Source organism: Nocardia jejuensis NBRC 103114 (genome assembly GCF_001613145.1).
Classification (GTDB): Bacteria; Actinomycetota; Actinomycetes; order Mycobacteriales; family Mycobacteriaceae; genus Nocardia; species Nocardia jejuensis.
The window spans coordinates 57,672-115,342 of the sequence record NZ_BDBU01000039.1; the positions used below are offsets into that span (position 1 = coordinate 57,672).

The 57,671-nt window shown below is 68.0% G+C and carries 49 protein-coding genes and 2 tRNA genes (1 of these 51 only partly in view); 28 read left to right on the plus strand and 23 right to left on the minus strand.

The genetic code is table 11. The annotated features are described in order from the left end of the window. The 8 genes from NJ1_RS27990 to NJ1_RS28025 all read left to right on the plus strand — a co-directional run. Positions 1-1,476 carry the 3' portion of a bifunctional copper resistance protein CopD/cytochrome c oxidase assembly protein gene (locus NJ1_RS27990; RefSeq protein WP_422615789.1) on the plus strand. The gene continues 486 nt to the left of window position 1, outside the view, so the window shows 1,476 of its 1,962 coding nt (coding positions 487-1,962); the start codon falls outside the window, past its left edge; the stop codon is at positions 1,474-1,476. Positions 1,477-1,487: 11 nt separating this feature from the next. Next, entirely contained in the window at positions 1,488-2,432 is a 945-nt protein-coding gene (locus NJ1_RS27995) for a threonine/serine dehydratase (protein ID WP_067699833.1), read from the plus strand. Between the two features lie 203 nt (positions 2,433-2,635). After that, on the plus strand, positions 2,636-3,004 hold the full coding sequence (locus tag NJ1_RS28000) for a single-stranded DNA-binding protein (RefSeq protein WP_245717611.1): 369 nt from the start codon (positions 2,636-2,638) through the stop codon (positions 3,002-3,004). A 10-nt stretch (positions 3,005-3,014) separates the two neighbouring features. Further along, a complete protein-coding gene (ettA, locus tag NJ1_RS28005; protein ID WP_067699758.1) occupies positions 3,015-4,691 on the plus strand; it encodes an energy-dependent translational throttle protein EttA in 1,677 nt (558 codons plus the stop codon). A gap of 311 nt (positions 4,692-5,002) precedes the next feature. Then, positions 5,003-9,907 carry an NAD-glutamate dehydrogenase gene (locus tag NJ1_RS28010; protein WP_067699760.1) on the plus strand — a complete coding sequence of 1,635 codons (4,905 nt, stop codon included), beginning with the start codon at positions 5,003-5,005 and terminating at the stop codon, positions 9,905-9,907. Between the two features lie 41 nt (positions 9,908-9,948). Next, positions 9,949-10,398 carry an acyl-CoA thioesterase gene (locus tag NJ1_RS28015; protein WP_067699762.1) on the plus strand — a complete coding sequence of 150 codons (450 nt, stop codon included), beginning with the start codon at positions 9,949-9,951 and terminating at the stop codon, positions 10,396-10,398. Between the two features lie 31 nt (positions 10,399-10,429). Further along, positions 10,430-11,104 carry a DUF8185 domain-containing protein gene (locus NJ1_RS28020; protein WP_067699764.1) on the plus strand — a complete coding sequence of 225 codons (675 nt, stop codon included), beginning with the start codon at positions 10,430-10,432 and terminating at the stop codon, positions 11,102-11,104. Between the two features lie 89 nt (positions 11,105-11,193). Beyond that, positions 11,194-11,925 carry a dienelactone hydrolase family protein gene (locus NJ1_RS28025; RefSeq protein ID WP_067699766.1) on the plus strand — a complete coding sequence of 244 codons (732 nt, stop codon included), beginning with the start codon at positions 11,194-11,196 and terminating at the stop codon, positions 11,923-11,925. Positions 11,926-12,164: 239 nt separating this feature from the next. On the opposite strand, the gene NJ1_RS28030 is transcribed toward NJ1_RS28025, so the two are convergent. Together NJ1_RS28030 and NJ1_RS28035 are read right to left on the minus strand one after the other, a co-directional pair. Continuing rightward, positions 12,165-12,482 (minus strand): AzlD domain-containing protein, encoded by a 318-nt coding sequence (locus tag NJ1_RS28030; protein ID WP_067699771.1) that lies wholly within the window; start codon positions 12,480-12,482, stop codon positions 12,165-12,167. Continuing rightward, positions 12,479-13,231: an AzlC family ABC transporter permease gene (locus NJ1_RS28035; RefSeq protein ID WP_067699773.1), complete on the minus strand. Its 753-nt coding sequence runs from the start codon at positions 13,229-13,231 to the stop codon at positions 12,479-12,481. The genes NJ1_RS28030 and NJ1_RS28035 overlap by 4 nt, the downstream gene beginning before the upstream one ends. Positions 13,232-13,304: 73 nt before the next feature. Here NJ1_RS28035 and NJ1_RS28040 point away from each other — a divergent pair, with 73 nt between their 5' ends. Beyond that, entirely contained in the window at positions 13,305-13,880 is a 576-nt protein-coding gene (locus NJ1_RS28040) for a helix-turn-helix domain-containing protein (protein WP_067699775.1), read from the plus strand. Between the two features lie 3 nt (positions 13,881-13,883). On the opposite strand, the gene NJ1_RS28045 is transcribed toward NJ1_RS28040, so the two are convergent. Next, positions 13,884-14,612 carry an HNH endonuclease gene (locus tag NJ1_RS28045; protein ID WP_174557128.1) on the minus strand — a complete coding sequence of 243 codons (729 nt, stop codon included), beginning with the start codon at positions 14,610-14,612 and terminating at the stop codon, positions 13,884-13,886. 548 nt (positions 14,613-15,160) lie between these two features. On the opposite strand from NJ1_RS28045, the gene NJ1_RS28050 reads away from it, so the two are divergent. From NJ1_RS28050 to NJ1_RS28070, 5 genes are all read left to right on the plus strand, one after another. Beyond that, positions 15,161-15,577 (plus strand): globin, encoded by a 417-nt coding sequence (locus NJ1_RS28050; protein WP_067699778.1) that lies wholly within the window; start codon positions 15,161-15,163, stop codon positions 15,575-15,577. A gap of 133 nt (positions 15,578-15,710) precedes the next feature. After that, positions 15,711-17,324 (plus strand): glycoside hydrolase family 13 protein, encoded by a 1,614-nt coding sequence (locus tag NJ1_RS28055; RefSeq protein ID WP_422615786.1) that lies wholly within the window; start codon positions 15,711-15,713, stop codon positions 17,322-17,324. A gap of 77 nt (positions 17,325-17,401) precedes the next feature. Beyond that, positions 17,402-17,683 (plus strand): aa3-type cytochrome oxidase subunit CtaJ, encoded by a 282-nt coding sequence (ctaJ, locus tag NJ1_RS28060; protein WP_067699779.1) that lies wholly within the window; start codon positions 17,402-17,404, stop codon positions 17,681-17,683. Then, positions 17,670-18,137, plus strand: a complete 468-nt coding sequence (locus NJ1_RS28065) for a DUF5130 domain-containing protein (RefSeq protein WP_067699781.1) — start codon at positions 17,670-17,672, stop codon at positions 18,135-18,137. The genes ctaJ and NJ1_RS28065 overlap by 14 nt, the downstream gene beginning before the upstream one ends. Positions 18,138-18,506: 369 nt before the next feature. Then, positions 18,507-18,818, plus strand: a complete 312-nt coding sequence (locus tag NJ1_RS28070) for a helix-turn-helix domain-containing protein (protein ID WP_067699783.1) — start codon at positions 18,507-18,509, stop codon at positions 18,816-18,818. A 291-nt stretch (positions 18,819-19,109) separates the two neighbouring features. Here NJ1_RS28070 and NJ1_RS28075 read toward each other — a convergent pair whose 3' ends face one another. From NJ1_RS28075 to pepN, 3 genes are all read right to left on the minus strand, one after another. Then, positions 19,110-19,700 (minus strand): ClpP family protease, encoded by a 591-nt coding sequence (locus NJ1_RS28075; protein ID WP_067699784.1) that lies wholly within the window; start codon positions 19,698-19,700, stop codon positions 19,110-19,112. A 55-nt stretch (positions 19,701-19,755) separates the two neighbouring features. Further along, positions 19,756-20,361, minus strand: coding sequence for a ClpP family protease (locus NJ1_RS28080; RefSeq protein WP_067699785.1), 606 nt, complete (start codon positions 20,359-20,361; stop codon positions 19,756-19,758). 309 nt (positions 20,362-20,670) lie between these two features. Beyond that, positions 20,671-23,259 (minus strand): aminopeptidase N, encoded by a 2,589-nt coding sequence (gene pepN / locus NJ1_RS28085; protein ID WP_067699786.1) that lies wholly within the window; start codon positions 23,257-23,259, stop codon positions 20,671-20,673. A 318-nt stretch (positions 23,260-23,577) separates the two neighbouring features. On the opposite strand from pepN, the gene NJ1_RS28090 reads away from it, so the two are divergent. Further along, positions 23,578-24,414 carry a phosphoribosylaminoimidazolesuccinocarboxamide synthase gene (locus tag NJ1_RS28090; protein ID WP_067699788.1) on the plus strand — a complete coding sequence of 279 codons (837 nt, stop codon included), beginning with the start codon at positions 23,578-23,580 and terminating at the stop codon, positions 24,412-24,414. 96 nt (positions 24,415-24,510) lie between these two features. On the opposite strand, the gene NJ1_RS28095 is transcribed toward NJ1_RS28090, so the two are convergent. Continuing rightward, positions 24,511-25,194, minus strand: coding sequence for an NAD(P)H oxidoreductase (locus tag NJ1_RS28095; RefSeq protein WP_067699790.1), 684 nt, complete (start codon positions 25,192-25,194; stop codon positions 24,511-24,513). Between the two features lie 118 nt (positions 25,195-25,312). On the opposite strand from NJ1_RS28095, the gene NJ1_RS28100 reads away from it, so the two are divergent. After that, on the plus strand, positions 25,313-26,239 hold the full coding sequence (locus tag NJ1_RS28100) for an AraC family transcriptional regulator (RefSeq protein ID WP_218025272.1): 927 nt from the start codon (positions 25,313-25,315) through the stop codon (positions 26,237-26,239). A 239-nt stretch (positions 26,240-26,478) separates the two neighbouring features. Here the strand turns inward: NJ1_RS28100 and NJ1_RS28105 are convergent, their stop codons facing one another. From NJ1_RS28105 to NJ1_RS28115, 3 genes are all read right to left on the minus strand, one after another. After that, complete coding sequence (locus NJ1_RS28105) at positions 26,479-27,765, minus strand: RNA polymerase sigma factor (protein ID WP_218025273.1); 1,287 nt, start codon at positions 27,763-27,765, stop codon at positions 26,479-26,481. Between the two features lie 37 nt (positions 27,766-27,802). Beyond that, positions 27,803-28,204 carry a YciI family protein gene (locus tag NJ1_RS28110; protein ID WP_174557129.1) on the minus strand — a complete coding sequence of 134 codons (402 nt, stop codon included), beginning with the start codon at positions 28,202-28,204 and terminating at the stop codon, positions 27,803-27,805. 107 nt (positions 28,205-28,311) lie between these two features. After that, positions 28,312-29,532 (minus strand): NAD(P)/FAD-dependent oxidoreductase, encoded by a 1,221-nt coding sequence (locus NJ1_RS28115; protein WP_067699842.1) that lies wholly within the window; start codon positions 29,530-29,532, stop codon positions 28,312-28,314. A 194-nt stretch (positions 29,533-29,726) separates the two neighbouring features. Here NJ1_RS28115 and NJ1_RS28120 point away from each other — a divergent pair, with 194 nt between their 5' ends. Continuing rightward, the gene (locus tag NJ1_RS28120; RefSeq protein ID WP_067699795.1) at positions 29,727-30,371 is read left to right on the plus strand and encodes a mycothiol-dependent nitroreductase Rv2466c family protein; all 645 of its coding nucleotides are present in this window, start codon (positions 29,727-29,729) and stop codon (positions 30,369-30,371) included. A 24-nt stretch (positions 30,372-30,395) separates the two neighbouring features. Here NJ1_RS28120 and NJ1_RS28125 read toward each other — a convergent pair whose 3' ends face one another. Together NJ1_RS28125 and NJ1_RS28130 are read right to left on the minus strand one after the other, a co-directional pair. Further along, the gene (locus NJ1_RS28125) at positions 30,396-31,514 is read right to left on the minus strand and encodes a M48 family metallopeptidase (RefSeq protein ID WP_422615787.1); all 1,119 of its coding nucleotides are present in this window, start codon (positions 31,512-31,514) and stop codon (positions 30,396-30,398) included. Positions 31,515-31,598: 84 nt separating this feature from the next. Beyond that, positions 31,599-32,606 (minus strand): M48 family metallopeptidase, encoded by a 1,008-nt coding sequence (locus NJ1_RS28130; protein WP_084478937.1) that lies wholly within the window; start codon positions 32,604-32,606, stop codon positions 31,599-31,601. A 403-nt stretch (positions 32,607-33,009) separates the two neighbouring features. Between NJ1_RS28130 and NJ1_RS28135 the strand changes: the two genes are divergently transcribed. The 3 genes from NJ1_RS28135 to NJ1_RS28145 all read left to right on the plus strand — a co-directional run bounded on the left by NJ1_RS28135 (position 33,010) and on the right by NJ1_RS28145 (position 35,208). Further along, complete coding sequence (locus NJ1_RS28135) at positions 33,010-33,480, plus strand: ribose-5-phosphate isomerase (RefSeq protein ID WP_067699797.1); 471 nt, start codon at positions 33,010-33,012, stop codon at positions 33,478-33,480. Positions 33,481-33,483: 3 nt separating this feature from the next. Further along, a complete protein-coding gene (locus NJ1_RS28140) occupies positions 33,484-34,296 on the plus strand; it encodes an Fpg/Nei family DNA glycosylase (RefSeq protein ID WP_067699799.1) in 813 nt (270 codons plus the stop codon). Between the two features lie 405 nt (positions 34,297-34,701). Further along, entirely contained in the window at positions 34,702-35,208 is a 507-nt protein-coding gene (locus NJ1_RS28145) for a hypothetical protein (protein WP_067699800.1), read from the plus strand. A gap of 110 nt (positions 35,209-35,318) precedes the next feature. Here the strand turns inward: NJ1_RS28145 and NJ1_RS28150 are convergent, their stop codons facing one another. The 4 genes from NJ1_RS28150 to NJ1_RS28165 form a co-directional block, all read right to left on the minus strand. Next, positions 35,319-36,605, minus strand: a complete 1,287-nt coding sequence (locus tag NJ1_RS28150) for a glycosyltransferase family 87 protein (protein WP_157574266.1) — start codon at positions 36,603-36,605, stop codon at positions 35,319-35,321. Positions 36,606-36,663: 58 nt separating this feature from the next. Then, positions 36,664-37,995 carry a phosphatase PAP2 family protein gene (locus NJ1_RS28155; RefSeq protein ID WP_422615790.1) on the minus strand — a complete coding sequence of 444 codons (1,332 nt, stop codon included), beginning with the start codon at positions 37,993-37,995 and terminating at the stop codon, positions 36,664-36,666. Between the two features lie 242 nt (positions 37,996-38,237). After that, positions 38,238-38,314 (minus strand) — tRNA-Pro (locus NJ1_RS28160). Between the two features lie 50 nt (positions 38,315-38,364). Further along, positions 38,365-38,435: transfer RNA gene (locus tag NJ1_RS28165), tRNA-Gly, on the minus strand. A 410-nt stretch (positions 38,436-38,845) separates the two neighbouring features. Between NJ1_RS28165 and NJ1_RS28170 the strand changes: the two genes are divergently transcribed. Beyond that, positions 38,846-39,844 carry a GGDEF domain-containing protein gene (locus tag NJ1_RS28170; RefSeq protein ID WP_067699804.1) on the plus strand — a complete coding sequence of 333 codons (999 nt, stop codon included), beginning with the start codon at positions 38,846-38,848 and terminating at the stop codon, positions 39,842-39,844. Positions 39,845-40,180: 336 nt separating this feature from the next. Next, positions 40,181-41,059 (plus strand): hypothetical protein, encoded by an 879-nt coding sequence (locus NJ1_RS28175; RefSeq protein ID WP_067699806.1) that lies wholly within the window; start codon positions 40,181-40,183, stop codon positions 41,057-41,059. 138 nt (positions 41,060-41,197) lie between these two features. Here the strand turns inward: NJ1_RS28175 and NJ1_RS28180 are convergent, their stop codons facing one another. Beyond that, positions 41,198-42,004 carry a DUF8020 domain-containing protein gene (locus NJ1_RS28180; protein WP_157574268.1) on the minus strand — a complete coding sequence of 269 codons (807 nt, stop codon included), beginning with the start codon at positions 42,002-42,004 and terminating at the stop codon, positions 41,198-41,200. Between the two features lie 227 nt (positions 42,005-42,231). On the opposite strand from NJ1_RS28180, the gene NJ1_RS28185 reads away from it, so the two are divergent. Continuing rightward, the gene (locus NJ1_RS28185) at positions 42,232-42,711 is read left to right on the plus strand and encodes an NUDIX hydrolase (RefSeq protein WP_067699807.1); all 480 of its coding nucleotides are present in this window, start codon (positions 42,232-42,234) and stop codon (positions 42,709-42,711) included. Positions 42,712-42,877: 166 nt separating this feature from the next. Here NJ1_RS28185 and NJ1_RS28190 read toward each other — a convergent pair whose 3' ends face one another. After that, positions 42,878-45,457, minus strand: a complete 2,580-nt coding sequence (locus NJ1_RS28190; protein WP_067699808.1) for a polynucleotide kinase-phosphatase — start codon at positions 45,455-45,457, stop codon at positions 42,878-42,880. Next, positions 45,457-47,367: a 3' terminal RNA ribose 2'-O-methyltransferase Hen1 gene (locus NJ1_RS38415; protein ID WP_245717612.1), complete on the minus strand. Its 1,911-nt coding sequence runs from the start codon at positions 47,365-47,367 to the stop codon at positions 45,457-45,459. The genes NJ1_RS28190 and NJ1_RS38415 overlap by 1 nt, the downstream gene beginning before the upstream one ends. Positions 47,368-47,574: 207 nt before the next feature. On the opposite strand from NJ1_RS38415, the gene NJ1_RS28205 reads away from it, so the two are divergent. The 5 genes from NJ1_RS28205 (at position 47,575) to clpX (ending at position 52,903) form a co-directional block, all read left to right on the plus strand. Next, entirely contained in the window at positions 47,575-48,144 is a 570-nt protein-coding gene (locus NJ1_RS28205; protein WP_067699809.1) for an FKBP-type peptidyl-prolyl cis-trans isomerase, read from the plus strand. Positions 48,145-48,305: 161 nt separating this feature from the next. After that, entirely contained in the window at positions 48,306-49,724 is a 1,419-nt protein-coding gene (gene tig, locus NJ1_RS28210) for a trigger factor (protein ID WP_067699847.1), read from the plus strand. A gap of 215 nt (positions 49,725-49,939) precedes the next feature. Continuing rightward, a complete protein-coding gene (locus NJ1_RS28215; RefSeq protein ID WP_067699810.1) occupies positions 49,940-50,524 on the plus strand; it encodes an ATP-dependent Clp protease proteolytic subunit in 585 nt (194 codons plus the stop codon). Between the two features lie 96 nt (positions 50,525-50,620). Then, a complete protein-coding gene (locus NJ1_RS28220; protein WP_174557131.1) occupies positions 50,621-51,238 on the plus strand; it encodes an ATP-dependent Clp protease proteolytic subunit in 618 nt (205 codons plus the stop codon). 381 nt (positions 51,239-51,619) lie between these two features. Next, positions 51,620-52,903, plus strand: coding sequence for an ATP-dependent Clp protease ATP-binding subunit ClpX (gene clpX, locus NJ1_RS28225; RefSeq protein ID WP_067699849.1), 1,284 nt, complete (start codon positions 51,620-51,622; stop codon positions 52,901-52,903). Positions 52,904-53,436: 533 nt separating this feature from the next. Here clpX and NJ1_RS28230 read toward each other — a convergent pair. The 4 genes from NJ1_RS28230 to NJ1_RS28245 form a co-directional block, all read right to left on the minus strand. Continuing rightward, entirely contained in the window at positions 53,437-53,982 is a 546-nt protein-coding gene (locus NJ1_RS28230; protein ID WP_067699812.1) for a hypothetical protein, read from the minus strand. Between the two features lie 74 nt (positions 53,983-54,056). Beyond that, the gene (locus NJ1_RS28235) at positions 54,057-54,428 is read right to left on the minus strand and encodes a nuclear transport factor 2 family protein (protein ID WP_067699813.1); all 372 of its coding nucleotides are present in this window, start codon (positions 54,426-54,428) and stop codon (positions 54,057-54,059) included. Positions 54,429-54,542: 114 nt separating this feature from the next. Beyond that, a complete protein-coding gene (gene fdhD / locus NJ1_RS28240; protein WP_067699814.1) occupies positions 54,543-55,355 on the minus strand; it encodes a formate dehydrogenase accessory sulfurtransferase FdhD in 813 nt (270 codons plus the stop codon). Continuing rightward, the gene (locus NJ1_RS28245) at positions 55,352-57,652 is read right to left on the minus strand and encodes an FdhF/YdeP family oxidoreductase (protein ID WP_067699851.1); all 2,301 of its coding nucleotides are present in this window, start codon (positions 57,650-57,652) and stop codon (positions 55,352-55,354) included. Before NJ1_RS28245 ends, fdhD begins: the two co-directional genes overlap by 4 nt. Positions 57,653-57,671: the final 19 nt, after the last annotated feature.

The window sequence follows — 57,671 nt, forward strand, 5'->3', positions numbered from 1 at the left end:
CTGTCGGTGGTGTCACTGCTGCCGGTGGCGCTCACCGGCCACTCGTCCTCGGGCGGGGCGCACGATCTGGCCACCAACAGTTTGATTCTGCATCTGCTGGCCGCGTGTTTCTGGGTGGGCGGACTGTTCGCGGTGCTCGCGTACGCGCTACGTGACGGGAAGTACACGGCCCTGGCCGCCCGGCGATTCTCGAAGGTGGCGACCGTCTCCTTCGTGATGATCGCGATCAGCGGTGTGATCAATGCCTATGTGCGCGTGCCCTGGTCGGATCTGTTCGAGACCACGTACGGGCGATTGGTGCTGGCCAAGACCGCCGCGCTGGTCGCGCTCGGGGTGATCGGTTTCCTGCAGCGTCGGCGCGCGCTGCCGGCACTGGCGGAGGATCCGGAGGATCGCGGCGCGCTGATCCGGTTCGCGGGCGTGGAGGTATTGATCTTCGCCGCGACCATCGGCCTGGCGGTCGGCCTCGGCCGGACCCCGCCGCCGCCGACCGGCAAGGTCCCGACGCCCGCGGAGGTGGAGATCGGTTACAACCTCGCCGGACCGCCGACCGTCGCGCGGGTGCTGTTCGACTGGCGCTTCGATCTGATCTTCGGCACCCTCGCCCTCGTGCTCGCCGTCGTCTATCTGCTCGGCGTGTCGCGCCTGCGCAGGCGCGGAGACGCCTGGCCGATCGGGCGGACCATCGCGTGGGTCGCCGGGTGCGCGGTCCTGCTCTTCGCGACCAGTTCCGGCCTGGGCCGCTACGCACCGGCCGTGTTCAGCATGCACATGGGTCAGCACATGATGCTCTCCATGCTCGCGCCGATCCTCTTCGCGCTGGGCGGGCCGATCCTGCTGGCGCTGCGCGCGATCGCTCCGGCCGGCAAGGGCCAGCCGCCCGGCCCGCGCGAATGGATTCTGGCCGCGGTGCACAACCCGGTGTCGCGCTTCATGACTCAGCCGATCGTGGCCGCGGTCTTCTTCGTCTCCGGCTTCTACGCGCTGTACCTGGGCGGCATCTTCGATCAGTTCGTCGGATCGCACGGCGCGCACCTGCTCATGAACGTGCACTTCCTGCTCAGCGGCTACCTGTTCTACTGGGTGGTCATCGGCATCGACCCGAAGCCCCGCCAGGTGGAGCCGCTCACCAAGCTGGGCATGGTGTTCGGTTCACTGCCGTTCCACGCCTTCTTCGGCATCGCGTTGATGAGCATGGACACGGTGCTGGGCGGCTGGTTCTACCGCGCGCTCGGGCTCGGCTGGAACAGCAATCTGCTCGAGGACCAGCACACCGGCGGTAGCCTCGCGTGGGCCAGCGGTGAAGTTCCGCTGGTTGTGGTGATGCTCGCGCTGCTCATCCAGTGGTCGCGCAGCGACAAGCGCCTGCAGACCCGGATCGACCGCGCCGCGGACCGGGACGACGACGCGGAACTGACCGCGTACAACGCTATGTACGCCGAGTTGGCTCGGCGTGACCGAGAGGTACGCAAGTGAGTGACGTCGCCATGGCGACCCGGAACAACAAGCGGCTCTACCGATCCGACGTGCGCCAAGCCCGCCGGCTGCTGCGCGGGCACATCCGCAAGACACCGGTGTTCCACACCGAGATCCTGGGTCCGCGCGGACCGGTACCGGTCACCCTGAAGCTCGAACATCTGCAGCACGGCGGCACCTTCAAGGTGCGCGGCTGCCTCAACGCACTGCTGCAGGCGCCCGGCGACGGCACCGGCGTCGTGATCGCCTCGGGTGGGAACGCGGGCATCGCCGCGGCGCTGGCCTGCGCGCTGCGCGGCCTGTCGTGCACCGTGGTGGTGCCGGAATCGGCGCCGCACACCAAGGTCGCGGCCATGTGGTCGCACGGGGCCGAAGTGCTGTGGCGGGGAACGACTTACGCCGAGGCGCACCGGTACGCCACCGAGCTGGCCACCGAACGCGGCGCCATGCAGTTGCACGCCTACGACCTGCCCGCCATCGTCGCCGGTGCGGGTGTGGTCGGGCTGGAGATCGAAGAGCAGGTGCGCGGGCGGCCGCCGGTGCTGGTCGCGGTCGGCGGCGGCGGGCTGGTGGCCGGAATCGCGGTGGCGCTGGGGCTGCGCGGCCGGGTCATCGGCGTCGAACCCCAGGGCGCGCCGACCCTGCATTCGGCGCTGGCGGCCGGTCGGCCGGTGGACGTGCAGGTGCAGAGCGTCGCCTCGGATGCGCTGGGCGCGAACAGGATCGGCGATATCGCCATGGAGGTGTCCCAGCGCTATGCGGTGCGCTCGATCCTGGTGACCGACGACGCGATCGTGATGGCGCGCGAATATCTGTGGCGGGAGTTCCGGATAGTGGTGGAGCCCGCCGGAGCCACGGCGCTGGCCGCGATCCAGAGCGGTGCGTACGTGCCCGCCGCGGGGGAGCGGCCGGTGGTCGTGCTGTGCGGCGCGAACACCGATCTCGCGACCCTCTGACTCGAGGTATCGGCTGTTCACATTGCCGAAGTTATCCACATTCGCCGGGAGGGGTCTGTCGCATCCGAGCCGCCCGAGTCAGGCTGGAAGGCACTGACAGGGCTGGATTACCAAGGGGGACGGCGATGTACGAGGCGAATACGGCGGTGGTCGGACGGGTGCTCACGAGTCCGGTGCGACGGGGGCTCCCCAACGGAGACCATGTGCTGAGCTTCCGCATGGCGAGCAATACGCGCCGCTTCGATCAGGCCCGGGGCGACTGGGTGGACGGTGGCACGCTGTATCTCACTGTGACTTGCTGGCGGAAGCTGGTAGAAGGGGTGGAGGCATCGCTGCAGCGCGGGGATCCGATCCTCGCGTACGGGCAGCTGCGGTCGAACGAATACACCAGCCGGGACGGTACCGAGCGCACCGACCTCGAGATGCGCGCCATCGCGGTCGGCCCCGACCTGGGCCGTTGCACCGCCTCCGTACAGCGCAAACAGTTCGCCCGACCAGATCGCTCCGAGCCCGCGCCGGAGCCGATCACCGATACCGACGCTGCCGGAGAACCGGCAACTCAACACAGTTAGGCTTGCCCATATGGCTGAGTTCATTTATCAGATGATCAAGGTTCGAAAGGCGCATGGCGACAAGGTCGTGCTCGACAACGTCACCTTGAACTTCCTTCCCGGTGCCAAGATCGGTGTCGTCGGCCCGAACGGCGCGGGTAAGTCGAGCGTCCTGAAGATCATGGCCGGACTGGACCAGCCGAACAACGGTGATGCCTGGCTCGCGCCCGGCGCGACCGTCGGCATCCTCATGCAGGAACCGGAACTGAACGAGGAAAAGACGGTTCGCGGCAACGTCGAGGAGGGCCTCGGCGAGGTCAAGGTCAAGCTGGACCGCTACAACGAGGTCGCCGAACTCATGGGTGTCGAGTACACCGATGAGCTCATGGAGGAAATGGGCCAGCTGCAGGAGTACCTGGACCACGCCGACGCCTGGGATGTCGATTCCCAGCTCGAGCAGGCCATGGACGCACTGCGCTGCCCGCCGCCGGACGAACCGGTCACCAACCTCTCCGGTGGTGAGCGCCGCCGCGTCGCGCTGTGCAAGCTGCTGCTGAGCAAGCCCGACCTGCTGCTGCTCGACGAGCCCACCAACCACCTGGACGCCGAGTCCGTGCTGTGGCTCGAGCAGTACCTGGCCAACTACTCCGGCGCCGTCCTGGCCGTCACCCACGACCGGTACTTCCTCGACAATGTCGCCGAGTGGATCCTCGAGCTCGACCGCGGCCGCACCTTCCCGTACGAGGGCAACTACTCCACATACCTGGAGAAGAAGGCCGAGCGGCTCGAGGTCCAGGGCAAGAAGGACCAGAAGCTGCAGAAGCGCCTCAAGGACGAGCTCGCCTGGGTGCGCTCGGGCGCCAAGGCTCGTCAGGCCAAGAACAAGGCCCGCCTCGGCCGGTACGAGGAGATGGCCGCCGAGGCCGACAAGATGCGCAAGTTGGACTTCGAGGAGATCCAGATCCCGGCCGGCCCGCGCCTGGGCAGCGTGGTCGTCGAGGTCGAGCACCTGGACAAGGGCTTCGGCGATCGCATCCTCATCAAGGATCTGTCGTTCACCCTGCCGCGCAACGGCATCGTCGGCGTCATCGGCCCCAACGGCGTCGGTAAGTCGACGCTGTTCAAGACCATCGTCGGGCTGGAGCAGCCGGACAGCGGCACCGTGCGCGTCGGTGAGACGGTCAAGTTGAGCTACGTCGACCAGAACCGCTCGGGCATCGACCCCACCAAGAACGTGTGGCAGGTGGTATCGGAGGGGCTGGACTTCATCCAGGTCGGTAACCAGGAAATGCCTTCGCGCGCTTATGTTTCCGCGTTCGGCTTCAAGGGTCCGGATCAGCAGAAGCCGGCAGGCGTACTGTCGGGTGGTGAGCGCAACCGCCTGAACCTCGCGCTCACCCTCAAGCAGGGTGGCAACCTGATCCTGCTCGACGAGCCCACCAACGACCTGGACGTGGAGACCCTCGGCTCGCTCGAGAACGCCCTGGAGAACTTCGCGGGCTGCTCGGTGGTCATCTCCCACGACCGCTGGTTCCTGGACCGCACCTGCACCCACATCCTGGCGTGGGAGGGCGACAACGACAACGACGCCAAGTGGTTCTGGTTCGAGGGCAACTTCGAAGCCTACGAGGCCAACAAGATCGAGCGGATGGGCCAGGAGGCCGCACGCCCGCACCGCGTCACCCACCGCAAGCTCACCCGCGGATAGCCAGCTGTTCTCCGGGGGTCACCGATCCGTCGTATCGGTCCGGTTCGGTGACCCTCGAATGAACGGCAATCGAATAGCGAACTCGGCAGTATCGCGTACGCAATTGTGCGTGAAAACTGTTCAGGTGCAAGGTTTGTCGTAGACGACCTGGCGATACCACTCTGGGTGCCACGCTCGTCGTACCGTCCGGTTTGTCCGAACTGTACGACGCGGCGTCGCATTGGGAGGAAAGTAGCCCGGCGCATCCTGCGCCCAGCTACTCTCGCATCGGCGTCGCTTTGTTACGGAACCGAATCCGAGGAGTTGGCGAAATGACCGTCTCGTCCGAATTGTCCAGCGCGGCTTGGGCTGCGAGTTTGCCCGCGTCGTTGCGAGGCAATCTCGTATCCCTGGAGGAGGCGTATTTTCGACACGTCGACGCGGGTGACGCAGACTGTGCGATCCCCGCGACATCCACCCACATCTTCCGCTGCCATGTGGATCTCGCGATCGAGCGCACACCCGGCATCGCGAATGTGCGCGTCTACCACGCGGACGACGAAGCCGATCTCGGCGTCGCGGTGCAGTTGGTCACCAAGGACATGCCGCTGCTGGTGGAATCGGTCACCTCGTCGCTGAGCCGCATCGGCGTCAGCGTCAGCGAGGTGGTCCACCCCATCTTCGAGGTCACCCGCGATGCCGAGGGGCGGCTCGAAACCGCTGTCCCGCACGAGGTCGACGGCAACGGCGCGACCGGCCTGCGTGAATCCTGGATGCACATCCAGCTGCATCCGGCCACCACCGCGGAACAGTTGCGCCGGATCGAGAGCGCGCTGCCCGACGTGCTCACCGATGTGCGCCGCGTCATCGAGGACACCGAGGCCATGCGCGAGACGCAGGGCCGGGTCGCCACCGAACTCGACAATGCGGCCCAGGCGGGCAAATCTCCCTTCGACGCAACGGATCTCACCGATTGCGCGAACCTGCTGCGCTGGCTCGCCGACGGCAATTTCACCGTGCTGGGCTACGCGCGCTACCAACGCAGCACCGTCGACGGCCACCCCAGATCCACCGTGGTCTCCGAGACCGCGCTCGGCGTGCTGCGCCCCAATGTGGGCACCGATTTCCGGGTTCCGGACAACAGCGGCGATCAGACGCTGCTCATGCTCACCCAGGGTCTGGTCCCGGCCACCGTGCACCGTGCGGTCTACCCGTACTTCGTCGGCGTCGCCGAGATGGACGAATCAGGCACTGTCACAGGCGAACACCTGTTCATCGGCGTCTTCACCGTCAACGCCCTGCACGAGAACGTGCTCGACATTCCGGTCATCGAACGCCGGGTGCGCACCATCATCGAGACCAGCGGCTTCGACCTGGATTCCTTCTCCGGGCAGGAGATGCTCGAGGTCATCCAGTCGTTCCCGCGCTCGGAGCTGTTCTCCTCCGACGGCGACACGCTGCGGCGCACCGCGAGCGCGGTGCTGAATGTCGGTATGCGGCGCCAGGTTCGGCTGTTCATGCGGATGGACGGCTACGGCCGATTCGTCGCCTGCATGGTCTACCTGCCGCGCGACCGCTACACCACCGCCGTACGCCTGGAGATGCAGGACATCCTGGTTCGCGAACTGGGCGGCGAGTCCATCGACTACTCGGCCCGGGTATCCGAAAGTGATCTCGCCAGCGTGCATTTCACCGTGCGCCTGCCCGATCAGGGGTCGATCGCCGACACCAGCGAACCCAACCGCGTCCGCATCCAGCATCTGATCTCCGAGGCCAGCCACACCTGGGACGACCATCTCCGCAACGAGCTCACCACCTCCCCGGTGCTGGACCCGGCCCTGGTGCAGCGCTACGCCGACGCCCTGCCGGAGAGCTACAAGGAGGACTTCGGGCCCACCCGCGCACTGGCCGACATCGTCCGGCTCCAGGGCCTGCAGGAGGGCGGTATCGACCAATACCTGTACCGCCTCGCCGATTCCACGCCCGGCTCCTGGCGATTCACCCTCTATATCGGCGGTTGCGGCGTCTCGCTGAGCCAGGTGCTCCCGGTCCTGCAGAGCCTCGGCGTCGAGGTGGTGGACGAGCGTCCGCACGAGGTCGAGCTGGATCACGGTCCGGAACAATGGATCTACGATTTCGGCCTGCTCGCCCGGCCCGAACTGTTGCGCGGCTCGATGAACCGGAACCTGGACGCCGAACTCGCCGAGTCCTCCGGCCGCCGCCTGGACGCGCTGGACGCGCACGTGCGCGGCCTGCGCGAGCGCTTCACCGACGCGTTCGAGGCGCTCTGGTACGGCCACGCCGAGGCCGACGGGCTCAACGAACTGGTCCTGCGCGCCGGAATGCACTGGCGCACCGTGTCGATCCTGCGCGCCTACGCGAAATACCTGCAGCAGGCGGGATTCCCGTACAGCCAGGCCAACATCACGCGTGTGCTGCTCGCCTATCCCGAGGCGTCCAGCATGTTCGTGGACCTGTTCGCCGCGCTCTTCGATCCCGACTCCGCCAACCCCGCGCACGCCGCGGATCTCGAAGCCGCCATGCGGGTGCGCATCGACGACGTGGTCAGCCTGGACGCGGACCGCATCCTGCGCGCCATCCTCGGGCTGATCAAGGCCACGCTGCGCACCAACTACTACGTCGTCGACGCCGAGGGCAGCTCGCGGGACTACCTCTCGTTCAAGGTGGAACCGCAGGAGATCGCCGAATTGCCCAAGCCGCGGCCGCAATTCGAGATCTTCGTCTACTCGCCCCGGGTCGAAGGCGTGCACCTGCGCTTCGGTCCGGTCGCGCGCGGCGGTCTGCGATGGTCGGACCGGCTGGAGGATTTCCGCACCGAGATCCTGGGTCTGGTGAAGGCCCAGGCCGTGAAGAACGCGGTGATCGTGCCGGTCGGCGCCAAGGGCGGATTCGTGGTGAAGCAGCCACCCGTCGCGACCGAGGATCCGGTCACCGATCGTCAGGCACTGCAGTCCGAGGGCGTCGCCTGCTATCGCACCTTCATCTCCGGCCTGCTCGACGTCACCGACAATGTGGACCGCGCCACCGGTGAGGTCGTGCCCCCGGACCGGGTGCTGCGCCTGGACGGTGACGACACCTACCTGGTGGTCGCCGCCGACAAAGGCACAGCCACCTTCTCCGACATCGCCAACGATGTCGCGCAGCGGTACGGTTTCTGGCTCGGCGACGCCTTCGCCTCGGGCGGTTCGGTCGGCTACGACCACAAGGCGATGGGCATCACCGCGCGCGGAGCGTGGGAGAGCGTCAAGCGGCACTTCGCGGAAATGGACATCGACACCCAGACCCAGGACTTCACGGTCGTGGGCGTGGGCGATATGAGCGGTGACGTATTCGGCAACGGCATGCTGCTCTCGCGGCACATCCGCCTGGTCGCCGCGTTCGATCACCGGCACATCTTCCTGGATCCGGATCCGGACGCGGAGTCCTCGTTCGCGGAGCGCGAGCGCATGTTCGCGTTGCCGCGCTCCTCGTGGGCGGACTACGACCGATCACTGATCAGCGCGGGCGGCGGGGTTTTCGATCGCACCGTGAAGTCGATTCCGGTCAGCGAGCAGGCCCGCGAGGCCCTGGGTCTGGACGCCGGGATCACCGCGCTCTCACCGCCGGAAATGATGAAGGCGATCCTGCAGTCCCCGGCGCAGCTGCTGTGGAACGGCGGCATCGGCACCTACATCAAGGCCGCCTCCGAGACCAATGCCGAGGTGGGCGACAAGTCCAACGACGCGGTCCGGGTGAACGCGAACGACCTGCGCGTCAAGGTGATCGGCGAGGGCGGCAACCTGGGCGCCACCGCCCTGGGCCGGATCGAGTTCTGCCGGCACGGCGGCAAGATGAACACCGACGCGCTGGACAATTCGGCCGGTGTGGACTGCTCGGACCACGAGGTCAATATCAAGGTCCTGCTGGACGGCCTGGTCTCGGCCGGTCAGCTCCCCGAGACCGAGCGCAATCCGCTGCTGGCGTCGATGACCGACGAGGTCGCCGCACTCGTGCTGCGGGACAACGTCTCTCAGAACTACCTGATGGGCCTGTCCCGGGCCGAATCCCCGCGCATGCTGAACGTGCACAAGCGCGTCATCGAGGACCTGGAGACCCGTCGCGGCCTGGACCGGGAACTCGAAGCGCTGCCGAGTGACATCGAGATCAAGCAGCGCACCGAACACGGCGCGGGGCTGACCTCACCGGAACTGTCGAATCTCATGGCGCACGTGAAGCTTTCGCTCAAGGCCGACCTGCTCGCCAGCGATCTGCCCGACACCGTGTACTTCTCCGCGCGACTGCCCGAGTACTTCCCCACACCGCTGCGCAGCCGATTCGGCGCGGCCATCAAGAAGCATCGGCTGCGCCGGGAGATCACCACGACCACGCTCGTCAACGAGGTGGTCGATCTGGGCGGCATCACCTACGCGCATCGGCTCAACGAGGAGATCGGCGCCACCGCGTCGGACTCGGTGCGCGCCTTCACCGCCGCCACCCAGATCTTCGATCTGCATTCCATCTGGAGCCGGATCCGGGACGCCGATGTCTCCATCGCGATGAAGGACGCGCTGGAACTCGAGACCAAGCGCACGCTGGACCGGGCCTCGCGCTGGCTGCTCAACAACCGGCCACAGCCCATCGCGGTGGGCGCGGAGATCAATCGCTACTCCGCGAGCGTGCGCACGCTCTCGCCGAAGGTGCCGGGCTGGTTGCGCGGTCACCACATCGACACGCTCAACGAGCAGTCACAATCCCTGATCGAAAAGGGTGCGCCGTCGGAGTTGGCGAGCGAGGTGCTCGGCCTGCTGAATCTCTTCCCCCTGCTGGATGTGCACGATATCTCCGATATCACAGATCGCAGCGGCGACGAGGTGGGTGCGCTGTACTACGCGCTCAACGATCACCTGAAGATCGATTGGCTGTTGCAGGCGGTCAGCCACCTGGAACGCGGGGATCGGTGGCACGCGCTGGCGCGCCTCGCGCTGCGCGACGACATGTACGGTTCGCTGCGCTCGCTGACCCTCGATGTGCTCTCCGCCGGTGACCCGGAAGAGACGGCCGAGGAAAAAATTGCATACTGGGAGTCGAAAAATCAGTCTCGGTTGGGTCGCGCCCGTGCTGCCCTCTCGGAACTGTTCGAGTCCGGAACCCACGACCTGGCCACGCTGTCGGTTGCGGCGCGACAGGTGCGCAGCATGGTGAGCGGGGTGGGTGCGCAATCGGAGGTACCGCGTTGACGAGTGTCGGATCGCTGAACGGCCATGGGAAAGCACCCGCGGTGAGCGTGCAGGAGCAGCCCGCTCCCGCCGCGCCCGCGCGCTTCCACACCAAGGTCGAGGTGCGCTGGTCGGATATGGACGCCTTCCAGCACATCAACCATGCGCGCATGGTGACCTTGCTGGAGGAGGCCCGCATTCCCTGGCTGTTCCTCGACGACCGGCCGACGGTCAATCTGCGGGCCGGCTGCGTCCTGGCCGACCTGCGGGTGCAATACAAGGGGCAGCTGCGGCACGAGGATTCGCCGCTCGATGTCTCGATGTGGGTCGAGCGGCTGCGCGCGGTGGACTTCACCGTGTCCTACGAGGTGCGCGCCGCCGAGGCCGCACCCGATTCGCCGCCCGCGGTGATCGCGTCCACCCAGCTGGCCGCGTTCGATATCGACACCCAGCGACTACGCCGGCTCACCCCGGCCGAGCGCGACTACCTGGCTCAATGGCTGGACGACTGATCCGGATTCGCGCCGAGAGCACACGCCTGACATGTCGGGAGAACTGACTCTTCGCGTTCCGGATCCGGCGGAACGCGAAAACCTGGCCACCTTCCTCACCCACGCGCTGCGGCTGGACGCCGCCGCCCCGATCCGGTTGCGCCGACGCGGCGACCGCTACGTCTCCGCGTGGGCGGCGACCGGATTCGAGGCGCTCGCGGTGCGGACCGTGGTCGCGACCCTGGCCACCGATGACGTCACCGTGGGCGGCGACGTCATCCTGGCCGGATTGCACGGCCCGGACTCCGGCTCGGCGCTGGATCTGGGCTACCGAATGGACTCGGCGTGGCGAAACGCCCTGCCGCCGGAGACCGGCTTCGTGCACGTGGACGATGTCCCCGCGCGCATGCTCGTCGAATTGGCCGAGCGTGGTGCGCAATTGGCCCAGGAGCACGGCAGCGGCCACGGGCCGCCCGCCTCGCTCCTGGACCAGACCGTGCTCACCGTGTCGGCGCACGACGATCAGGTCGAGGTGCCCCTGCGCGTGGTCTTCGCACTCGCCGCCATGGATTTCATTCCGCACGGTGGCGAGAAGACCGACTCGCGCCGCATCTCCGCCGACGAGATCGTCCGGGTCCGCGCCGCACCCACCTGGGTGCGCTTGGACGCGCGGTACGGATCGGTGGCGCGCCGCCGGGGCGAGAGTCTGTCGCTGTTCACCAGCTAGAGCAATGCCGATGCCCGCCATAGGAATTCCTATGGCGGGCATTGTCGCGTCTATTGGTTCGCGCGCCGCACGCTCACTACGGTGGCGATATGAGTGAACCGAAGATCGTGACGGAGTGGATCGACCTCACGGTCGGCGAGACGACCATGTCCGCCTTCCTCGCCTACCCCGAGGCACCGGGCGACTATCCGGGAGTCGTTGTCGCACATGAGATCTACGGTCAGCACGAATCGGTCCGCGCCGCCACCGAGCGCCTCGCCGCACTCGGGGTCGTGGCCATCCTTCCGGACCTGTTCCACCGCGACGAATCTCGCGCCACCCTCGAATTCACCCCCGAGGGGCGCGAACGCGGACTGGCTCTGCTGCGCACGCTGACCCGAGAGGGCGTGGTGGCCGATGTCGCCGCCGCCCTGGCCGAACTCGACCGCCGCGCAACCACATCCGCCCACATTGTCGGCTTCAGCGCGGGCGGCCACGCGGCCTACTACGCCGCCTCCCGGCTCCCGCTGTCCAGCATCACCGCCTTCTACCCCGGCTGGCTCACCGACACCGACATTCCTCTGTCCACCCCCGTTCCCACCATCGAATCCACCCCGACCATCCAAGCCCGGGTCCTGCTCTTCTTCGGCGGCCAGGATCCCCTGATCGACCCCGAGGTGCGCGCCACCATCGAGAACACCCTGTCCGCCAACGACATCGACCACGAAATCGTCGTCTACGAGGACGCTCCCCACGGTTTTCTCTTCCCGGGTCGTGACTGGTACCGGAAGGCCACCGCCGAGGACGCCTGGTCTCGCGTCGCGCAAGTGCTGCGGCGCTGACGGTTTCGGGAGCAGCATCGGACCTGTGCGGACGGACTTGCCCGCTGGTCCGGCATCCGTGGCGGGTCGGTGCCCGTGATCGGCGGCCGGTGACGGCGGATGCTGAAGCCCGGGTGGGCCAGGTCGCTTCACCGGGGTTGGGGAGCAGCAGTGGGACGGCTGCAGTGAGCGCCGTCAGGAATGGCCCTCCCGACGGGGTGAGGGAACGCACTGCGGGGTGGTCCGATATGCCGCACCGGTCAGTGCACGCCCAGCAAGCGCAGGCCCGCGGTGAGCGCGGCGGCGGAGAGGATGACCACCAGTAGTGGGGCGCGCCGCCAGGCCAGGACGGTGGCGACGAGAACGCCTGCGGGGAGCGCGATTCCGAACTGGCCGCCGCGCGCGGGGAGCAGGGTGGTGACGGCCAGGGCGGTGAGCAGGACCACGGAGGCGATCTCGAGCAGGCGGATCACCCGCGGTGAGACCTGGACTCGGGTGCGAAGGACCGGGCCCGCGAAGCGGAATGCGAAGGTGCCCAGGGACAGTGCGAGGGCTCCCATGAGGAGGGCCTTGGTCATCGGACGGGCTCGGGGCTCGTGCGGAGAGTGGTTGTGGTCGTGCCGTTTTCGGGCTCGTCGGCGTCGTCTGCCGCATCGGTGTCGCCCGCGCGGTGTGCGACGAACACGATGGCGGTCAGTGCGAGCAGGACGGGCAGGCCGGCTCCGAGGAACGGGGTGGTCGCCGCGGCGACGGCGCCGCCGATGAGTGCGGCCGTGCGGGTGACGGGTTCGCGCAGGGCCGGCAGGACCAGGGAGATGAGCACGGCCGGGAAGATGGCGTCCAGGCCGAACGCGTTCGGGTCGGGGACGACCGAGCCCAGGGCCGCGCCGATCGCCGCGCCGAGCGGCCAGGCGGCGAGAACCGCCAGACCGCAGATCCAGTACGCCGCGCGGCGGCGGTCGCGGTCGGGTTGGGCCAGGGCCATGGCGACCGATTCGTCGTTCATGACGTGGGTGCCGACCAGGCGGCGCCAGCCGGTGCCGACCACGTCGGGAACGGACAGGCCGTAGGGAAGGTGGCGGGCGTTGACCAGCAGTCCGGCCAGGACGGCGGCGACCAGCCCACCGCCCGCGGTGAGGATGCCCAGGAACACGAATTCCGATCCGCCCGCCACCACGGCCACGCTGAGCAGCATGGGGAGCCAGATCGGGAAGCCGGCGGTGACGGCGGTCGCGCCGTAGGACACGCCGATCATGGCGACTGCCAGGCAGATCGCCGCTATACCGGTCAGCACACCCCGATCCAGTGTTCGCCATATCGAACGCATGGCTTCTATAATGAACACACCGGGGCAGGTTAGTCAAAGCATCCCGCGACAGCCCGGTAATCTGTGATCCGTCATGACCCAGCCGCCCGACAGTTCCGCACCCGCGTCCCCGCAAGAGACGATCGCCGCCGCCCTGCGCCGTGAGCGCACCGCCGCCGGGCTCTCGCTCACCGAGGTCGCCCGCCGGGCGGGCATCGCGAAATCGACTCTGTCCCAATTGGAATCGGGTTCGGGCAATCCGAGCATCGAAACCCTGTGGGCGTTGTGCACGGCGCTCGATGTGCCGTTCTCGCGGCTGCTGGATCCGCCGAGCCCGCAGGTTCAGGTTATCCGGGCTGGGGAAGGCGCGGTCCTCGCCTCCTCGCAGGCGGAATACCGGACCACCCTGCTGACCGCGTCCCCGCCCACCGCGCGGCGCGATATCTACCGCGTCACCGCCGAACCCGGGCATCCGCGCGATTCGGACCCACACAGCCATGGCGTGGTCGAACACGTCGTGATGGGCGCGGGCCGTGCCATGGTGGGCCCGGCCGAAGCCCCCGTGGAACTGCGGCCGGGCGACTACATCTGCTATCCGGGCGATATGCCGCACGTTTTCGACGCGCTCGAACCCGGCACGTGGGCTCTGCTCGTCAGTGAGTACCGGTAGGGGTCAGGCCGCGCCTTCGCCGAGGTACTGCAACCACGTCGGGTCCAGCTCGGAGCTGGCCGTCAGCAGCCGCCAGTGCGGGCCCTTGGGCGCCACCATCGGATGGTGCACCGTCCAGCCCAGTTCGCTCAGCAGTTTGTCGGCCTTGCGGTGGTTGCACGGCGCGCACGAGGCGACGCAGTTCTCCCACGAATGCGGCCCGCCTCGGCTGCGCGGGATCACGTGGTCGATGGTCTCGGCCTTGCCGCCGCAATACGCGCAGCGATAGCGGTCGCGATGCATGAGGGCGGCACGGGTCATCGGCACGCGAGCGCGGTAGGGGACACGCACATAATTTCGCAGCCGGATGACGGAGGGGAGTGCCACCGAGGTGCCGGCGGAATGAACGACCGGGCCTTCGGGACTGTCGTGGACCGTATCGGCCTTGTCGCAGATCAGCAGCACGATGGCGCGGCGCGCGGACAGGGCGGTGAGCGGTTCGAAGGTCGCGTTCAGAAGCAGGACGCGGCGCTTGGCCCAGGTAGAGCCCGGGGCGGGTTCGGGAGGATGATGCCCGGCATAATCGTGTGAGCCTGGATGGGAAGGCTCGGGGTGCGCACTCGCATGGGAGTGCTCGTGATGTTCGGTCAGTAAGTGCAGCGGAGTAGCCCCCGACCCACGATTGTGGACATCGGCGGGCTGGAGTTGTCGATGCGTGCGCCCCTCGTGCCTGGCGCCGTGCCGCTGCTTCATGGGTATACCCCGAATTCGTATTCGTCCGATGGTGTGGTATCTCGGCAGACTGCCACCCAGTTGACCATGGAATGCCGCACATTGCACGGTGATTTCGCACATTGTCGGGCACATTCGGATGAACGGGACGTGACGGTTCGGCACACCCCCCATTCGCCCCGGTGGAAGCCGTATTTCAGCCGCTCGACGGCTGGTTCCGGGACCCTGATGCCAGCCCGTGGAGCAACGGGCAAGTTCGGCACCGCACCGCGGTGTCGACTCACCGACGGCCCAGCTCCCGCCCCGGCGGAACCACCGACGAGTTCGGCCCCGTCCCGGCGAACTCCCCGCCGCCCCGCCGAAACTCCCCGCCGCTCTGTTGAACTCCCCCACACGGCCGACCCGCAAGTTCGGGGCCCGGCTTGATTCTGGACTGACGGAGCGGAGGAGCGAAGCGGGGGAGCGGAGGAGGGAAGAATCAAGCTTGCAGGGCCCCGAACCGGCCGTAGCGAAGCGAAGGCCAGACAATAGAGCCCCCGAACCGGCCGTAGCGAAGCGGAGGCCAGATAATGGAGCGCGTGACTTCGGGCGAGCAAGAAACGGCAACCTCCTTCTACGAGGCGGTGGGTGGCGCGGACACCTTCCATCGGATCGTGGCCTCGTTCTATCGGGAGGTGGCGCAGGACGAGGTGCTGCGCCCGCTGTATCCGGAGCAGGACCTCGGTCCCGCCGAACGACGGCTACGTCTGTTCCTGGAGCAGTACTGGGGTGGGCCGCGCACCTACGGCGAGGAGCGCGGGCATCCGCGTCTGCGCATGCGGCACCATCCGTTCAAGGTCGGACCGATCGAACGTGACGCGTGGCTGCGGGCCATGCACATCGCGGTGGCCGAGATCGAGCCCTCGGTGCTGGACGAGCCGCACCGCAAGCAGTTGCTCGACTACTTCGAGATGGCCGCCAATTCGCTCATGAACTCGCCCTTCTGAGTTATTTCGCAGAAATCCCAGGCCCCCCAGAGTGTTTCCGGCCGACCGTCTCGTCCGCTGATCATTTGCTGAAACTGGACAAGTGTGGCCGAGGGACCCCGCGCGGCGTCCGGCTTTGGCACTATTACTCGCTGTGACAGATACTTTCGCCGCGCAGCCACCCTCCGGGCCGGATCTGCCTGCGCCCGTGGCGCCCTGGTGGCGATCGGCCGTGTTCTACCAGGTGTACCCGCGCTCGTTCGCCGACTCCGACGGCGATGGCGTCGGTGATCTCGGGGGATTGCGCGAAAAGCTCGGCTACCTGGAGCTTCTCGGGATCGACGCACTGTGGATCTGCCCGGTGATGCGCTCGCCGATGGCGGACGGCGGTTACGACGTCTCCGATCCGCGCGATATCGATCCGCTCTTCGGCGGACTCGCCGCACTGGACGAGGTGGTCGCCGAGGCACACGACCGGGGCATGCGGGTGACCATGGATCTGGTCCCCAACCACACCAGCGAGCGGCATCCGTGGTTCGCGGCCGCGCTGGCGTCGGGGCCCGGGAGCGCGCAGCGGGCGCGGTACCACTTTCGCGACGGACGCGGGCCCGGTGGCGTTGAGCCGCCCAACAATTGGCGCAGCGTCTTCGGCGGTCCGGCCTGGACCCGCGTCGTCGAGGCCGATGGCGTTCCCGGACAGTGGTATCTGCACATCTTCGCCCCGGAACAGCCGGACCTGAATTGGGAAAACCCCGAGGTGGCCGCCGATTTCGAGCGGACCATGCGGTTCTGGCTGGATCGGGGAATCGACGGGTTCCGGATCGATGTCGCGCACGGAATGGCCAAACCCGAGGGCCTGCCCGATATGGCGAACTCCGATACCGGCATGCTCGTTCACGACGACGACGATCCGCGGTTCAACAATCCGGGTGTGCACGAAATCCACCGGCGGCTGCGGAAAGTCATGGACGACTATCCGCGCGCGGTCGCCATCGGTGAGGTCTGGGTGGATGACGACACTCGTTTCGGCGAGTACGTCAGACCCGATGAGCTACATCTGGCGTTCAACTTCCGATTAGCCGAAACACCGTTCCACCCCGACCGGATTCGCGATGCCGTCGACCATTCGCTGGGCGCGGTGGCGGCGGTGGGGGCGAGTCCCACCTGGACGCTCTCGAATCACGATATCGAGCGCGAGGTCACCCGCTATGGCGGCGGTGCGCTCGGGCAGGCGCGGGCGCGCGCCATGGCGCTGCTGGAACTCGCATTACCGGGCGCCGTATTCGTCTACAACGGCGCGGAATTGGGGCTGCCGAATGTGGACGACCTCCCCGAGAACGCATTGCGCGATCCGGTCTGGGAACGCTCCGGGCACACGCAGCGCGGCCGGGACGGCTGCCGGGTGCCGCTGCCGTGGGAGGGAAACCGGCCGCCGTTCTCGTTCACCGCGGGCGCGCCCTGGCTGCCGATGCCGGCGGAGTGGGCGCAGCTCACCGTCGAGACGCAATTGGAGCGGCTCGATTCCATGCTGTCGCTCTATCGGATGGCCATCGAATTGCGATCCACCCGTCCGGAATTCGGCGGGACCGGGTTTCAGTGGTTCGGAAGTCCGCCGGGCTGCCTGGCTTTTCGTCGTGACGGGGGATTGCTGTGTGTGTTGAACGCCACTGATTCGCCGATTCTCCTACCCGCCGGAGAAGTGCTGTTGTCGAGTGTTCCGATTGCCGCGAGAAAACTCCCGGCAAACTCGACTGCCTGGCTGGTTTGAGTAAATTTTGCGCGACACGTGCGCGTGCACGGTTACCGGTCGGTGGACCTGATCCGACCATCGACTACCGTTGTGCCGTGAGCATTCTCCAGACAGTGCTGATCTATGTCGGCATCCCGCTTGCGATCTATCTGGTGATCGCCGGATTGTCGTTCCTCGGTAAGCCGTACCCCGGCAAGAAGCCGGACCACTACGCGCTCGGCGCGAAGTGGACCCAGCCTCCGGTGCTGTGGAGCGCGACCGACGAGGTGACCGGATCCGGGCACCATGACACCGCTGATTCTTCGCATGGCAACCATGCGGCAATCGAATCCGCCGCGGCGGATCTGATCGGAGGCCGGGCAAGTGGCAAGTTCTAATTGGCCTGCGGTGAACGAGGCCGACCTACCCCACGGCTGGGTCGTCACCACCAACGGACGCGTCTCCGGCGTGCACGAGGCCGGCGCGGTCTTCGACGAGGTGCCCTTCAGCGACCGTGAGCGGCTGCTGATGGACAACGCCCTCACCGAGGCCACCCGCGCGACCAAGGTCCGCTTCAACGTCTACATCGGCGATCTCGGCGAGGACTCCGGCCGTGGCGTCGAGTCGGTCTTTCCGGCGACTCCGGAGGCCGCGCGTTCGGTCCTCATCGCGGTCGACCCGAACACCGAGTCCGTCGAGGTCCGCTCCGGTCGCGATGTGGCCGAGCGCGCCAATGACCGGGTCTGCCAGCTGGGCGCCACCGCCGCGCTGAGCTCCTTCCGTCAGGGCGAGCTCATCGACGGCCTGGTCTCGGCCGTGCGCGTGATGGCCGCCGCCATCGGTCGCGTCTGAGTTTCCCGGAACTCTCGGGGCTCCTCGGGGGCTCCAACCCCCGAAACCCCATCTCACGACCCCGTGCCGGATTCCGGCCGGGGTCGTCCTGTATCGCGGGACATTTGTACGCCCTGAGCGTAAGTGGAGCCGGTGCGGACGCCCGGACCTTAGGCTCGGGCCATGTCCGAGTACCCGCGGCTCACAGCGATTCCCGGCGGTCTTGACGAGCGGTCCCGCGACCGGCGGCGCCCGGTGGGCGATCCGCCGGTGGGTGAGGCGCCGGTGGGTGAGGGGACGAATGAGCAGCCGCGCGGGTCTCGGCAATCAACGGGCGAATCCGACATTTCGTCGCCCACTCGCGACGAGCGGACTACGCGGCCTCGCGCAATGCACGCCGTTCGTGAGCCGCTGTGGCGCGAAGTCCTCGGCGAACAGCTTCGTGCCATGCGTCGGGAACTGGGCGAGAAACTCTCCGACACCGCGGGCCGGGCGGGCATCTCACCCCAGTACCTCTCCGAGGTCGAGCGCGGCCGCAAGGAACCTTCCAGCGAGATGATCGCCGCCCTGGCCGGAGCGTTGGGTACCTCCCTCGGCGCACTCACCGGTCAGGTGGCGGGCGAACTGAACCGCCGCCACCTCGCCGCCGTCAGCCCCGCCCCGCGCCGCCACATCACCGGCCCCGTCCTGATGGCCGCCTGATCAAACTCGCCCGAAGTCGCGATGCCGGGCGGACGTGTCCCCGCAACCGCCTGAATCGGCGTGCCCGGCAGATCATCCGCGCGGGCTGCCCGCCGCGCGCTGGGCAAGACCTGGCGTGCGTGTGCCGCTGAGGAAGCTCGGGAGGTATCCGGCCACCCCCCATCGTGTCCGACGCCCGGTTCGCGCAGCGTGTTCGCGACCGGCACCCCGAATACCGACCCCACCCTCGCCCTCACCCGGTGCCCGGCGATGCCCGGAGTCTCGGGTCCGGGATCCGACATGCGCCTGGAATCAGTCCCTCGGGGCCAGGACCTGGTCCACGAGGCCGTAGGCCAATGCCGACTCGGGTGTGAATACGCGATCCCGATCGGTGTCGCGGCGCAGGGTTTCCAGGGTCTGGGAGGTGTGCTTGGCGAGGATGGCTTCGATCTCCGCGCGCATTCGGACCACCTCGTCCGCCTGCAGGATCAGATCGGGGATGGTGCCCCGCCCGCTGGCGGTGGGCTGGTGCAGGACCACACGGGCGTGCGGGAGCATCGTGCGCCGACCGGTCGCGCCGCCGGCCAGCAGCACCGCGCCGACCGAGATCGCTTGGCCGACACAGGTTGTCGCCACCGGCGAGGAGATGTGCTGCATGGTGTCGTAGACCGCGAGCATCGCAGACAGATCGCCGCCCTCGCAATTGATGTAGAGGTTGACCTCCTGGCCGGGGCTGTCCGCGTCCAGGTGCAGCAGCTGTGCGATCAGCGCGTTGGCCACCCCCGAATCGATGGGCGTGCCGAGGTAGACGATGCGCTCGGTCAGCAGATGGGAGTAGACGTCCATGATCCGCTCACCGCGCGGATGCTGGGCTATGACATTGGGAATCGTGTAGCTGCTCATCGGATGTCCTCTCCGCGGGAGTGCGGCTGATGGGTGAATGCGTTGCCGCGCGGGATCACTGGTTGATGCCGACCCGGTGGCGCTGCGGGACGACCTGCCAGAAGGATTCGACGATGCCGTCGATGAACCCGTACTCCTTGGCCTGCGCCGCGGTGAACCAGCGATCGTGCAGCGAGTCCTCGTAGATCTGGTCGTACGGCTGGCCGGTGTCCTGCGCGATCAGTCCGAGCACCACCTGCACGGTGTGCCGCAGATCGTCGGCCTGCACCTCGACCTCCACGGCGCTGCCGCCGATCCCGGCCGACCCCTGATGCATGAGGATGCGGGCGTGCGGGAGCGCGAACCGCTTTCCCGGAGTCCCGGAGGACAGCAGGAACTGTCCTGCGCTGCAGGCCAATCCGAGCGCCAGGGTGGAGACCTCGCACGGAATCAGCCGGATCACGTCACGGATGGCCAGCATGGCCGGGACCGATCCGCCGGGCGAATGGATCCACAGCGAGATCGGGGTGTCGGGGTCCTCGGCCGCGAGGGTGAGCAGCTGCGTCATCAGCAGCGTGCCGTTGTCGTCGTCGAGTCCGCCGTCCAGCACCAGAACACGACGGGTGAACAGTTGTTCTCGGGTGCGCCAGTTGAACATCGGCGTCTTGTCGTCGTTTGCCATGAGTCCACGGTGCACCGAGCGGACCCTCGATTTCGCCCCACGCTGCTGTGAGCGGATCCGCTCACAGCAGCGTGGATCTGGGAGCGGTGTGGATCTCACCTCGGTGTGGATGCCGAGCGCCGGATTCGGGGGTCATCTCTCGTGCGCGCCAGGCTGTCGACACCGGAGCGCGGTCTCGGCGTATGCGTCGCGCTCGGGGTCGCCGTATGCCGCCGTGCTTGCGGTAGCCGAGGTATCCGACCGGGGCGAGGTGTCGAAGACGACCGTGGCCCTTCCCGCCGAAACGGGAAGGGCCACAGGTGTTCTCGGCTATCGGGCGTCGAAGGCGCGGGCGCGCAGGGAGCGCTCGATGCCCGCCTTGCCCTCGACCACCAGGCGGCGCAGGGCCGGCGGGTGGTCGCCGTCGAGGAACCTGTCGGCGATGCTCACCGCGTCCTCGGTGATGGCCCAGTGCGGGTACAGGCCGATGACGACGGTCTGGGCCACCTCGCTGGAGCGCCGGTCCCACACCGCGGGGATGTCGGCGAAGTAGCGCTCGACGTACGAGCCGAGCAGCTCGTCCTGACCGGCCGGAGCGAAGCCGGTGACGATCGCCCGAGCGGTGATGTTGGCGACGGTGTCGTCGTTCATCACCGTGTTCCAGGCCGCTTCCTTGACCGCGCTCTGGGGCCGGGCGGTGGCGGCGGCAGCGGCGTGGCGGCGGCCCGCGGCGGTGGGGTCGCGCTCCAATTCGCTGTCGATGACCGGGGTTTCGACGCCGTCGGCATCGATGTCACCGGCCGCGGCCAGCGCCTGGACGAGCCGCCAGCGCAGATCGGTGTCCACCTCGAGGCCGGGCAGGCCCGCGGCGGGATCGGCCGCGAGGATCTGCCGCAGCACCTCGGTGTGCCGGGCCGAAGGACGCGCGCCGATGAGCGCGTTGACGAAGGCCAGTTGCTGGTCCGAACCCGCGGCGGCGGCCCGTGCCAGTTCCAGCAGGCGGTCGGCGAACGCGGGCCAGCCGCTGCGCTGTGCCCATTCCGGATCGGCGTACGCGCCCAGGGCGGTCTGGGCCTGCATGAGAAGCCTTTGCACCACGCCGATTTCGGTCTCCGCGCCGACGCCGCTCTGGATCAGGGCGACGAAATCGCGGGCCCGCATCTCGGCCTGGCGGGTCATCTCCCAGGCCGCGGACCAGGCGAGGGTACGCGGGAGCGGCTCGGCGATATCGGCGATGCGCGCCACCACGGTGTCGAGGGAGTCGCTGTCCAGGCGGACCGAGCAGTAGGTGAGGTCGTCGTCGTTGACCAGCACCAGCTTGCCGCGCGGGACGCCGACCAGTTCCGGCACCTCGGTGCGCTCGACGGCCTCGACATCGAGCTCGATGCGCTTGGTGCGCACCAGCTTTCCGTCCTGATCGTCGTAGATGCCGATGGCCAGGCGGTGCACGCGGCGCTCACCGGCGCCGGGCTGTGCGCCCTCCTGCACGACGGTGAACGAGCCGTAGTTGCCCTCGGCGTCCACGGTGAAGTCCGGGCGCAGGATGTTCAGGCCGGTGGTCTTGAGCCACTGCGCGCCCCAGTCGGACAGGTCGCGGCCCGAGGCCTTCTCCAGCGCTCCGACCAGATCACCGAAAGTGGCGTTGCCGTAGGCATGTTCGGCGAAGTAGTCGCGCAGACCCGCCATGAACGGCTCCTGGCCGACGTAGGCCACCAGCTGCTTGAGCACCGAAGCGCCCTTGGCATAGGTGATTCCGTCGAAGTTCACCTCGACCGCGGCCAGATCCGGGATGTCCGCGGCGATCGGATGCGTGGAGGGCAGCTGATCCTGCCGGTACGCCCAGGACTTCTCCACATTCGCGAAAGTGGTCCAGGCATTGGTGTATTCGGTCGCGTTCACCTGGCACAGCACCGAGGCGAAGGTCGCGAACGACTCGTTCAACCACAGGTCGTCCCACCACTTCATGGTGACCAGGTCGCCGAACCACATGTGCGCCATCTCGTGCAGCACGGTCTCGCAGCGGCGCTCGTAGGAGGCGCGGGTGACCTTGGAGCGGAAGACGTAATCCTCCAGGAAGGTGACCGCGCCCGCGTTCTCCATTGCGCCCGCGTTGAATTCGGGGACGAAGAGCTGGTCGTACTTGCCGAAGGCGTACGGAACGCCGAAATTCTCGTGGTAGAAACCGAAGCCCTGCTTCGTCTCGGTGAAAAGCCGCTCGGCGTCCATGAATTCGGCGAGCGAGGCGCGGCAGTAGATGCCCAGCGGGATCTCGCCGTGCGAATCGCTGTAGCTGTCGGTCCATTTCGCGTACGGTCCGGCGATCAGGGCCACCAGGTAGGTGCTCATGCGCGGCGTGGTCGCGAAGGTGTGCTCGAGCACGGTGCCGATCTTGCGACTGGCGGTGATCGCACCGTTGGAGATGACCTCCCAGTCCTCCGGCGCGGTGACCCGCACGTCGTAGGTCGCCTTGAGGTCGGGCTGGTCGAAGCAGGCGAACATGCGCTTGCAGTCGGCGGTTTCGAACTGCGAGTACAGGTAGACCTTGTTGTCGGTCGGGTCGACGAAACGGTGCAGGCCCTCGCCGGTGTTCGAGTACTCACCGTCGGCCTCGACCACGAGGGTGTTGTGCTCGGCCAGCCCGGGCAGGGTCAGCCCCTGGGACTCGTCGTAGCCGGTGACGTCGAGCGCCGTGCCGTTCAGCACCGCCGAGCGGATGCCCGCGCCGACGAAATCGATGAAGGTCTGCCCGCCGGGAGTCGCCGTGAACGTCACCGTCGAGCGCGTGAAGAAGCGATCGTTGCGCGGAGCGTCGGCGCTGGTGGGCTGCCCGGTCAGATCCAATTCGACGCGATAGTTCTCCACCTGGACCGTCGCTGCGCGTTCGATCGCCTGCTCGCGGGTGAGATTCGGTGCGGACAAGGGGGCTCCTTAGCTTCTAAAGAGAACTGATTGCCGTGCGGTGAAGCGACGTCGTGGGCGGCGCTGCCCGCTGTCGTTCGCTGCGCCTCCACCCGGACGTCGGTCCGGAACGATTCTCCACGCGATGTGCGGGCGGGGGCGCGCCGTTGCCCACAATGCCACGTCGCCGGATCCGGTGGCGCCCGCATTACCCGCCCGCTCGGTTCCGCCCGGGTGGCCGGGCGCGGGAAAAGAGCGGGTGCGGGCGGGTTCGCGGCCCTCGGTAGGCTGTGCGGCGGCGGTCGGTCGTGATCGTCGGGCCCAGTACGAGGAGGACCGTTGAAGCACATCCACGCCGGCAAGGTGCGCGATCTGTACGAGGACGGCGATTCGCTGATCCTGGTCGCCTCCGATCGGGTGTCGGTGTACGACGTGGTCCTGCCGACGCCGGTCCCGGACAAGGGCGCGCTGCTCACCCAGCTGTCCAACTGGTGGTTCGGCTTCTTCGCCGACGTGCCCAATCACATCCTGTCCACCACCGACGTGCCCGCGGAGTTCGCGGGCCGCGGTGTGCGGGTCAAGCCGCTGAAGATGCTGAAGGTGGAGTGCGTCGCGCGCGGCTACCTGACCGGCGGCGGGCTGCGCGAGTACCAGAGCACCGGCACGGTGTCCGGAATCGCGCTGCCGCCGGGCCTGCGTGACGGCGACAAGCTGCCCGAACCGATCTTCACCCCCAGCACCAAGGCCGACGAGGGGCACGACGAGCCCATCTCCTTCGCCGACGTGGTGAACCAGGAGGGTCGCGAGGTCGCCGAGCGGCTGCGCGATCTGACCCTGGACCTGTACGCGCGCGGCGCCGAGCACGCCGCGGCGCGCGGTGTCATCATCGCCGACACGAAGATCGAACTCGGCTGGGACGGAGACGTTCTCACCGTCGGCGACGAGGTCCTCACCTCCGATTCCTCCCGCTTCTGGCCCGCCGACAGCTATGAGCCCGGCCGCCCGCAGGCCTCGTTCGACAAGCAGTACGTGCGCGACTGGTCCACCGCCACCGGCTGGAACAAGGAGTACCCGGGCCCCGAGCTCCCCGCCGAGGTCGTCGAGGTGACGCGCCAGAAGTACGTCCAGGCCTACGAATTGATCACCGGCAACACCTGGAACGGCGTCGAGAAGTAGCGGCGGCTCGCTCCCTCGAACCCGCACCCGCCGTCCGTCCGCGCGCCTGAACCGGTGCGCGGACGGTGCGTGAGTGCTGCTCTGCCTCCGGCATATTCAGGCCGAAACCCGATCGCCGGCGAGGAAATCGTCGACGATCGTGCTCGCGCGAGCTTCCAGCGCGGAGTACTGGGCCTCGCGCTCCGCGCCGGTGACCGCGTCCCCGATCAGGAGCTGACCCTGGGCGTCGAGGCGCTGCGGGCGCTCTTCCGCGTCCGGCAGGATGCCGATCCGGGAGTCGGTGAAACCGCAGTAGTAGGCGACGCCCGCGCTGAGCTGGCCTTCCAGGGCGGTGTGCATCAGGGGGGTGATGGCGTCGTCCTCGGCGGCGCCGGCGAGGCCGAGCCAGAGCATGCGCTTGCCGGCCAGGCGGGGCTTGCTGCGGCCGTAGGCGAAGCCGTAGTTCCAGACGCGGTCGATCCAGCCCTTGAGCAGGGCGGGCGGGGCCACCCAGTAGATCGGGAAGACGGCGATCACGATGTCGGCGGCCAGGATTCGGCGCATGTGATCCTCGACCTCGGGGGAGTAGGTCTTCTCGCGGTCGTTCCAGTCGGGCTGATCGGCGAGGGTCATGCGCGGGTCGAAGCCTTCGGTGTGCAGATCGAGCAGATCGATCGCGTAACCCGACGCCTCCAGTTGCCGGACGGTGCGACGGGCGATGTGCGCGGTCAGCGAATCGGCGCGGTGGTGCGCGAGCACGACGAGGGCGGTGCGGGAGCGATCGGTGAGGTCGGATGTCATGACGCTGTCTCCTGGCTGGCGTGGTCCGTGTCGGTCGATATCCAGTAGACCGGGGATGTGGTGGACGATCCATGGGGGAAACCCTCCGATCGATAGGAGTTCGTCTACGCTGGATCGGGTGGACCCCTTGAGTCAGCTGCTGAGCGGTATCCGTGCCGAAGGGTCGGTCGTCAGCCACGCCGTGCTGGAAGCGCCCTGGACGATCCGATTCGCGGACCGCGCACCCATGACCATGGTGACCGTGTTGCGCGGCCGGGGCACGCTGGTGCTGTCGGACGGCTCGCGCACCCCGCTCTCCGCGGGCGATACCGCCATCGTGCGGGTACCCGAGCCGTTCCACTTCGCCGATGACGCCGACTCGATCGGCGGGCCGCACAACGAATACGAGATCGCCTGCTTCGGGCCCGACAGTGGCTGCGCCGCAGAGGATTTGAGCGGCATCCGCTGGGGCAGCGACTCGGCGGACACGACCGCCCTGCTCGTCGGTGCCTATCGCACCTGTGCGCTGCGGCACGAGCGGCTCATGCGTGTGCTGCCCCCGGTCCTGGTGGTCACCGACGATCCCGGTGAGGCCTGCGCCTGGATGGAAGCCGTTGCGATGCAGGCGGTATCGCGCAGCGCCGGTTCACAGGCGATGATGGACCGCCTCCTGGACTGGGGGCTGGTCTGCACCCTGCAGGCGTGGTTCGAACAAGCGGGCTCCGAAGCGCCGACCTGGTATCGCGGTATGAACGATCCGATCGTGGCCGCCGCCCTGCAGGCCATCCACTCCAAGCCGGCCGCGCCCTGGACGGTGGCGACCCTCGCCGCCGAATCCGGTGTCTCCCGAGCGCTTTTCGCCAAGCGCTTCGCCGTCCTGATGGGGAACCCGCCGCTGGCCTACCTCACCGAGATCCGCATGGACGAGGCCGAGGAACTGCTGTCCCGTTCCGATCTGACGGTCGCTCAGATCGCCAGATCCGTCGGCTACGCCGATGCTTTCGGCTTCAGCGCCGCCTTCAAACGCCATCGGGGCATGAGCCCCACCGTTTTCCGCGCCGCCTGAGGGCCGACCCCGCCCGACCCCGCCCGGCCCCGCCCGACCCCGTTCGAGCCCGCTCGAGTTCAGCTGCCCGACCCGCCGCCCGAGCCTGCTCGAGTCTCACCCGCCCGAGTTCGGGCCTGACCCGCCGTGGTCCGATCGTCGAGCGGTGTGGGTGAATTGTCCGGTAGGCGTTCGGCCGTGAGTTCCAGACGTGTCCCCCCGCTCGACTGTGTTCGCCGAACCGGGGCAGGGACAGCGGGTCAGGCGAGTTCGGGGTATTCCCCGGCTTCGCGGGCAGCACGCAACCGGGCGGCGCGCAGCATGAGGTAGTCGCGTTCGGGAGTGCTGCTGGTGCGACGGGCGGCGGCGATGTACGCGGCGATGGCGGCCTCGTGATCGCCCGCCATTTCGTGCAGGTGCCCGCGCACGGCATCGAGGCGATGGGTGCCGGTGAGCACCCCGTCGAGGCTGGCGGCGAGTTCGAGTCCCGCCTGCGGTCCCTGCACCTTCGCGGTGGCGACCGCGCGATTGAGGGTGACCATCGGGTTGTAGGCGACGCGTTCGAGAGCGTTGTACAGCAGCAGGATTCGCGGCCAGTCGGTCTCCTCGACACTGCGCGCCTGTGAGTGCAGGGCGGCGATCGCGGCCTGGATCTGGTACGGGCCGATGAGTCCGGCGGAGACCGAGGCGGTGGCCAGGCGCACCCCCTCGATGATCAGATCGCGATCCCAGAGGCCGCGGTCCTGTTCGGACAGCGGGATCAACTCGCCCTGTGGACCGCTGCGCGCCGCCCGCCGGGCATCGGTGATCAACAGCATGGCCAGCAGCCCGGTCACCTCGGGGTCCTCCGGCAGCACCCGATGCAGCGCCCGGGTCAGGCGGATGGCCTCCGCTGCCAGATCCCCGCGCTGCAAACGGTGTCCGGTCGAGGTGGTGTGGCCCTCGGTGAAGATGACGTAGAGCACGTGCAGCACCGCGCCGACCCGGGCCCGCCATTCCCCGCGATAGCCGTCGGCGTCCGAGTCCGAGGGCATGGCGAAGGGCCGGTCGAGAGTGGCGAGCTTCTTCTTGGCACGTGTGATGCGTTGCGCCATGGTGCTTTCCGGAAGCAGGAAGGCCCGAGCGATCTCCTCGGTGGTGAGCCCGCCGACCGAGCGCAGCGTCAGGGCGACCGCGCTCGCCGGCGGCAGCGCCGGGTGGCAGCACAGGAAGAAAAGGGTCAGCGAATCGTCCCGATCGGGGTCCTCGATACCCGGAATCCCGGACTCCGCGGGCGCGCGGACATCACGAACGGCGTCGGCGGCCTCCCGATGTCGCCGCGCCACCTCCGCGCGGATCTGATCGATCAGTCGTCGTCCGGCGACCTGGATCAGCCAGCCGCGCGGATTGTCCGGGACTCCGTCGTCAGGCCACTGGGTCGCGGCCGCGAGCATGGCCTCCTGGAGTGCGTCCTCGGCGGCGTCGAAATCCCCGTAGCGGCGGACCAGCGCACCGAGGACCTGCGGTGCGAGCTCGCGCAGCAGGGACTCGGTGTCGGGAGCGGACATCATGCGTCGGTGACCGATTCGGTTGTCGGCGCCCGGATTACGCGTCGCTCGCGGGGGCGCTCATGATCGCCCGGACCTCGATGCGCTCGCCGACCGGTTTCCCGCCGGGGCCCGGAGCGGCCGAGGCCTGGGCGGCGATCTCGTAGGCCCGCTCCGGGGAGTCCACGTCGATGATCCAGTATCCGGCCAGGAATTCCTTGGTCTCCGGGAACGGCCCGTCCGTGACGACCGGTGCGGACCGGCCGTCCGAGAACACGACGCGCGCCTCGTCCGGTCCGGCCAGCCCCTGTGCGTCGACGAGCTCACCGGCCCGTGCGAGTTCCGCGCCGAGCACGCGCTGGAAATCGATGTGCGCCCGGATCTCCTCCGGGGTCCACTCGGTGATCGCGGTATCGCAGTACGCGGCCGAGGAGTAGGTCTTGAGCAGCATGTATTTCACGGTCGGCTCCTTGCGGGGTGGATGGTGCGGCAGCTGTAGGTCGGAGCCGAGGCTCGTGATTCGACCGACTCTCGCGCCGAATCGAGGTGAGGTCGATCACCGGCGGCCTACAGCGGCGTCGCGGTATCCGCCAGCGCGGCCGGATCGACCGGTTCGCCGCCCAGGATCAGTTCCTTGATCCGGTCCGTCACGTCCCACACGTTCACGTTCATCCCGGCCAGCACCCGATTGCCGGAGTCCAGCCAGAACGCCACGAACTCCCGCTTGCCGAGATCGCCGCGCACCACGACGTGTGCGTCCTGCGGATTCGCCACGTATCCCGTGTACTCCATGCCGAGGTCGTACTGATCGGTGAAGAAGTAGGGCAGTCGGTCGTACACGGCGGATCTGCCGAGCATGGTGGCCGCGGCGACCTCGGGCTGATTGAGCGCGTTCGCCCAGTGCTCCACCCGAATTCGCCGCTCCAGCACCGGATGCTGCTGATCGGCGATGTCCCCGACCGCGACGATGTCGGGATCGCTGGTGGCCAGGCTCTCGTCCACCAGCACGCCCTCGGAGGTGGCGAGCCCGGCATCCACCGCGATCTCGATATTGGGTCGTGCGCCGATCGCCACCAGGACCGCGTCGGCCTCGATGCGGGTGTCGTCGGCCAGGCGCACGCCGGTGGCGCGGCCGTCGGCGACGGTGATCTCCGCGACCTTCGTCTCGACTCGCAGATCCACGCCGTGCTCGCGGTGCAGATCGGCGAACACCTGCCCCATCTCGGCGCCGAGCGCGGTCTGCAGCGGTGTGGGCAGCGACTCCAGGACGGTGACCTCCAGCCCGGCATTGCGGGCCGCGGCGGTCACCTCGAGACCGATCCATCCCGCCCCGATCACCACGAGTGTGCGTGCGGTGCGGAACATTTCGAGCAGCGCCTCGGTGTCCTGCGCCGTGCGCAGCGTGTACACGCCCGCGGCGTCGGCTCCGGGGATCGGGAGCTTGCGCGGGCGGGATCCGGTGGCCAGCGCCAGTTTGTCGTACGAGAGCGTCGTACCGTCCGGCAGCGCAATGGTTTTCGTCGCGCGGTCGATACCGGTGACGGTGGTGCCGAGCAGGACGTCGATGTGATGATCGCGATACCACTGCGCGGAGTCGACGGTGGCGTCCTCGGGCGTCTTCTTGCCCAGCAGCACCTCCTTGGACAGCGGCGGCCGCTCGTACGGCAGCCGCTCCTCCGCGCTGATCAGGTGCACCGTGCCGTCGAAATCATTGGCGCGCAATGCCTCGGCGAGCTTGGCTGCCGCGAGGCCGCCGCCCGCGATGACGAACCTGTTTGCCGTTGTCATGTCGCAGTGCTCCTTCGTGTACATCTCTGCGCCACGACGGGCGCAGCACTGACGTTGAGGACTGTGAAGGCCGAATACCCGACACTAACGTGATGCCGGAACCCGGGAGCGGAAATATCCGCGAGAATCCCGGTTGTTGCGCATGGAGTACGGCCGCACGCCCGGCCCGCGATGCTTTGCGAAAGGAACACGCTGTGAGTGACACCAAGAAGGACCGGGTCGATTTCTGGTTCGATCCGTTGTGCCCGTGGTGCTGGATCACTTCCCGCTGGATTCTCGAGGTCGAGCAGGTCCGCGATATCGAGGTGAACTTCCACGTCATGAGCCTGTCGGTGCTGAACGAGGGCCGCGACGGGCTGCCCGAGCAGTACAAGGAGCTGCTCGCGTCCGGCTGGGGTCCGGTGCGGGTCGCTATCGCCGCGGCGCAGAAGAACGGTGACGAGGTGCTGCCCGCGCTGTACACCGCGATGGGCACCCGGCTGCACGATCGCCGTGCCGAGTACGAGACGGACGGTCCGCGCGAGGACCTGCTGAACCGGGTGATCGCCGAATCGCTGGCCGAGGTCGGACTGCCGGCCGAGCTGGCCGAGGCCGCCTCGAGCACCGAGTACGACGAGGCGCTGCGGGTATCGCATCACGCCGGCATGGACAAGGTCGGCCAGGACGTCGGCACCCCGACCATCCACATCAACGGCGTCGCGTTCTTCGGTCCCGTGCTCTCGCGCATTCCGCGCGGTGAGGTCGCGGGCACGGTGTGGGACGGCGCGGTCGCGCTGGCGTCCTACCCGCACTTCTTCGAGCTCAAGCGCAGCCGCGACGAGGATCCGGTCTTCGACTGAGATCGGATCCTCGCCGGGATCGCCTCAGCCGAACTGGTTGTAGCCCTGTCCGCCGTGTCCGCCACCCTGTGGCGGGTACGGCGGGTACGCGCCGTACTGGACCATCGAGCCCTGCGGCGGATGCGCGGTCGGGCTGGGGCGCAGGAACAGTCGCCCGTGCTTGCTGCGATCACGCAGCGCCCACATGCGCCACGTCAGCACCGGATGGCTGGAGAGCGCGTTGACCAGCCACACGAAGAAACCGGTCTCGAGCGCGGCTCGATCGGCCATCTCGTCGAAGCCGACCAGGTTGTTGAGGTACTTGCCCGCCGCCAGGGTCTGCATGGCCGCCGGTGCGCCGAGTGGCCGATTGCAGTAGCCGTGATTGTCGGCCGTGAACTCCTGCGAGCGGATCAGCGAGTTGCCGATGATCGGCAGGAACGGTCCCAGGAACATGCCCAGCTGCCGCCAGTAGGAGACGTGGCCCGCGGCGATGTGCCCGACCTCGTGGCCGATGATGAACGCCAGGGCGTCGGGATTGCGTGCGGCGCCGCCGATTTCGAACAGATCGCTGTACACCGCGACATAGCGGCGGAAGCCGTGTCCGGAGGCGAAGGCGTTGATCTGCCCGTTCCCCAGCACCACATAGGCGTCCGGCACGGTCTTCATCCCGAAGCGGGCGGCGGCCTCCTGCACCATGCGATAGCCCTCGGGGAACTGCGTCGGTGACATCTTCACGCCGTTGACGCGCTGGGTCGCGAACGTCATGCCTCGGCCGATCCAGACCAGCAGCGGTGCGAAGGCGAAAAGCAGTACGTACTGATCGATGTTGCCGGTGATCAGCAGGAGCACCGCGAACGCGTAGGCGATCACGGTCAGCACGACCACGAGCACCAGCAGCCCGATCTCCCAGCTGTGCCGGGCGGGCATGCCGAACGGGGACAGCCCGCGGCCGTTCTGGTGCGGCGGCACCCGCGGTGGTGAATACGGTTGTTGCGGAGCCCATCCCGGTGGTCCGGCCTGCGGGTTCCAGCCGGTCATCCCCGTGACCGGATTCCAGGCCGGATGGCTCCCGGTGGGCGGTTGCCCCGGAAAGCTCTCGGCGTGCGTGCCCCCGTAGGCGTTCGGCGGTGGTGACTGATCGTCGGACGTCATGGAAAGCACTCTATTCAGTTCTGATGACAGTCAGCTGTGATCAGAGCTGTGAACCGCCCGGGGCGCCCGCGGCGGGCGGTTCATCGGGCTGACTCACCGGGCGGGCATCGGACTCCGTGCCGGATGCGGTTGCCGCGGTGCGGGTCGCAGGAAGAGTTTGCCGTGGCGGCTGCGGTCGCGCAGCGCCCACATGCGCCAGGTCTGCACCGGATGGCTGGCCTGAGCGTTGGTGAGCCATACGAAGAATCCGGTCTCGGTCGCGGCGCGATCGGCCATCTCGTCGTATCCGACCAGCGCGTTGAGGTACTTGCCCGCCGCCAGGGTGGACATCGCCCCGGCGGTTCCGGTGTGGCTGTAGGCGTAGCCGTGATTGTCGGCGGTGTACTCCTGCGCCCGGCTCAGGCCCGGACCCAGGATCGGGATGTAGTTCATCAGGATCGAGCCGAACTGCCGCCAGTACGAGGCGTGACCCGCCGCGATGTGCCCGACCTCATGGCCGAGGATGAACGCCAGCGCCTCGGGATCGCGTGCGGCGCCGCCGATTTCGAACAGATCGCTGTAGACGACCACGAACCGGCGGAAGCCGTGCCCCGCGGCGAAGGCGTTGATCTGCCCGTTGCCCAGCTGCACGTAGGCGTCGGGAGCCTTCTTCATGCCGAAGCGGGCGGCGGCCTCCTGCACCATGCGATGGCCCTCCGGGAATTGGGTCGGGGACATCTTGACCCCGTAGACCCGAGCCGAGGCCAAGGTCGAACCACGGAAGAACCACACCAGGACCGGGGCCAGCGCCAGCACCGAGAGGTACACGTTGTCGGTGCCGCGCACCAGCTCGAACACGGCGTACGGGTACACCAGCACGGTGCACACGATCACGATCACCAGCAGGGGGATCTCCCAGCTGTGCCGGGCGGGCAGACCGTAGGGCGACAGGCCGCGGGAGGGCTGGGCGGGGGGACTCTGCGGTGGCTGCGGGCGGTGCGGGGGGAAGCCCCAGCCGGGCGGGCCGTCGGCGGGGTTCCATCCGGTGGGGCCGACGATCTGGACGGTGTGCGCTGCGGGGGCTCGGTCGGCTGTTGGCGCGGGGACGGCGCTGGTCTGCATCACGGGAACCAGGCTGGTCTGTGTCGCGAGAACCGGAGCGGTCTGCATCGCGGGAACCGGGCCGGTCGGTGTGGGGACTGGGCAGGCTGTTGTCGCGGGGACCGCACTGGTCGGTGGTGTGTGGACCGGGCCGGTCGGTGAGGCGTGGACCGGGCTTGTCTGTGAGACGTGGACCGGGGTCGTCGCGGGGGACTGCGTGTCGAGTTCTTCTGGCGGCATGGCGCACCTTCGATCGTTTCCGGGGCGAGGGGTGTGCGCTCGTGGTCGCGGGTATGCGGTGGGAGGGGTCGCATGTGATGCGCGGTACGGGTGCACCCTGTTATTCGTGTTCGGAATCGGATCGCGTTAATGCCGCGACATCCCCCGGTGCGTCGCGGCGCGGCGGCCTGACAGAATCTCCGGCATGCGCGTATACCTGGGTGCCGACCATGCCGGCTTCGAACTGAAGAACATCGTCAAGGCCCACCTCGAGGGCCAGGGCCACGAGGTCACCGACTGTGGCGCTCTGGAATACGACGCCCTCGACGACTACCCGGCCTTCTGCATCGAGGCCGCTCGCCGCACCGTCGCCGATCCGGGCAGCCTCGGCCTGGTCTTCGGTGGTTCGGGCAACGGCGAGCAGATCGCTGCCAACAAGGTCCCCGGCGCGCGCTGCGCCCTGGCCTGGAGCGTGGAGACCGCCCAGCTCGCCCGTCAGCACAACAACGCGCAGCTGATCGGCATCGGCGGCCGCATGCACACCACCGAGCTGGCCCTCGAGATCGTCGACGCCTTCCTGGCCACCCCGTGGTCGGACGAGGAGCGTCACCAGCGCCGCATCGACATCCTCGCCGAGTACGAGAAGACCGGCATCGCCCCCGCGCTCCCGAACTGACCTGTGCCGGAAGGCCATACGCTGCACCGCCTGGCGAAGCTGCATCACTCGCGCTTCGCCGGGGGTCAGGTGCGCGTCTCCAGCCCGCAGGGCCGATTCGCCGACGGCGCGGCCCGCCTGGACGGTTCGGTGCTCACCCGTGCCGAGGCGTGGGGCAAACACCTGCTGCACCACTATGATTCGGGCCTGATCGTGCACGTCCACCTGGGTCTGTACGGCGCCTTCACCGAATCCCCGTTCCCCCTGGGTGAACCGGTCGGCCAGGTCCGCATGCGCCTGATCGGCGGCGGTCGAACCGGAGAATTGTTCGGTACCGATCTGCGTGGCCCGACGGCCTGCGAAATCCTGCTCGAACCCGAAGTCGACGCCCTGACCGACCGCCTCGGTCCCGACCCGCTGCGCCGTGACGCCGACCCCGATCGCGCCTGGCATCGCATCAGCCGCTCCGCGCGCCCGATCGGCGCCCTCCTGATGGACCAGAAGGTCCTGGCCGGAGTCGGCAACGTCTACCGCGCGGAAGTGCTGTTCCGGCACGGCATCTCACCGTACCGCCCCGGGAAATCCCTGACCCGCGACGAATGGGACGCCCTCTGGGTGGACATCGTCGCCCTCATGAAGGTCGGCGTCCGGCGCGGTCGCATGCACGTGGTCCGCCCCGAACACGACCACGGCGCCCCGTCCTACGCCGCCGACCGCCCCCGGACCTACGTCTATCGCCGGGCCGGAGACCCCTGCCGCCTCTGCGGCAGCACCGTCCTGCACTCGGTCATGGAGGGCCGAAACCTCTTCTGGTGCCCCACCTGCCAGCCGAGTTGAGTTCCGGCCCGCCCTGTTCACGCACCACGGCTCGACGCGGGCGGGAAAACGCCGAGATCGGTGGGGGGTGCGCGCATACCCGGACGCCGCTCCTCGCGCAGGCACTGTGGCTTGCCTGCCGATCATGTTGCGGTCCAGTCGTTTCCGCCATCTGCCGACTCCCGTTTCGGGGTGGGTCGATTCGCGGTCCGGTAGAGATTTACTCTGCGGGTTTTTTTCGATGGACCTCCGGGGACATGACTGTTTAGCTCTTGGTCACACGTCCAGGTGATCGCCGGGGCGGACCGTCTCCGATGCTCGAACCGCGTTGTTCCGCAACAAGAGTCGAGCAGCGGCACAGCGGCGGAGTGACGGCCGGGAGCCTGCCTCATCCGCCGGTGAGAATCACACGAGAGCGGCAACTGCATGCGAAACACTCTTCTGATCACCGCGTTCATCGGTATCGCACTCACGGTCGGGGCGGGAGCGGCCACCGCCGAACCGCTCACCGTGGAGACCCCGGCCGACACCGTCGACGCTCCGGCCCTGCCGCCGGGCGAGTCCTGCGCCCAGGGCTTCCTCAGCGGCTCGGCCAGATCCGGTGCCACCGGTTCGGTCACCGGTTCGGCATTCGGATACCTCGGCGGTTCCTCCGCCGGACCGCAGGCCGGATCCGCCGCCGGCCTGTCCAATGGGATCTTCAGCGCTCTGGCCAGCGGGTCCGGCGGCGGTCTCGCCACCTGTGCCCTGAACGAGTTGGCCAACGCCGCACCCGACACCCTCACCGGCTCGACCAGCGGTCCGGGAAAGGGATACCTGACAGGCTCCGCCAGCGGATTCAACTCCGGTTCGAAGGGCGGGCTGCCGAGCGGGCTCGGGATGAGCGTGCTGTCGGGTCTGTTCGGTGCGGCGACCAGCGGATCGGGTAGGTAGTCGGACTCGGCATCGATCCGCGAGCCGGGGCCGAGTCGCCTCGACTCCGGATCGACGCCGGGCGTTCGATCGTGGCCGGCTGCCCGAAAACTCTTCCGGTGCGCGAGTTCTCAGCCGAGACGAACCTCGGTCCGCGGGCGGGTGCGGTGGCGGATGAGGTGGGTCAGGCCGGTGATCAGCAGGGCTATGGCCGCGAGGATGTAGATGTCGCCGGGGATGTGCTGCCACCAGTGCCAGGCGAGTTCTCGGTGTTTGCCGTTGGGGACCAGGCCGGGCCCGATGAGGAAGAGTGCGGCGAAGGTGGCTATGGCCGCATAGGGGGCGGCGCCGGAGTGGGAGCTTTTCCAGGCGGCCGCGGTGACCAGGGCGGGGGCCGCCCAGACCCAGTGGTGGGTCCAGGAGACGGGCGAAACCAGCAGCAGGACCGCGGCGTTCACGAGCAGGGCCACCACGGGGAACGCGCTGGCCGGAGGGATGGCGGAGTCGGGGCGCGGGGTCTGCGCGGCGCTGACGAGGTGGTGCATCAGGGCCGCGCCCACGGCGACGACGGCCACGCTCAGAACGAGCCAGATCGCGGTCGCGGCCGAATGCGGCAGGCCCAGGCGGAAGATCATGCCCTTGATGGACTGGTTGCCGACGTAGTCGGGGGAACCGATGCGACTGGTGTCGGTGACCGCGTGCAACCAGTATTGTCGAGATTCGGTGGGGAACAACAGGAATCCGGACAGCACCACGCCCGCCGAGGTCGCCGCCGCGATGCCCGCCGCCTTCCAGTCCTTGCGGATCAGGAAGAACAGCACGAAGGCCGCCGGGGTCAGTTTCACCACCGCGGCCGCGCCGATCAGCAGGCCGCGGGGCCAGCGGGGCTTCTCGGTGAGACAGTCCAGGGCGACGGCCGCCATCAGCACTAGGTTGATCTGCCCGAACCACATGGTGATGCGCACGGGTTCGATCGCCAGCAGCAGCGCCAGCGCGGTGGCGGTGAACGTGGCCTTGCGGCTCGGATCCAGGTCCGGGCGGACCCGGGACAGGACGAGCCAAATGGTCAACCCGAGGCAGCCCAGCGAACTTGCCGTTACCAGGAATTCGGCCAGCCACAGCGGCACGACCGCCAGCGGAATCATCAGCAGCGCCGCGAACGGCGGATAGGTGAACGGCAGATCGGTGTGCCCGCGCACCGGCAGGGTCGGGCCGTACAGTTCGCCGCCGTGCAGCCACGCCTGGGTGACCACGCGGTACACCTGTAGGTCCAGGAACCCGTTCAGCTGCGAGAAGAGCAGAGTCAGGGCCACCGCGAGCAGGATTCCGACGGCGATCGGAATGCGGGGAAGCCTGGTCGGGCCATCGGTTTTCGTTCTGCGCGGCAAACTGCGCTGCCCCGTCCGCATCGTGATCATCAGGGCAGACACTAACCTCTCGGAATTCACATGGCTTGTTCGGATTGCGTTGTGAGAGTTACTGATCGATGGCGGCTTCGGTGCGCGCAGGCATACCACGACCGCCCGCGATCGCCAATCTACTGCCGGGTGGCGCGAACCACGTCGCGTGGAAAAGCAGGGAAACCGCAGCCAGCGAGCCCAGCACGGCGAGTCCGGCGGGCACCGGATAGGTGGCCATGGTGGTGGCCAGGAACCGGAACGACAACAGCAGCCCGGCGAACACCGCCGCGCCCGACGCCACCAGCCGCACCCGGTACCGATTCCAGCCACTGTCCGGATCGCGCAGCGCCGACTCCACCGTCATGCACAGCACCGCGCCCGCCACCAGATCGCAACCGTAGTGGTAGCCGAACCCCAGTGTCGCGAGCAAGGTGCACACCAGCCAGAACGCGCCCGCCCAGCGCAGCCAGCGCGGTGCCTTGCGCGTGTGGATGAACAGCGCTGTCGCCCAGGCGGTATGCATCGAGGGCATGCAGTTGCGGGCCGTGACGGTATCGAACAGCATCGGCCGCGGCGGGTGCGTGAGCGTGGGCAGTACATCGGGCCAGGAGCCGATCTGCAGGCCGTGACCGAGTGGACCGTAGGCGAAGACGGGTCCGACCACAGGGAAGAGCACATAGCCGAGCGGGCCGATCACGCCGAGCACGAGAAAGGTGCGCAGGAGCGTGTGCCGCGGCCACGGCCCTGTGGTGACATGGCGCAGCTGCCACACCGCGACCACCATCGCCGCCACCGGCAGCTGGATGTACACCACGTGCAGCACATGCGAGGGGATCGGGCCCAGGGCTTCGAGCAGCTGCCCGACGAGCCAGGCCGGCTCGCCCAGCGCTCGATCCGCGACCTGCACGTACTGGTCCAGCACCTCGGGCCCGGCCAGGATGCTCACCAGCAACCAGGTGTCCGCGAGTTTCGAGGCCATGATCAACAGCACACCGAACGCGATGGCGGACAGAGCGGTTCGGCGGCGCTGCCCGTCCCAGCGCGCCACCGTGATCGTCAGCGCCGTGAGGACCAGTGTGGGCCCGGTCCCGATCGACACGTGCCAGCCGCACGCCGCCTGCAGCCCCAGTACCAGCAGATCCAGCACCGCCGCCGCGGCCAGGCTCACGACCCTCGCGCGCGCGGGCACGCCGATGCACGCGAGCCCCAGACCTGCCCAGGAGACGCTGGCGGACTGCGGATCGGCCAGGTAGTCGGCCAGCAGACTGCGCAGCGGACCCATGGTCTCGTGCGTCGAGGCCCACACCTGCGCGGCGATCAGCAGGACCATCGCCACGATCAGCCCGGCGGCCGGTACGAACCGGAAACCGAGCCCACCGCCCGACGGCGACGGGCCGGAAACCTTCACATCGGGATCGACCAGCACCGTCAATCGATAACACAGGGGAAACGGAGCCACAACTTCCGGTTACCGCCAGGGGTGGACACGCGGCCTCGGGCACGACGGCACACCGGTCTCCCGCGCGTCGCGGCGAACACGCCAGAGGCATCGAGTGACTTTTCGAATAATGCGATCTCGCTACCGGATTGCTGCGGGGGTGAGAACCGGTGGGAGCACGCGTCCCCGAGGGGCATGCGAGAGGTGAAAGATGGTCGGGGTGACAGGATTTGAACCTGCGACCCTCCGCTCCCAAAGCGGATGCGCTACCAAGCTGCGCTACACCCCGTACCCGTCCGGCCGTGACGACCGGGGCTCCCCGACAGATGAGGGGAAGAGAGCGGGTGACGGGAATCGAACCCGCGCTATCAGCTTGGAAGGCTGAAGTTCTACCATTGAACTACACCCGCATGCACCGCTGTGTCGACGTTGCGTGCGTTCAGCACTGTACCGAACCTCACTCCCAGAATGCCAATCAGGGGGCGTTCGCGCACGTCGGAGCAGGTCGTGTCGGCCGCTCGGCGCGTCGCGCGGAACATGCCGAAATTGGGTGTAACGCGGCAGGGTTGCCAGCGATGAACCGTCCGATCGCCATTCGCGAGGCACGGGAACCTGTTCTGATTAAGGGGTTTTCGATGCCGGGTGGCTTGCTAGGATCCTTTTTGTCCGGACGGGGGTATCTGGAAAGGGGGCGGTGAGCGTGCATCGAATCAGGTGTGCTCGACCGCGTGGTAGTGAGCTCGAACCGAAGGGCCTGACCGGCACGGGTGCCGGCACAGACATCGCGTACGCAGACATCTCGTACGCAGGGTGAGCGACAATGCCCATCCGACTCGATACCCGAACCGCCGCGCTCGTCGCGGCCACCATCCGGGAATGGACGCGTGCGGTGCACCCCGGCGTGGGCGCCGGACCGGCCATCCCGGCGGACCAGGTGGAACGAATCTTCACCCGAGTGATCGATGAATTGCTGGAACTCGCCGGGGCCGAACCGTTTCCGGTGCCCGCGGCCCGTGCGATCGGCCGCCGGCTCGCGGAATCGCCGTTCGATCGGACCCGGATGCTCGCACCCGCCAGCCGCGCGCTGCTGGGTCTCGCGCCGGGCGAACCGGGCTCGCTGATCGCCACCCGCTGGGCCTTCGTGGCCAGCCAGGCCATCGACAGCTACGCCGAGGCTCTACAGCAGCGCGCGCTGATCCAGCAGGAGCGCAGCCTGACCGAGGCGGTATCGGTCCGCGTGCAGGAGATCGCGGCCCTGCAGACCCGCCTGCGGCACGAGGCGACGCACGATGCCCTGACGGATCTGGCGAATCGCTCACTGCTGCAGGAGCGAGTACGGATGATGGCGACGGATCCGGCGCGCGGCGTCGGCCTGCTGCTCATCGATCTCGACGATTTCAAGCAGATCAACGACGGCTACGGGCACAGCGTCGGGGATGAGGTCCTGGTCACCATCGCGCAGCGACTGCGCGCCACCTGCCCGCCGGAGACGGTGATCTCGCGGTACGGCGGCGACGAATTCGTGGTCGCGCTGCCCGCTCGCCGCAATACGCTGGGCGAGTTGGCGATGCGGGTGCTGGCCGCCCTGTGTGAACCGGTGCCGACGGCCGCGGGTGAAGTGCCCGCGTCGGCCAGTGTGGGCGCGGCGTTCTGCCCGCCCGGACGCGACTGCGATTTCTCGGATCTGCTGCGCAGCGCGGATCGTGCCATGTATTCGGCGAAGACCGCGGGCAAGCGCCAATTCGCGGTCTCGGAGTTGGATGTACAGGAGGTTGATCCAGACGTGCCGCGTTCGCGATACGCGGCCGTCGCTGGATAGGCGGGCACGATCAGCGCTGATCACGGGACGCGATTGCAGTCACCGGATCTGAGATTCACCGGAACGCGAGGTACCGGGATCACCGAAGGCGGGTGATGCCGATCGCGGTCCGGGAGCACGACAGGGAGGGAATCGGCGCCCGTTCCGCGGGTGCGGTGAGCACCGATCCGCGCCGGGGGTGAGTACGGCGGGATCGGCACGGGAGTCGAGCGCGACCCGGTCGTCGGGCCGCCGACCGCGGGGGACGGGTGGCCGCCCGGATGGGCGAGGCTCGGGCCAGGGCCGCACACACTTCTCGGCAATCGATCGGCTACTGGCCCCGCGTAGGCTGGTGCCGTGGCTACGGTAGTTGTTCTGCTCATCGTCCTGGCGGTCGTCGCGATCGGTGTCGTGGTCGTGAACCGCGCCCAGCGAGCGCGCGCGACCACCCGGCTCGCCGATGCGAAAGCCGATGCCCGGCGGCTCATCGAGCGGCTCGGCGGTCAGGTCTACAACCTCACCGGCACCGACGAACCATCCCGTCAGGCCCTGGCCGACGCGGGTGAGCGCTTCAATGCCGCCGGGGCACAGATCGAGCAGGCCACCACTCCCGCACAGGCGCGTCTCGCGAAAGAGACGGCGCTGGAAGGGCTCTACTACGTCGGGGCCGCGCGCACGGCCATGGGCATGGACCCCGGGCCCGCCGTCCCCGAACTCGACGGGCAGCGCAGCGCGGGCAAGGTCACCGAGGACCGCACCGTCGACTACGACGGCCGTCGCATCGAGGCCTCGCCCACCCCGTCCTCCGAAACCCCCAACTACTACCCCGGCGGCCGCGTGGCCGGACGTCCCGTTCCGGCCGGGTGGTACTCCGAACCCTGGTGGCGCACAGCACTTGTCGCGGGCGCGTGGGGCGTGGGATCGGTTCTGCTGTTCGACGCCCTCTTCACCGGGATGTCCGGCGTCGGCTACGACTCGGCGGCCTTCGAGAACGGTTACGGCGACGGCTACCAGGCGGGCCTCGACGCCGGAGGCGACGGCGGTGACCAGGGCGGTGACGGCGGTGACCAAGGCGGCTACGACTCGGGTGGCTACGACAACGGTGGCTACGCCGACTCTGGTTACGACACAGGCGGATACGGCGTCGGCGGTTACGACACAGGCGGATACGACGGCGGCGGATCCGATTCCAGTGGCGGTTTCGACGGCGGTGGCGGTTTCGACGGAGGCTTCTGACCTGTCCGAAGCACGTGAACCGGTGGCGGGCCGACGGCGTGGATCTCCGGCGGTGTGAACGCGCCGATCGCCGGTCCGCCACACACGGACCGGCGATCGCGGATGTTGCTGTGGGAGTAGCTGTTCGAGCGCGAACGACTACTTGGGCTGATCCGCCTGAGGTTCAGCGGCGGGCTGGGCGGGCTGGGTGGGCTGAGTGGTCTTGGGCTTGTCGGCCCACTTGGTGGTGCCGTCGGCGGACTGCAGGGTGGTGAGCAGGTCGATGCCGGCGGCGATCAGGGTGGGTCCGCCGACCGCGATGGAGCCGACGATGCCGCCCACGGCCGCACCGGTGGTGAGGCCGGGAATGCAGCCCGCCACCAGGGTGACCACGCAACCGATGGTGGCGCCGAGGGCGGTGCCGACGAAGGTCCCGATGGTGGTGGCCAGGCCGAACTGGGTGGAGAAGTCGTTGGTCGCGCGCTGGTTCTCCAGCGTGGAGGCCACCGGCTTCACCGAGATCGGCTGGCTGACCGGCACGGCGGCCGACCGGTCGGGGGTGAGGTTCAGGACGGTGCGGTCCCGGTCGAGCTCGGGCTTGATCGGGATGCTGATCCCGGCCAGCCGGAAATCGAGCGGGAGGGTCAGCAGGACGCGGCCGTCGCCGTCCTTCACGTCGACCACGTCCACTACATCGGCGGCGTCGGCGGGAGCGCCGTCGCGGCCGGTCAGCACGCCGTCGTGCTCGGTCAAACGGTCGTTACCCCCGGCGGCCAGTTCGGCGCCGAGCGCTTTCGACAACTCGAAGGTGCCACCCTTGAGTGTGGTGACGACCGTTTTGTCCACGAGCTTCGCCGAATAGGCGATGTGCTCCGGGGCAGCGGGCTCGGCATTCGCCGGTCCGGTTGCCGCGGTCAGTGCGCCGATCACCAAGGTGGCCGCCGCGGTGGCGCTGCGGAACTCCATGCGGTTTCCAATCCGTCATCAGGTGGGGCTTGTGCAACTCGGTGCTTGTTCAACTCGGAGAGCTTAGTGGAAGGCACACAGGGCGATACCGCTTCTTCACACACCGGTACCAGCGAATTCGGTGCCCCCGCGATCGGAAATAGAGTCCGTCCGACCAGTTTGCCAAAGTGTCGCCAAGATTAGCGCCCGGAGTGTGCGGACGTCAGGCGAACCGGCAGACTGCACCGATGAGCCTCAGATACAGCGCCGGAGTCCTGTTGTTTCGGCGAACCTCCGGCCTCGAAGTGCTGATCGGCCACATGGGCGGGCCGCTGTGGGCGAAGAAGGACGCGTCGGCGTGGTCGATCCCCAAGGGTGAACTCGATCCCGATGAGGACCACCGTGCCGCCGCCGCCCGAGAATTCGCCGAGGAGCTGGGGCTTCCCGTGCCCGACGGCGAATGGATCCCGCTGGGCGAGGTCGAATACGGCAGCGGGCGCGGCAAGAAACAGGTGACGGTCTGGGCCGTGGAAGGCGATCTGGATCCCGCACTCGTTGTTCCCGGCACCTTCGAGATGGAATGGCCGCCGCGGTCCGGCCGAATGGCAGAATTCCCTGAAATCGACCGAGCGGAATGGTTCGCTCCCGACATCGCCCGCGAGAAACTCGGCAAGGGCCAGCGGCCTTTCCTGGACCGCCTGATCGAACACGTCGACTCACGCGCGTAGGCGCCGCGGCGAGCAGGCAGGGAACGCGTACTCGGCCGCAGGCCTCAGGACATGGCCGCGACGTCGGCGTCACAGGTTCGCTCCGCGTACCTGTGACTCGTCGTCGGTGCTCGGCTCGTGAGACCCGTAGCGGCTCGTGAAGGAGCCGCCACGGGCGAACCGGCGGTCAGAGCCGGGGGTCGACGGGTTCGGTTTCCAGGGCGAGCACGGCGAACACGGCCTCGTGTACGCGCCACAGCGGTTCGGACGCGACGAACCGGTCGAGAGATTCCAGGCCCAGGGCGTATTCACGCAGGGCGAGGGAACGTTTGCCGCCCAGGCCGCGCGAGCGCAGCCGCGCGAGGTTGTCCGGGCGCAGGTACTCCGGGCCGTAGATGATCCGGAGGTATTCCCGGCCACGGCATTTCACGCCCGGCTGGACCGGACGGCCGCTGCGGGTGCCGGTTCCCGCCACGAGCGCACCGAGGGGTTTGACGACCATGCCCTCGCCTCCGGCCGCGGTGAGCTCGCTCCACCACGCGGTTGCGGCGGATTCGCCCGCCGCATCGGTGAGATCCACGAGCAGACGCTCGGTGACCCGGAAGAGTTCCGGATCGGCGGCGGTGAGCCGGTCGATCCGCTCCAGGTGCCAGTCATGTTCGCGCACAGCGTAATTGCCGCTTCGCGCGGCCAGGATCTGGAACGGGGCGAGTCGGATGCCGTCGAGACCGTCCACCGGCCAGCAGTAGCGCCCGTACGCGCGGGTGAAGGCCTCGGCGTCCGCCGCGCGCGTGGCGGTGCGCCCGGCGAGTGCGGTGACGTCCACACCCCGCGCGGCCGCGGCGGCGAGCACATCGGTGGCGGCGCCCAGGCAGGCGCGGGCCGCGGCGCCCACCGCCGCGTACTGGGTGCGCAGCAGGCCCATCGCCTTGGCCGACCAGGGCAGCAGTTCGGTGTCCAGCAGCAGCCAGTCGGTGTCGAGTTCCTCGAACAGTCCGGACTTCTCGGCCGCGACGCGCACCCGGGCCAGCAGCGCCTCGGTCTGCGCCGGATCGTCGAAGAACGGCCGTCCGGTGCGGGTGTAGATCGCGCCGGTGCTGCCGTCCTGGACACCGAATCGGTCCCGCGCGGCCGCGGCGGATCGTGAAAGTGCCACCACCGCACGCGAACCCATGTGCTTCTCCTCGCACACGACGGTGGCCACGCCCTCGGCCCGGTAGTACTCGAAAGCCTGCGCCGGGTGTTCGAGGTAGCCCTCCAGCGCGGAGGTGGCGCACGGGGACATGGTCGGCGGCAGGTAGAGCAGCCAGCGCGGATCCACGGCGAAGCGGCTCATGACCTCGAGCGCGGCCGCCGCGGCGTCCTCCCGCACGGTGACCCGGCCCAGGTGGCGGGTCTCCACCACACGCCGGCCGATCACGTCGTCCAGATCCAGGACGCCCGGATCGCGATGCACCACACCGGCATCGGTGCGGAATCCGGGTGCTTGCAGCGGCCGGGCCGGTGCGAACCAGACCTGTTCCGCCGGAACCGACACCGGTTCTCGCTCCGGATAGCGCAGCGCGGTGAGTTTGCCGCCGAACACCACGCCGGTGTCCAGGCACAGGGTGTTGTTCACCCACTGCAGCTCGGCCATCGGGGTGTGCCCGTAGAGCACCAGCGCCTTGCCGCGGTAGTCCTCGGCCCACGGGTATCGCACCGGCAGGCCGTAATCGTCGGTCTCCCCGGTGGATTCGCCGTACATGGCGAACTCGCGCACCCGCCCGGAGGTCCGGCCGTGGTACTCCTGCTTGAGACCGGCGTGCGCGACCACGAGATCGCCGCCGTCCAGCAGATAGTGGCTGACCAGCGCGCGCATGAATTCGTGTGCGGCCTTGCGGAATTCGGGGTCCTCGCCCTCGAACTGCGCGAGCGATTCGGCCAGCCCGTGCGCCACCTTGACCTTGCGGCCGTCCAGGGCGCGCACCAGCTTGAACTCGTGGTTTCCGGTGACGCACAGCGCGTTCGCCGAACCGACCATGCCCATGACGAGCCGCAGCACGCCGGGGGTGTCCGGGCCCCGGTCCACCAGATCGCCGACGAACACGGCCGTGCGCCCCTCCGGGTGCCTTCCGTCCACCGGGCGGCCGGCCTCGTCGCGCGTCAGGTCGTAGCCGAGCTCGCCGAGCAGTGTCTCGAGCTCGGAGCGGCAGCCGTGCACATCGCCGATCACGTCGAAAGGTCCGGTGAGCTCCCGCTTGTCGTTCCACAGCCGCTCGTCCACGAGGGTGGCTGCGGCGATCTCCTCGACCCCGCGCAGCACATGCACCTTCCGGAAGCCCTCGCGCTCCAGGAATTTCAGGCCGCGGCGCAGATCGCGCTGCTGACGGCCGACCACGTGCGATCCCAGTCCGGCGCGATCGGCGCGTGTCGTATTGCGCTGCACGCATACCGTTTCCGGTACATCCAGCACGATCGCCACCGGCAGCACATCGTGCGCCCGGGCCAGTTCGATCAGCGACTGCCGCGCCTTGGGCTGCACGTTGGTGGCGTCGATCACCGTCCGCAGCCCACGCCGCAACCGCACCCCCGCCACATGGTGCAGCAGCGCGAACGCCTCGGCGGTCGCGCTCTGATCGTTCTCGTCATCACTGACCAGCCCGCGATAGGCATCCGAGGACAGCACCGCCGTCGCCGGAAAGTGCTTGCGCGCGAACGTCGATTTCCCCGATCCGCTGCTCCCGATCAGCACGACCAGCGACAGCATCGGCACCGAATACTCACCCATCACAGACCCCCTTCCACTTCACTGTCGCCGACGAGCGTGCCGGTTCGGGCCTCGGCGCCGCGCGGGGCACTCCCGTCGCCGCCGATCTCGGTGCCCGCCGTCGGCTCGCTCATGATCGGTGCGCTGTCCACGTCCCGCGCGCCCGTGGCGCGGAGTTCGGTCGCCGGAGGTCGTGCCTCGCCGGTCGATTCGCGAACGGGAGTCGCGGACTCGCCGTGGGCGGTCGAACCCTCGTCGTGCGTCCGGCGAGTGAACACGGCCAACTGGGTGGACGCGCCCAGTGCCGCGTCGACCGGCCCGACCGGTTCGAATCGCACCGTGTAGCCGTACTTCTCGCTCACCCGCTGCGCCCAGTCCGCGAATTCCGCACGGCTCCACTCGAATCGGTGATCGGCGTGCCGGAACGCTCCCGGCTCCATCCCTTCGTACAGCACGTTGTACTCGCCGTTGGGCGTGGTCACGATCACGGCGCCCGGTGCGGCCGCGCCGAACACCGCGTGCTCGAGCGCGTCGAGCCGAGGCGGATCCACATGCTCGATCACCTCCATCAGCACCGCGGCGTCGTATCCCCGCAGCGAGGCATCGGTGTACGTCAGCGCTCCCTGCCGCAGCGTCACCCGCCGCGACTGCCACTGCGGGACCCGCGCCAGTCGCCGCTGCGCGATCCGCAACGTCAGCACCGAAACATCCACTCCCACAATCTCGGTGAACGCCCGATCATCGATCAACTCGCGCAGCAGCGCTCCCTGCCCGCATCCCAGATCCAGCACCCGGCTCGCACCCACCGCGCGCAGCGCCCGACGCACCGCCTCTCGCCGCTCCACGGCCAGCGACGGCCGCCGCGCCTCGCCCTCTCCGGTCGTGTTCGCGGTCGACGTCTCGGCAGCGTGATCACGCCCGCTCGCGGTGAGCCCGTCGGCGTTGTGCGCACTCCCATCGACGCGGGCGGAGGTGGGTGTGCCGTGAACGCCGTCCGCCAGGGCCGCGGCGGTGCTGTTCGGACCGCTGAATTCCGTTCCACCGCATACGGGTCCGGTGGAATCCGCGGTGCCCGCGCGCACCCCGAGGTCGCCGGTCGCATCGGCGCCCGCGCGCGCGTCGGCGGTGCCGGGGTGGTCCTCGTCGAAGGCGACCGCGCCGAACTCCTCCGGGTTCAGGTCGTCCAGTTCCGCGAGGCGGGCCAGGGCCTCCTGGACGAGGGAGTGGCGGCGGGTGAGATAGCGACGGGTGATCCAGGTGCGGTCCGGGTGGGTGGGGAGCCAGTGCTCGGCCACGCGCAGGAGCTTGTCGATCTCGTCGGTGGACTGGAAGTAGTGCTTGCTGCCGTCGAGAGCGGGGAGCAGCACGTAGAGGTGCGACAGCGCCTCGGACAGCCGCAGGGCGCCGGTCAGTTCGAGACGGATGTAATGCGAGTCGCCCCAGTCCGGGAAGGCCGGGTCGAGCGGCAGGGGAGTGGCCGCGACCGTCCAGCCCAGCGGCGCGAAGACGCGTTCGGCGGCCTCCGGGCCGGCCTTGCAGGGCACGGCGGGCAGGTCGATGCGCAGGGGCAGTGCGGTCTCGGCCAGTTCCGGGCGCTGCCGGCACCGGCCGTGCAGGGCGGAGCCGAAGACCCCGGCGATCGCCACGGCCAGCAGCGACGAGGCCGCGTACGGCCGGTCGTTCACGTACTGTCCGAGGCTGAACTCGCCTGCGCCCTTGGTCTTTCCGCGCACCAGCCGGACCGGATCGATCTCCAGCAGCAGCGCGGCCGTGCAGCGCTCGTCGGTGGCCTCGGGATAGAGCACGTGCGCGACCCCGTAGGACTGCTCGAAAGCCTGTACGTGCGCGGGATTCTTGTGCAGCAGGTAGCCGAGATCAGCGGCCGGCCAGGTGGCATCGTCGGGGCGCGTACAGGAAATGGTGAGCAGCACCCTGAGATGCTCTCGTATGCCGAACCCACCGGCAAAGCATTTAGCGTCCGAGGCGGTCGGCATTGCTCCCGCGGGCGTGCCTTGGACCTGGGCGGATGTGCCCGCTCCGGCACGCCCGGCCGCGGACGTGTAGGTTCGGCGCGGCCCCGGAAGCCCTTGTGACAGCCGGGCTTCGACCGTCCGGAAACCTGTCGAGAGGGAGTGCGAATGCGCGTGTTGGGGAAGATCGGCGTGGTCGCGGCCGCGGCGCTCGTATTGGCGGGCTGCGGAAGCGGCGACGACAACGAGGCGACGGCGACCTCGACGGCGAAGAGCACCGTCTCCAGCGCGCAGGCCAAGGCCGGCCAGCCGCAGAGCACCGGCCGCGAATGCACCGCCGACGACATCAAGGTCGACGGTGGTTTCGGAGTCGTTCCGAAGATCACCATCCCGGACGACTGCGATCCGCCCAAGGAACTCGTCGTCAAGGATCTGGTCGTGGGTGACGGCCCCGCGGCCGCCGCCGGTCAGCAGCTGACCATGAACTACAGCCTGATCACCTGGTCGGACAAGAAGAAGCTGGACAGCTCCTTCGATCGCGGCGAGACCTTCCCGCTGACGCTGGGCGGGGGACAGGTTATCCAGGGCTGGGATCAGGGCCTGGTCGGCGTGACACAGGGCAGCCGCCGCCTCCTCATCGTTCCGCCGAACCTGGGCTACGGTGCGAGCAGCCGCGGCGGCATGAAGCCGAACGAGACCCTGGTCTTCGTCACCGACGCCGTCAAGGTCGGTAGCTGAGGTCCGAGGGCTGGACCAGCGCGACCGGGGAGAGAACCGGTCGCGCACAGCCGTGTGCCGTGACCGGTTACACGAGCCTCGGACCCGTCAACTAACCTGGTCGCGATGCGTTCGGGGGGAACCGAGACGTCAACCATGAACAACGAACAAGGAGCATGTCCGTGAAGAGCACCGTCGAGCAGCTGAGCCCGACCCGGGTCCGGATTAACGTCGAGGTGCCCTTCGAGGAGCTGAAGCCGGACTTCGACAAGGCTTACAAGGCACTCGCGCAGCAGATCAAGATCCCCGGCTTCCGCCCGGGCAAGGCTCCGGCCAAGCTCATCGAAGCTCGTGTGGGTCGCGGCGCGGTCCTCGAGCAGGTCGTCAACGAAGTGCTCCCGAAGCGCTACAGCGATGCCGTGCAGTCCTCCGACGTGAAGGTCATCGGCCAGCCCGAGATCGAGATCACCAAGATCGAGGACGGCGAAGAGCTGGCCTTCACCGCCGAGGTGGACGTCCGCCCCGAGATCACCCTGCCGGACTTCTCGGCGATCGCGGTCACCGTCGATCCGATCGAGATCACCGATGCGGACATCGAGGAGCAGCTCACCTCGCTGCGTCAGCGCTTCGGCACCCTGAACGCGGTCGAGCGGGCGATCCAGGACGGCGACTTCGTCTCCATCGATCTGGCTGCCACCGTCGACGGCGTCGAGGTCGAAGAGGCCTCCACCACCGGCCTGTCGCACGAGGTCGGTTCGGGCCAGCTCATCGAGGGCCTCGACGAGACCCTGATCGGTCTCAAGGCCGAGGAGTCCAAGGACTTCACCTCCAAGCTGGTCGCGGGCGATCACTCGGGCAAGGACGCGGTCATCACCGTCACCGTGCAGTCGGTCAAGGAGCGCGAGCTGCCCGAGGCCGATGACGACTTCGCCCAGCTGGCAAGCGAATTCGACACCATCGACGAGCTGAAGACCGACCTCAAGGGTCGCGTCGAGCGCGTCAAGAAGGTCGAGCAGGCCGGCGAGATCCGCGACAAGGTGCTCGAGACCCTGCTCGAGACCGTCGAGATCCCGCTGCCGGAGAAGGTCGTCCAGGCCGAGATCGACGCCGTCGTCCACGACGCCGTGCACGGTTTCGACCACGACGAGGCGAAGCTGGCCGAGGCCCTCGAGGCCCAGGGCTCCTCCCGCGAGGAGTTCGACAAGGACACCAAGGAGTCCGCCGAGAAGTCGGTCAAGACCCAGCTGCTGCTGGACTCGATCGCCGAGGCGGAGAACACCCAGGTCGGCCAGGACGAGCTGTACGAGCGGATCATCTTCCAGGCGCAGCGCTACGGCATGTCGCCCGATCAGTTCATCCAGCAGATCCAGCAGGCCGGCCAGCTCGGCGCCGTCTTCGCGGACGTGCGTCGCGGTAAGGCCCTGGCGGGCGTGGTCGTCCAGGCCGCCGTGACCGACACCGCGGGCAACGCCGTGGACACCACCGAGATGTTCGGCAACCCGGCCGCCGAGGCCGAAGAGGTGTCGGCCGAGGAGCTGGCCGAGGTCGCCGACGCCACCGAGGCGGAGACCGCCGAGGTCGAGGCCGCGGAAGCCAAGTAGGTAACCCAGGCAGAGGCCGAGTTACCACGACGCCGAGCGTCGAGTAGTTTTGCGCTGTGAGCGAAGCAGGGCGGTACCGGGAGTTCGGTGCCGCCCTGCTTCGTTAGGGTCTGTGACAGCGCAGGAAGTTCCGAAGTGATCAGGTAGGGGCTTGGTGGGACCGAGCCGGTGAGAGAGGGCAGGTATCCGTGACAAACAATCAAGCAGGGGTGCAGATGACATCCGCGACTGCTGGTCTGAACCTCAGTGATTCGGTGTACGAGCGGCTGCTGCGTGAGCGCATCATCTTCCTGGGCAGCCAGGTCGACGACGACATCGCCAACAGGCTCTGCGCCCAGATCCTGCTGTTGTCGGCCGAGGATCCGAACAAGGACATCTCGCTCTACATCAACTCGCCGGGTGGTTCGGTGACCGCCGGTATGGCCATCTACGACACCATGCAGTTCGCGGAGTGCGACATCCGCACGGTGGGCATGGGTCTGGCCGCCTCGATGGGACAGTTCCTGCTCGCCGCCGGTGCCAAGGGCAAGCGTTTCGCGCTGCCGCACGCGCGGATCATGATGCATCAGCCGTCCGCGGGCCTGGGTGGTTCGGCCGCCGACATCGCCATTCAGGCCGAGCAGTTCGCCTACACCAAGCGCGAACTCAACGAGCTGCAGGCGCTGCACACCGGTCGCTCCCTCGAGCAGGTGACCGCCGACGCGGATCGCGACCGCTGGTTCACCGCCGCCGCCGCGCTGGAGTACGGGTTCATCGACCACGTGGTCGCCCACGCGCGCCAGGCGGATGGCGTCAACTAGTCCCGCTGCCCACCACAAAGACTTTTGGAGACCCATATGTCGAACATGATGGACCCGCGGGCCGCGGGCATCACCTTCGCCGCCGCCGGCTCGTCGATGCCGCAAGCGCGCTACATCCTGCCGTCCTTCGTCGAGCACTCGAGCTTCGGCGTCAAGGAGTCCAACCCGTACAACAAGCTGTTCGAGGAGCGCATCATCTTCCTCGGCGCGCAGGTGGACGACACCTCCGCGAACGACATCATGGCGCAGCTGCTGGTGCTGGAATCCCTTGACCCGGACCGCGACATCACGATGTACATCAACTCGCCCGGTGGTTCGTTCACCGCGCTGATGGCCATCTACGACACCATGCAGTACGTGCGCGCCGACGTCGCGACCGTCTGCCTGGGTCAGGCCGCCTCGGCCGCGGCCGTACTGCTCGCCGCGGGCGCCGCGGGCAAGCGTGCCGCCCTGCCGAACGCCCGCGTGCTGATCCACCAGCCGTCCACCTCGGGCGGCATCCAGGGCCAGGTCTCGGATCTGGAGATCCAGGCCGCGGAGATCGAGCGCATGCGCCGTCTCATGGAGACCACGCTGGCTCGCCACACCGGCAAGGACGCGGACACCATCCGCAAGGACACCGATCGCGACAAGATCCTGACCGCCGCCGAGGCCGCGGAGTACGGGATCATCGACACGGTGTTCGAGTACCGCAAGCTCAGCGCCCAGAAGTAGTCGCCTCGGGGGTGGTGGGGAAGGTGTGTCCCCACCACCCGGGCAGGGGTGAGTCCACGCACATGTCCGGCGAGAAACGTGCCCAAGTTATCGACCTCGGTCGCGAATAACGGGTACGGTCACTCTAGGGACCTTTGCTCGTGGTTGTCGGCTATGCAGTTGGGTAGCGCTGTAACTTTGAAGGCTCTGCAGTTGGGAAGCGCTGAACTTTGAGGGCTCTGCACTCGAGAAGGCTGCGGACTCGAGAAACCAGCATTTCCCAGCACAGCTGGATCGCCGTAGCCGCAAACTCAGGGGTCACGGCTTACGCTTGAAGAAGGCAGCTCGCCGGCAATCGAGATCAGACGGTTGCACGCGGACAAGGAAGTAGGGACCCAGGAGATGGCGCGCATCGGTGATGGCGGCGACCTGCTCAAGTGCTCGTTCTGCGGAAAGAGCCAGAAGCAGGTCAAGAAGCTCATTGCGGGACCGGGGGTGTACATCTGCGACGAGTGCATCGATCTGTGCAACGAGATCATCGAGGAGGAGCTGGCCGAGTCCAGCGAAGTCAAACTCGATGAACTGCCGAAGCCCCAGGAGATCCGTGATTTCCTGGAGCAGTACGTAATCGGGCAGGATTCTGCGAAGCGCAATCTGGCCGTCGCGGTGTACAACCACTACAAGCGAATTCAGGCCGGCGACAAGGGCCGCGACTCCCGTGGCGAAACGGTCGAGTTGGCCAAGTCGAACATCCTGATGCTGGGTCCGACGGGCTGCGGTAAGACGTACCTCGCGCAGACGCTGGCCAAGATGTTGAACGTGCCCTTCGCGATCGCCGATGCCACCGCGCTGACCGAAGCCGGTTATGTCGGTGAGGATGTCGAGAACATCCTGCTCAAGCTGATCCAGGCCGCCGACTACGACGTGAAGCGCGCCGAGACCGGCATCATCTACATCGACGAGGTCGACAAGATCGCCCGTAAGTCGGAGAATCCGTCGATCACGCGCGACGTCTCCGGTGAGGGTGTGCAGCAGGCGCTGCTGAAGATCCTCGAGGGCACCCAGGCCTCGGTGCCGCCGCAGGGTGGCCGCAAGCATCCGCACCAGGAATTCATCCAGATCGACACGACGAACGTGCTGTTCATCGTCGCGGGTGCGTTCGCGGGTCTGGAGCGCATCGTGCAGGACCGAGTCGGCAAGCGCGGCATCGGTTTCGGCGCGGAGGTCCGCTCCAAGGCCGAGATCGACACCGCCGATCACTTCGCGGACGTCATGCCCGAGGATCTGATCAAGTTCGGCCTCATCCCCGAGTTCATCGGCCGTCTCCCGGTCGTCGCCTCGGTGACCAACCTGGACAAGGAATCCCTCGTCCGGATTCTGGGCGAGCCGAAGAACGCGCTGGTCAAGCAGTACGTTCGCCTGTTCGAAATGGACGGCGTCGACCTGGAATTCACCCAGGACGCACTGGAAGCCGTTGCGGATCAAGCGATTCTGCGCGGCACCGGCGCTCGTGGCCTGCGGGCCATCATGGAGGAAGTGCTGCTTCCGACCATGTACGACATCCCCAGCCGCGACGATGTCGCCAAGGTCGTCGTCGACGCCGATACGGTGAACGACAACGTGCTGCCGACCATCGTGCCGCGCAAGCGTCAGTCCGGCCCCGAGCGCCGCGAGAAGTCGGCGTAATCAGCTGAAGAACAACGGCCCCGCGAGAATCTCTCGCGGGGCCGTTTTCGTTTCAGGGCTATTCGGACTTGCGGTTTTTCTCGCGACGCCGGAGCGCTCGCGTCTGCCATTGTTTCGGTGATTTCCGAGGGCTACCGATTTTCCGAGGGTACCGATTTTCGAGGGCTACGCCGCGGCGCGAGGTGCGAATTCGCGAGGGTTGATCGGTCGCTCGACCCGGCTGCGGCGCGGCGCCTGTGCCGCGGCCGAGGATGGCCGGGAATGTCAACGACCACCGCGTGTCGACCAGCCCCGTTGACAGGAGTTCGTCAGGCGTTGTACCGCTGTGCAGGACGCTCGAGGCGGACCAGCCGCGGTGGATGAGTCCGTCGGCTGGGTGCTCCCCGTCGAAGTCGGTGACGATCGATACCGCTGATCGTGCCCGGACCGGGAATCTCCGTTGATTCCCCTGGTTCGCCGTTGAACCTTTACTCCGATGTTATGGAAATCGGCGCGCTCGCTTCCCCTGTTACGACGGTGCGGCGGAGCGGAATTCATCGGCCGGTGGAGGTGCCCTTACGACGCGGGAAGCGGACGTTGATCGGTGCGGGTTCGGTGATCTGGGTGCGCTCTCGCGGGGCGAGGAGAATGATGGCCAGCCCGAGCGCGGGCAGGACGAGCGCGCCGATCAGGCTGAGGGTGAAGCTCGCGCCGCCGAGGTCCGCCGGGCGGTGCAGGGCGTGGTACAGAAAGTGCGGGACGCCGAAGACCAGCCAGCCCAGGCCGGCCAGCCGCCCGAGCATGCTGTCGCGGTACCACAGGGCCGCGGCCGTCATCACGCCCATGGCCAGGAAGAACGCGCCCACATCGGCCGCCAGGTGATGGTTGTACGGCCCGTCCACGCTGACCCAGTGCATCCCGAAGCCGGGGAAACTGTCGTAGAAGGACATCGGCGCGATGACGGCCCAGAGTCCGATGATCACCGCTTGGGCGGCCAGCACGCCCAGCATGATCTGCATCGCCAGCCAGCGTCGCCGGTTCACCTCCAGGTGCATGCGCACCTGGAATCCGTCGCCGTTGCCGCGCAGTGAGATTCGCACCGGGCCCCTCCATCCGTCGCCGAATCAGTGTGAGGTCACGGTAATTCGGCGGACGGACGGGAACAAGAGCTCCGTTAGATCTGCTCCATTTTCAGATCTTCCGGCCCCCAGTAGGCCTTCATGCTGACGATCTTTCCCTCGTCGTCGAACTCCATGATGTCGATCGGGGACAGCGTCATCTTCTGGTCGCCGAAGGTGCCGTACAGCGAGAACGATACGGCCGCGTGCGTGCCGCTGACCTTCACGGTGTGCAGTTCGGTCTCGCGCCGCATGCTCTCGAGCGCGGTGTACATCTCGCGGATCTTCTCGTGTCCGACGCGCGGCTCGCTGCCGATCGGATCCTCGACCACGGCGTCGGCGGCGTAGAGCGCCACGACGTCCTCGGTGGGGCCGGTGGCCACCAACTTCACATACTGTTCGACCACGTCACGAGGCTGCACTGCCATTGGATACTCCCGAGAAATTGGAACCTGTTCTAGATCGCAGACTAGCAGGACATCGGCGTCGGCAGCCGGATCCGGCTCACTCTGCGGAACCGCCGCCGGAACTCGGCGGACTGCTCACAGATCGATGCGTTCGGTGGCGGTGTAGACGTTCATGCTGTCCCCGCGCAGGAAGCCGATGAGCGTGAGACCGGAGTCCTCGGCCAGGTCGACGGCCAGGGAACTGGGAGCCGAGACCGCGCCGAGCACCGGAATACCCGCCATGGCCGCCTTCTGGACGAGCTCGAAGGAGGCGCGACTGCTCACCATGAGGATCAGATCGTGGGCGGGCAGCCGGTTCTCGCGCAGCGCCCAGCCGATCACCTTGTCCACCGCGTTGTGCCGGCCGACGTCCTCGCGCACGACGAGCGCGGTGCCGTCGGCGGTGAACAGCGCGGCCGCGTGCAGACCGCCGGTGGCGTCGAACACCTGCTGGCGAGAACGCAATTCGGCGGGCAGCCTCGACAGCGTCGCGACATCCACCATCGCAGGCAGGTCCGGCAGCGGGAACCGGAGCCGGGTGCGCACCTCGTCGAGTGCGGTCTTGCCGCAGAGGCCACAGGCGCTGTTGGTCAGGAAGTTGCGCGGCCGCACCGGAACCGGCGTGCGCAACTGGATGTCGAGCAGATTGTAGGTGTTCTGCCCGGCGTCGTCGGTGCCCGCGCAGTACCGCGCGGTGACGATGTCCTCGACGGTGTCGATGATTCCCTCGCTGAACAGGAAACCGTGCACCAGATCGATATCCGCGCCGGGGGTGCGCATGGTGATCGCGAGAGATTCACCGCCGGTGCGGATTTCCAGCGGCTCCTCCACGGCCAGGGTGTCGGGGCGCCGCACGGTTCCGGCGGGGGAGATGCGCAGCGTCTTGCGGCGGGCGGTGACTCGGCTCATGCGGTGTGGGTGTGCCGTTCCAGTCGGATGGTGACCGCCTTGGAGACGGGTGTATTGGACCGGCGCGCAACGTGATCCAGCGGCACCAGCGGATTGGTCTCCGGGTAGTAGGCGGCGGCGTTGCCGCGCGGCGTCGCGTAGCCGACCAGCCGGAAGCCTTGCACACGGCGCTCGGTGCCGTCCGTCCACTCCGAGACGATGTCCACCAGATCGTCTTCGGCGAAACCGAATTCGGTGATGTCCCGCGGATGCACCAGCACCACCCGGCGGCCGTTGTGGATACCGCGGTAGCGGTCGTCCAGGCCGTAGATGGTGGTGTTGTACTGATCGTGGCTGCGCAGGGTCTGCAGGATCAACCGGCCCTCGGGCACCGGCAGCCAGTGCAGCTCGTTGGTCGCGAAATTCGCCTTACCGGTGGCGGTCCGGAACTCGCGGGCATCACGCGGCGGATGCGGGAGCTGGAAGCCGTTGCGGCCCCGGACCTTCGCGTTGTAGTCGGTGCAGCCGGGCACGACATCGGCGATGGCGTCCCGGATCCTGTCGTAGTCGCGCTGGAAGTCCGCCCACGGCACGGTGTGCTCGGGACCGAACAGTTCCCGGCCCAGCTCGCACACGATGCCCACCTCGCTGCGCAGCTCGGAGCTGACCGGCTTCAGCCGTCCGGTGGACAGGTGCACCATCGACATCGAGTCCTCGACCGATACCTGCTGGCGCGCCCCGTCCTGCACGTCCTCGTCGGTGCGTCCCAGGGTCGGCAGGATGAGCGCGGTGCCACCGTGCACGACATGGCTGCGATTGAGTTTGGTCGACACCTGCACGGTGAGCTCGCAGGCGCGCAGCGCGGCCTCGGTGACCTCGGTGTCGGGGGTGGCGGACACGAAATTGCCGCCCATGCCGAAGAACACCCGGGCGCGGCCGTCGCGCATGGCGCGAATGGAATCGACGGTGTCCCACCCGTGTTCGCGGGGACTGGTGATGCCGAAGCGGCGATCCAGGGCGTCCAGGAAGGCATCGGGCATCTTCTCCCAGACGCCCATGGTGCGGTCGCCCTGCACGTTCGAATGCCCGCGCACCGGGCACACACCCGCGCCGGGCTTGCCGATCATGCCGCGCAGCAGCAGCAGATTGGTGGCCTCCTCGATGGTGGCCACACCGTGCAGCTGCTGGGTCAGGCCCATCGCCCAGCAGATGATGACCGAGCCGGACTCGGCCAGGAGGCGGGCGGTGCGGTCCAGATCCTCGCGGGTCAGGCCGGTGGCCTCCTGCACCACGTCGAGATCGACCGCGCGCATGTGCTTTTCGTATTCGGCGAAGCCGGCGGTGTGGGTGTTCACGAACTCGTGGTCCACGACCGTGCCCGGCGCGCGGTCCTCGGCCTCGAACAGCAGCTTGGCCAGGCCCTGGAACAGCGCCATATCGCCGCCGAGCCGGATCTGCAGGAAATCGTCGGCGATGCTGATGCCGCCGGTGAGGCCGCGAACGGTCTGCGGATCGCTGAATCCGATCAGGCCGGTCTCCGGCAGCGGATTCACCGCGATCACCTTGGCGCCGTGGGCTTTCGCCTCACCGAGCGCGGACAGCATGCGCGGATGGTTGGTGCCCGGGTTCTGCCCGGCCACGATGATCAGATCGGCCTTCGAGAAATCGTCGATCGTGACCGAACCCTTGCCGATGCCGATCGAGCCGGTCAGAGCGGTGCCCGAGGATTCGTGGCACATGTTCGAGCAGTCCGGCAGATTGTTGGTGCCGAAACTGCGCACCAGCAGCTGATACAGGAACGCGGTCTCGTTGGCGGTGCGGCCGGAGGTGTAGAACAGCGCCTCGTCCGGGGAGCCCAGGCCGCGCAGCGTCTCGGCGATCAAGCGGTAGGCGTCGGCCCAGTCGATCCGGGAGTAGTGCGTGTCGCCGGGCCGCAGCACCATCGGATGGGTGAGGCGGCCCTGCTGGCCGAGCCAATAGCCGGATTTGCCGGCCAGGTCCCGGACGGAGTGCTCGGCGAAGAATTCGGGCGTCACCGTGCGCAGGGTCGCCTCCTCGGCGACGGCCTTCGCGCCGTTCTCGCAGAACTCGGCGGGACGGCGGGTACCGCTGGGCTCGGGCCAGGCGCAGCCCGGGCAGTCGAAGCCGTGGCGTTGATTGACCCGCGCCAGCGTGCGGGCGGTGCGGACCACGCCCATCTCCTCGACCGCCCGCTCGAGCGCGACGGTGACGGCTTTCACCCCGGCGGCCTGGGTCTTCGGTGCGGTGACCGACAGGTCGGACTCGTCGATATCGTGTTTCGGCGCGGCACGATGCATGACTCCAGTGTCCTCTCCT

Bases quoted from the DNA above. Each gene is read 5' to 3' on its own strand.
- NJ1_RS28145 (WP_067699800.1), top strand. From the start codon at position 34,702: ATGCGAAACACTCTTCTGATCACCGCGTTCATCGGTATCGCACTCACG.
- NJ1_RS28215 (WP_067699810.1), top strand. From the start codon at position 49,940: ATGACATCCGCGACTGCTGGTCTGAACCTCAGTGATTCGGTGTACGAG.
- NJ1_RS28025 (WP_067699766.1), top strand. From the start codon at position 11,194: ATGAGTGAACCGAAGATCGTGACGGAGTGGATCGACCTCACGGTCGGC.
- NJ1_RS28115 (WP_067699842.1), bottom strand. From the start codon at position 29,532: ATGACAACGGCAAACAGGTTCGTCATCGCGGGCGGCGGCCTCGCGGCA.
- NJ1_RS28130 (WP_084478937.1), bottom strand. From the start codon at position 32,606: ATGCAGACCAGCGCCGTCCCCGCGCCAACAGCCGACCGAGCCCCCGCA.
- NJ1_RS28190 (WP_067699808.1), bottom strand. From the start codon at position 45,457: ATGGGTGAGTATTCGGTGCCGATGCTGTCGCTGGTCGTGCTGATCGGG.
- NJ1_RS28050 (WP_067699778.1), top strand. From the start codon at position 15,161: ATGGAGCGCGTGACTTCGGGCGAGCAAGAAACGGCAACCTCCTTCTAC.
- NJ1_RS28035 (WP_067699773.1), bottom strand. From the start codon at position 13,231: ATGCGTTCGATATGGCGAACACTGGATCGGGGTGTGCTGACCGGTATA.
- NJ1_RS28030 (WP_067699771.1), bottom strand. From the start codon at position 12,482: ATGACCAAGGCCCTCCTCATGGGAGCCCTCGCACTGTCCCTGGGCACC.
- NJ1_RS28150 (WP_157574266.1), bottom strand. From the start codon at position 36,605: ATGATCACGATGCGGACGGGGCAGCGCAGTTTGCCGCGCAGAACGAAA.
- ettA (WP_067699758.1), top strand. From the start codon at position 3,015: ATGGCTGAGTTCATTTATCAGATGATCAAGGTTCGAAAGGCGCATGGC.
- NJ1_RS28080 (WP_067699785.1), bottom strand. From the start codon at position 20,361: ATGGCAAACGACGACAAGACGCCGATGTTCAACTGGCGCACCCGAGAA.
- NJ1_RS28180 (WP_157574268.1), bottom strand. From the start codon at position 42,004: ATGGAGTTCCGCAGCGCCACCGCGGCGGCCACCTTGGTGATCGGCGCA.
- NJ1_RS28045 (WP_174557128.1), bottom strand. From the start codon at position 14,612: ATGAAGCAGCGGCACGGCGCCAGGCACGAGGGGCGCACGCATCGACAA.
- NJ1_RS28040 (WP_067699775.1), top strand. From the start codon at position 13,305: ATGACCCAGCCGCCCGACAGTTCCGCACCCGCGTCCCCGCAAGAGACG.
- NJ1_RS28095 (WP_067699790.1), bottom strand. From the start codon at position 25,194: ATGACATCCGACCTCACCGATCGCTCCCGCACCGCCCTCGTCGTGCTC.
- NJ1_RS28010 (WP_067699760.1), top strand. From the start codon at position 5,003: ATGACCGTCTCGTCCGAATTGTCCAGCGCGGCTTGGGCTGCGAGTTTG.
- NJ1_RS28020 (WP_067699764.1), top strand. From the start codon at position 10,430: ATGTCGGGAGAACTGACTCTTCGCGTTCCGGATCCGGCGGAACGCGAA.
- NJ1_RS28075 (WP_067699784.1), bottom strand. From the start codon at position 19,700: ATGAGCAGCTACACGATTCCCAATGTCATAGCCCAGCATCCGCGCGGT.
- NJ1_RS28105 (WP_218025273.1), bottom strand. From the start codon at position 27,765: ATGTCCGCTCCCGACACCGAGTCCCTGCTGCGCGAGCTCGCACCGCAG.
- clpX (WP_067699849.1), top strand. From the start codon at position 51,620: ATGGCGCGCATCGGTGATGGCGGCGACCTGCTCAAGTGCTCGTTCTGC.
- NJ1_RS28205 (WP_067699809.1), top strand. From the start codon at position 47,575: ATGCGCGTGTTGGGGAAGATCGGCGTGGTCGCGGCCGCGGCGCTCGTA.
- NJ1_RS28235 (WP_067699813.1), bottom strand. From the start codon at position 54,428: ATGGCAGTGCAGCCTCGTGACGTGGTCGAACAGTATGTGAAGTTGGTG.
- NJ1_RS28220 (WP_174557131.1), top strand. From the start codon at position 50,621: ATGCCGCAAGCGCGCTACATCCTGCCGTCCTTCGTCGAGCACTCGAGC.
- NJ1_RS28185 (WP_067699807.1), top strand. From the start codon at position 42,232: ATGAGCCTCAGATACAGCGCCGGAGTCCTGTTGTTTCGGCGAACCTCC.
- NJ1_RS27995 (WP_067699833.1), top strand. From the start codon at position 1,488: ATGGCGACCCGGAACAACAAGCGGCTCTACCGATCCGACGTGCGCCAA.
- NJ1_RS28070 (WP_067699783.1), top strand. From the start codon at position 18,507: ATGCACGCCGTTCGTGAGCCGCTGTGGCGCGAAGTCCTCGGCGAACAG.
- fdhD (WP_067699814.1), bottom strand. From the start codon at position 55,355: ATGAGCCGAGTCACCGCCCGCCGCAAGACGCTGCGCATCTCCCCCGCC.
- NJ1_RS28135 (WP_067699797.1), top strand. From the start codon at position 33,010: ATGCGCGTATACCTGGGTGCCGACCATGCCGGCTTCGAACTGAAGAAC.
- NJ1_RS28245 (WP_067699851.1), bottom strand. From the start codon at position 57,652: ATGCATCGTGCCGCGCCGAAACACGATATCGACGAGTCCGACCTGTCG.
- NJ1_RS28170 (WP_067699804.1), top strand. From the start codon at position 38,846: ATGCCCATCCGACTCGATACCCGAACCGCCGCGCTCGTCGCGGCCACC.